Annotated in this window: 52 protein-coding genes (2 of these 52 only partly in view); 26 read left to right on the forward strand and 26 right to left on the reverse strand. The window is 71.0% G+C overall.

Annotation, left to right across the window (positions count from 1 at the left end; translation table 11 throughout):
* Positions 1–899, forward strand: partial view of an SIS domain-containing protein gene (locus HNR23_RS12155; RefSeq protein ID WP_184075682.1) — the 3' portion only. Its footprint begins 82 nt before the window's first position; the window shows 899 of its 981 coding nt (coding positions 83–981); the start codon falls outside the window, past its left edge; it ends in the stop codon at positions 897–899.
* Positions 900–936: 37 nt separating this feature from the next.
* Here HNR23_RS12155 and HNR23_RS12160 read toward each other — a convergent pair whose 3' ends face one another.
* From HNR23_RS12160 to hisD, 10 genes are all read right to left on the reverse strand, one after another.
* Positions 937–2,781, reverse strand: a complete 1,845-nt coding sequence (locus HNR23_RS12160) for an ABC transporter ATP-binding protein (RefSeq protein WP_184075683.1) — start codon at positions 2,779–2,781, stop codon at positions 937–939.
* Positions 2,778–4,697: an ABC transporter ATP-binding protein gene (locus HNR23_RS12165; RefSeq protein ID WP_184075684.1), complete on the reverse strand. Its 1,920-nt coding sequence runs from the start codon at positions 4,695–4,697 to the stop codon at positions 2,778–2,780. Before HNR23_RS12165 ends, HNR23_RS12160 begins: the two co-directional genes overlap by 4 nt.
* Before the next feature lie 258 nt (positions 4,698–4,955).
* Positions 4,956–5,405, reverse strand: a complete 450-nt coding sequence (locus tag HNR23_RS12170; protein ID WP_184075685.1) for a peptidoglycan-binding protein — start codon at positions 5,403–5,405, stop codon at positions 4,956–4,958.
* A 572-nt stretch (positions 5,406–5,977) separates the two neighbouring features.
* A complete protein-coding gene (hisF, locus tag HNR23_RS12175) occupies positions 5,978–6,748 on the reverse strand; it encodes an imidazole glycerol phosphate synthase subunit HisF (protein ID WP_184075686.1) in 771 nt (256 codons plus the stop codon).
* Positions 6,745–7,476: a bifunctional 1-(5-phosphoribosyl)-5-((5-phosphoribosylamino)methylideneamino)imidazole-4-carboxamide isomerase/phosphoribosylanthranilate isomerase PriA gene (priA, locus tag HNR23_RS12180; protein WP_184075687.1), complete on the reverse strand. Its 732-nt coding sequence runs from the start codon at positions 7,474–7,476 to the stop codon at positions 6,745–6,747. The genes hisF and priA overlap by 4 nt, the downstream gene beginning before the upstream one ends.
* Positions 7,477–7,587: 111 nt before the next feature.
* The gene (gene hisH, locus HNR23_RS12185; protein WP_184075688.1) at positions 7,588–8,223 is read right to left on the reverse strand and encodes an imidazole glycerol phosphate synthase subunit HisH; all 636 of its coding nucleotides are present in this window, start codon (positions 8,221–8,223) and stop codon (positions 7,588–7,590) included.
* Between the two features lie 87 nt (positions 8,224–8,310).
* The gene (locus tag HNR23_RS12190) at positions 8,311–8,472 is read right to left on the reverse strand and encodes a hypothetical protein (protein WP_184075689.1); all 162 of its coding nucleotides are present in this window, start codon (positions 8,470–8,472) and stop codon (positions 8,311–8,313) included.
* Positions 8,472–9,065, reverse strand: a complete 594-nt coding sequence (gene hisB, locus HNR23_RS12195) for an imidazoleglycerol-phosphate dehydratase HisB (RefSeq protein ID WP_184075690.1) — start codon at positions 9,063–9,065, stop codon at positions 8,472–8,474. The genes HNR23_RS12190 and hisB overlap by 1 nt, the downstream gene beginning before the upstream one ends.
* A gap of 50 nt (positions 9,066–9,115) precedes the next feature.
* Positions 9,116–10,294: a histidinol-phosphate transaminase gene (locus HNR23_RS12200; RefSeq protein WP_184075691.1), complete on the reverse strand. Its 1,179-nt coding sequence runs from the start codon at positions 10,292–10,294 to the stop codon at positions 9,116–9,118.
* Positions 10,291–11,607, reverse strand: a complete 1,317-nt coding sequence (hisD, locus tag HNR23_RS12205; RefSeq protein WP_184075692.1) for a histidinol dehydrogenase — start codon at positions 11,605–11,607, stop codon at positions 10,291–10,293. Before hisD ends, HNR23_RS12200 begins: the two co-directional genes overlap by 4 nt.
* A 280-nt stretch (positions 11,608–11,887) precedes the next feature.
* On the opposite strand from hisD, the gene HNR23_RS12210 reads away from it, so the two are divergent.
* The 4 genes from HNR23_RS12210 to HNR23_RS12225 all read left to right on the forward strand — a co-directional run bounded on the left by HNR23_RS12210 (position 11,888) and on the right by HNR23_RS12225 (position 15,024).
* Positions 11,888–12,451 (forward strand): ferritin, encoded by a 564-nt coding sequence (locus tag HNR23_RS12210; RefSeq protein ID WP_184075693.1) that lies wholly within the window; start codon positions 11,888–11,890, stop codon positions 12,449–12,451.
* 42 nt (positions 12,452–12,493) lie between these two features.
* Positions 12,494–13,171 (forward strand): LON peptidase substrate-binding domain-containing protein, encoded by a 678-nt coding sequence (locus HNR23_RS12215; protein WP_184075694.1) that lies wholly within the window; start codon positions 12,494–12,496, stop codon positions 13,169–13,171.
* A gap of 76 nt (positions 13,172–13,247) precedes the next feature.
* Positions 13,248–13,730, forward strand: a complete 483-nt coding sequence (gene ybaK, locus HNR23_RS12220; protein WP_184075695.1) for a Cys-tRNA(Pro) deacylase — start codon at positions 13,248–13,250, stop codon at positions 13,728–13,730.
* A 148-nt stretch (positions 13,731–13,878) separates the two neighbouring features.
* Entirely contained in the window at positions 13,879–15,024 is a 1,146-nt protein-coding gene (locus HNR23_RS12225) for a TIGR04222 domain-containing membrane protein (RefSeq protein ID WP_184075696.1), read from the forward strand.
* Positions 15,025–15,043: 19 nt separating this feature from the next.
* Here the strand turns inward: HNR23_RS12225 and HNR23_RS12230 are convergent, their stop codons facing one another.
* Positions 15,044–15,631: a hypothetical protein gene (locus HNR23_RS12230; RefSeq protein ID WP_184075697.1), complete on the reverse strand. Its 588-nt coding sequence runs from the start codon at positions 15,629–15,631 to the stop codon at positions 15,044–15,046.
* 100 nt (positions 15,632–15,731) lie between these two features.
* Here HNR23_RS12230 and HNR23_RS12235 point away from each other — a divergent pair, with 100 nt between their 5' ends.
* The gene (locus tag HNR23_RS12235) at positions 15,732–16,247 is read left to right on the forward strand and encodes a DinB family protein (protein ID WP_184075698.1); all 516 of its coding nucleotides are present in this window, start codon (positions 15,732–15,734) and stop codon (positions 16,245–16,247) included.
* Between the two features lie 108 nt (positions 16,248–16,355).
* Here HNR23_RS12235 and HNR23_RS12240 read toward each other — a convergent pair whose 3' ends face one another.
* Entirely contained in the window at positions 16,356–17,222 is an 867-nt protein-coding gene (locus HNR23_RS12240; protein ID WP_184075699.1) for a PadR family transcriptional regulator, read from the reverse strand.
* A gap of 354 nt (positions 17,223–17,576) precedes the next feature.
* On the opposite strand from HNR23_RS12240, the gene HNR23_RS12245 reads away from it, so the two are divergent.
* Positions 17,577–18,761, forward strand: coding sequence for a DUF418 domain-containing protein (locus tag HNR23_RS12245; RefSeq protein WP_184075700.1), 1,185 nt, complete (start codon positions 17,577–17,579; stop codon positions 18,759–18,761).
* Positions 18,762–18,843: 82 nt separating this feature from the next.
* On the opposite strand, the gene dnaE is transcribed toward HNR23_RS12245, so the two are convergent.
* The 4 genes from dnaE to HNR23_RS12265 all read right to left on the reverse strand — a co-directional run bounded on the left by dnaE (position 18,844) and on the right by HNR23_RS12265 (position 24,071).
* Positions 18,844–22,410: a DNA polymerase III subunit alpha gene (gene dnaE, locus HNR23_RS12250; RefSeq protein ID WP_184075701.1), complete on the reverse strand. Its 3,567-nt coding sequence runs from the start codon at positions 22,408–22,410 to the stop codon at positions 18,844–18,846.
* Positions 22,411–22,613: 203 nt separating this feature from the next.
* A complete protein-coding gene (locus HNR23_RS27210) occupies positions 22,614–22,847 on the reverse strand; it encodes a DUF397 domain-containing protein (RefSeq protein WP_184075702.1) in 234 nt (77 codons plus the stop codon).
* 155 nt (positions 22,848–23,002) lie between these two features.
* Positions 23,003–23,206, reverse strand: a complete 204-nt coding sequence (locus HNR23_RS12260) for a DUF397 domain-containing protein (RefSeq protein WP_184075703.1) — start codon at positions 23,204–23,206, stop codon at positions 23,003–23,005.
* A gap of 13 nt (positions 23,207–23,219) precedes the next feature.
* The gene (locus tag HNR23_RS12265; protein ID WP_184075704.1) at positions 23,220–24,071 is read right to left on the reverse strand and encodes a helix-turn-helix domain-containing protein; all 852 of its coding nucleotides are present in this window, start codon (positions 24,069–24,071) and stop codon (positions 23,220–23,222) included.
* Positions 24,072–24,253: 182 nt separating this feature from the next.
* Here HNR23_RS12265 and HNR23_RS12270 point away from each other — a divergent pair, with 182 nt between their 5' ends.
* From HNR23_RS12270 to HNR23_RS12290, 5 genes are all read left to right on the forward strand, one after another.
* Positions 24,254–24,844: an ATP-binding protein gene (locus HNR23_RS12270; RefSeq protein ID WP_246422109.1), complete on the forward strand. Its 591-nt coding sequence runs from the start codon at positions 24,254–24,256 to the stop codon at positions 24,842–24,844.
* Positions 24,841–26,043 (forward strand): aminotransferase class III-fold pyridoxal phosphate-dependent enzyme, encoded by a 1,203-nt coding sequence (locus tag HNR23_RS12275; RefSeq protein ID WP_184075706.1) that lies wholly within the window; start codon positions 24,841–24,843, stop codon positions 26,041–26,043. Before HNR23_RS12270 ends, HNR23_RS12275 begins: the two co-directional genes overlap by 4 nt.
* 196 nt (positions 26,044–26,239) lie before the next feature.
* The gene (gene tgmC, locus HNR23_RS12280; protein ID WP_246421721.1) at positions 26,240–27,451 is read left to right on the forward strand and encodes an ATP-grasp peptide maturase system methyltransferase; all 1,212 of its coding nucleotides are present in this window, start codon (positions 26,240–26,242) and stop codon (positions 27,449–27,451) included.
* A gap of 210 nt (positions 27,452–27,661) precedes the next feature.
* Positions 27,662–28,093 (forward strand): hypothetical protein, encoded by a 432-nt coding sequence (locus tag HNR23_RS12285; RefSeq protein ID WP_184075708.1) that lies wholly within the window; start codon positions 27,662–27,664, stop codon positions 28,091–28,093.
* Between the two features lie 27 nt (positions 28,094–28,120).
* The gene (locus HNR23_RS12290) at positions 28,121–28,426 is read left to right on the forward strand and encodes a winged helix-turn-helix domain-containing protein (protein ID WP_184075709.1); all 306 of its coding nucleotides are present in this window, start codon (positions 28,121–28,123) and stop codon (positions 28,424–28,426) included.
* 152 nt (positions 28,427–28,578) lie between these two features.
* Here HNR23_RS12290 and HNR23_RS12295 read toward each other — a convergent pair whose 3' ends face one another.
* The gene (locus HNR23_RS12295; protein WP_184075710.1) at positions 28,579–28,764 is read right to left on the reverse strand and encodes a DUF397 domain-containing protein; all 186 of its coding nucleotides are present in this window, start codon (positions 28,762–28,764) and stop codon (positions 28,579–28,581) included.
* Positions 28,765–28,773: 9 nt separating this feature from the next.
* Positions 28,774–29,625, reverse strand: a complete 852-nt coding sequence (locus tag HNR23_RS12300) for a Scr1 family TA system antitoxin-like transcriptional regulator (RefSeq protein ID WP_184075711.1) — start codon at positions 29,623–29,625, stop codon at positions 28,774–28,776.
* A gap of 248 nt (positions 29,626–29,873) precedes the next feature.
* Here HNR23_RS12300 and HNR23_RS12305 point away from each other — a divergent pair, with 248 nt between their 5' ends.
* The 3 genes from HNR23_RS12305 to HNR23_RS12315 all read left to right on the forward strand — a co-directional run bounded on the left by HNR23_RS12305 (position 29,874) and on the right by HNR23_RS12315 (position 32,133).
* Positions 29,874–30,338, forward strand: a complete 465-nt coding sequence (locus tag HNR23_RS12305; RefSeq protein ID WP_184075712.1) for a hypothetical protein — start codon at positions 29,874–29,876, stop codon at positions 30,336–30,338.
* A complete protein-coding gene (locus tag HNR23_RS12310) occupies positions 30,335–30,781 on the forward strand; it encodes a hypothetical protein (protein ID WP_184075713.1) in 447 nt (148 codons plus the stop codon). The genes HNR23_RS12305 and HNR23_RS12310 overlap by 4 nt, the downstream gene beginning before the upstream one ends.
* A 443-nt stretch (positions 30,782–31,224) precedes the next feature.
* A complete protein-coding gene (locus tag HNR23_RS12315; RefSeq protein WP_184075714.1) occupies positions 31,225–32,133 on the forward strand; it encodes an ArsR/SmtB family transcription factor in 909 nt (302 codons plus the stop codon).
* A 24-nt stretch (positions 32,134–32,157) separates the two neighbouring features.
* Here the strand turns inward: HNR23_RS12315 and HNR23_RS12320 are convergent, their stop codons facing one another.
* Entirely contained in the window at positions 32,158–33,630 is a 1,473-nt protein-coding gene (locus HNR23_RS12320; protein WP_184075715.1) for a flavin-containing monooxygenase, read from the reverse strand.
* 224 nt (positions 33,631–33,854) lie between these two features.
* Here HNR23_RS12320 and HNR23_RS12325 point away from each other — a divergent pair, with 224 nt between their 5' ends.
* A complete protein-coding gene (locus tag HNR23_RS12325; RefSeq protein WP_184075716.1) occupies positions 33,855–35,096 on the forward strand; it encodes an endonuclease/exonuclease/phosphatase family protein in 1,242 nt (413 codons plus the stop codon).
* A gap of 66 nt (positions 35,097–35,162) precedes the next feature.
* On the opposite strand, the gene HNR23_RS12330 is transcribed toward HNR23_RS12325, so the two are convergent.
* Positions 35,163–35,453: a chorismate mutase gene (locus tag HNR23_RS12330; protein ID WP_184075717.1), complete on the reverse strand. Its 291-nt coding sequence runs from the start codon at positions 35,451–35,453 to the stop codon at positions 35,163–35,165.
* Between the two features lie 378 nt (positions 35,454–35,831).
* Here HNR23_RS12330 and HNR23_RS12335 point away from each other — a divergent pair, with 378 nt between their 5' ends.
* From HNR23_RS12335 to fxsT, 4 genes are all read left to right on the forward strand, one after another.
* Positions 35,832–37,268 (forward strand): aldehyde dehydrogenase, encoded by a 1,437-nt coding sequence (locus HNR23_RS12335; protein WP_184075718.1) that lies wholly within the window; start codon positions 35,832–35,834, stop codon positions 37,266–37,268.
* A gap of 352 nt (positions 37,269–37,620) precedes the next feature.
* Positions 37,621–39,378 carry a VMAP-C domain-containing protein gene (locus HNR23_RS12340; protein ID WP_343070751.1) on the forward strand — a complete coding sequence of 586 codons (1,758 nt, stop codon included), beginning with the start codon at positions 37,621–37,623 and terminating at the stop codon, positions 39,376–39,378.
* Between the two features lie 30 nt (positions 39,379–39,408).
* The gene (locus tag HNR23_RS12345; protein WP_184075720.1) at positions 39,409–40,545 is read left to right on the forward strand and encodes an AAA family ATPase; all 1,137 of its coding nucleotides are present in this window, start codon (positions 39,409–39,411) and stop codon (positions 40,543–40,545) included.
* Entirely contained in the window at positions 40,542–45,131 is a 4,590-nt protein-coding gene (gene fxsT / locus HNR23_RS12350) for an FxSxx-COOH system tetratricopeptide repeat protein (RefSeq protein WP_184075721.1), read from the forward strand. Before HNR23_RS12345 ends, fxsT begins: the two co-directional genes overlap by 4 nt.
* A 29-nt stretch (positions 45,132–45,160) precedes the next feature.
* Here fxsT and HNR23_RS12355 read toward each other — a convergent pair whose 3' ends face one another.
* Positions 45,161–45,445 carry a DUF397 domain-containing protein gene (locus HNR23_RS12355; protein ID WP_184075722.1) on the reverse strand — a complete coding sequence of 95 codons (285 nt, stop codon included), beginning with the start codon at positions 45,443–45,445 and terminating at the stop codon, positions 45,161–45,163.
* A 266-nt stretch (positions 45,446–45,711) separates the two neighbouring features.
* Here HNR23_RS12355 and HNR23_RS12360 point away from each other — a divergent pair, with 266 nt between their 5' ends.
* Positions 45,712–46,101: a CU044_2847 family protein gene (locus HNR23_RS12360; RefSeq protein WP_184075723.1), complete on the forward strand. Its 390-nt coding sequence runs from the start codon at positions 45,712–45,714 to the stop codon at positions 46,099–46,101.
* 33 nt (positions 46,102–46,134) lie between these two features.
* On the opposite strand, the gene HNR23_RS12365 is transcribed toward HNR23_RS12360, so the two are convergent.
* The 3 genes from HNR23_RS12365 to HNR23_RS12375 all read right to left on the reverse strand — a co-directional run bounded on the left by HNR23_RS12365 (position 46,135) and on the right by HNR23_RS12375 (position 51,266).
* Entirely contained in the window at positions 46,135–47,940 is a 1,806-nt protein-coding gene (locus HNR23_RS12365; RefSeq protein WP_184075724.1) for an AMP-binding protein, read from the reverse strand.
* Positions 47,941–48,084: 144 nt separating this feature from the next.
* Entirely contained in the window at positions 48,085–49,890 is a 1,806-nt protein-coding gene (locus tag HNR23_RS12370; RefSeq protein WP_184075725.1) for an AMP-binding protein, read from the reverse strand.
* 149 nt (positions 49,891–50,039) lie between these two features.
* Positions 50,040–51,266, reverse strand: a complete 1,227-nt coding sequence (locus HNR23_RS12375; protein ID WP_184075726.1) for a M23 family metallopeptidase — start codon at positions 51,264–51,266, stop codon at positions 50,040–50,042.
* Between the two features lie 430 nt (positions 51,267–51,696).
* Here HNR23_RS12375 and HNR23_RS12380 point away from each other — a divergent pair, with 430 nt between their 5' ends.
* Positions 51,697–52,653: a hypothetical protein gene (locus HNR23_RS12380; protein WP_246421722.1), complete on the forward strand. Its 957-nt coding sequence runs from the start codon at positions 51,697–51,699 to the stop codon at positions 52,651–52,653.
* A gap of 24 nt (positions 52,654–52,677) precedes the next feature.
* On the opposite strand, the gene HNR23_RS12385 is transcribed toward HNR23_RS12380, so the two are convergent.
* The gene (locus HNR23_RS12385; RefSeq protein WP_184075728.1) at positions 52,678–53,337 is read right to left on the reverse strand and encodes a PaaI family thioesterase; all 660 of its coding nucleotides are present in this window, start codon (positions 53,335–53,337) and stop codon (positions 52,678–52,680) included.
* 363 nt (positions 53,338–53,700) lie between these two features.
* Entirely contained in the window at positions 53,701–54,126 is a 426-nt protein-coding gene (locus tag HNR23_RS12390; protein ID WP_184075729.1) for a GNAT family N-acetyltransferase, read from the reverse strand.
* A 75-nt stretch (positions 54,127–54,201) separates the two neighbouring features.
* Between HNR23_RS12390 and HNR23_RS12395 the strand changes: the two genes are divergently transcribed.
* The 4 genes from HNR23_RS12395 to HNR23_RS12410 form a co-directional block, all read left to right on the forward strand.
* On the forward strand, positions 54,202–55,059 hold the full coding sequence (locus HNR23_RS12395) for an AraC family transcriptional regulator (protein ID WP_184075730.1): 858 nt from the start codon (positions 54,202–54,204) through the stop codon (positions 55,057–55,059).
* Between the two features lie 111 nt (positions 55,060–55,170).
* Positions 55,171–55,935 carry an AzlC family ABC transporter permease gene (locus tag HNR23_RS12400; protein WP_184080240.1) on the forward strand — a complete coding sequence of 255 codons (765 nt, stop codon included), beginning with the start codon at positions 55,171–55,173 and terminating at the stop codon, positions 55,933–55,935.
* On the forward strand, positions 55,932–56,252 hold the full coding sequence (locus HNR23_RS12405; RefSeq protein ID WP_184075731.1) for an AzlD domain-containing protein: 321 nt from the start codon (positions 55,932–55,934) through the stop codon (positions 56,250–56,252). The genes HNR23_RS12400 and HNR23_RS12405 overlap by 4 nt, the downstream gene beginning before the upstream one ends.
* A gap of 151 nt (positions 56,253–56,403) precedes the next feature.
* Positions 56,404–56,650, forward strand: the 5' portion of a protein-coding gene (locus HNR23_RS12410; RefSeq protein ID WP_184075732.1) for a thiamine pyrophosphate-dependent enzyme. It continues 1,454 nt past the right edge of the window; 247 of the gene's 1,701 nt are visible here — the first part of the coding sequence; it begins with the start codon at positions 56,404–56,406; the stop codon falls past the right edge of the window.

The raw sequence follows: 56,650 nt of genomic DNA on the forward strand, positions 1-56,650 counted from the left end.
ACCCCTATGCCGCGCTGCCGTCCCTGCTGGACGACGAGCCGGCCGGGGTGCTGCTGCTGGGGACGGGCGGGGCGCGCTACGCGTGTGCGGCGGCCGCGGAGCGGATGCGCAGGGCCGGGCTCGGGGCGGTCGCGGAGTACGCGTCGACGACGGCGTCGCTGCCTCCGGGGCCGGACACGCTGGTGGTGGCGGTGTCGCTGGGCAGCGGGCTGCGGGAGCTGTGTACGGCGCTGGACTCCTATGTGGAGCGCTCGGCGATCATCGTGCTGTGCGACGACCCGGACTCCCCCGTGGTGCGCTACGCCGACGTCCTCGTCCCCCTGCTCGCCGGGCCCGAACGCAGCGGACTGGCCTGCCGCGGCTACACCAACGCGTTGGCGCTGCTGCTCCTCCTCGGCCACCGGTTGGGGGCGCCGGGCGCCTCCGCCGACCTGGGCCAAGCGCTGCGCCGCAGCGCCAATGCCGTCTCGGACCTGGTGGAGCGCGCGCCGAGGTGGGTGCCGGAGGCGGCCGCGGCGCTGGACTCCCCCGACGGTGTGCATTTCATCGCACCCGTCGACCGGCTGTGCTCGGCGCACCAGGCGGCGCTGGCCGTCCGGCAGGGGCCGGTCGTGGCGGCGCACGCGGCCGAGTCGGCCGAGTGGTCGCACACCGGCCGCCACCTGGCCGCGATCTCCGACTACCGGGCGGTGCTGTTCGCGGGGTCGCACTACGACGACCGGGTGGCCGAGCACCTGCTGCAGCTCCGGGGCGCGTTCGCGGCCGTGGGCGCGGAGGTGGAGGGCGCGGCCGTCGAGGTGCGCTACCCGGGTGACTCCGACCCCGACGTCCGGCTGCTCACCGAGCCGGTGGTCGGCGAGCTGCTGGCCGCCCACTGGTGGGCCGAGCGCGGCGTGTGAGGCCGCGGAGGCGGCTGCGGCCGCCCCCGCGGTGGTGTCAGGCCGAACTGCGCACCCATGAGGCGTGCAGGTCGGCGTAGATACCGGGCCCGGCGACCAGCTCGGTGTGGGTGCCACGCTGCACGATGCGCCCGGCGTCGAACACGAACACCTCGTCGGCGGCCTCGGCGGTGGAGAGGCGGTGGGCGATCGCCACCGACGTCCGGCCGTGGGTGAGGCGGTCCAGGGCGCGCTGGATGCGCACCTCGGTGTGCGGGTCGACGGCCGAGGTGGCCTCGTCGAGGACCAGCAGGTCGGGGTCGGCGATGTAGGCGCGCACGAGCGCCACCAGCTGCCGCTCGCCCGCCGACAGGGATTCGCCGCGCTGGCCGACGGGGGTGTCGAGCCCGTGCGCGAGCCCGCCGAGCCAGTCGGCCAGGCCGAGTTCGGTGATAGCCGCCTCCAGCTCGGCGTCGGTGGCCTCGGGGCGGGCGAAGCGGATGTTGTCGCCCAGCGAGCTGTCGAAGAGGAAGCCCTCCTGGGGGACCATCACCACGCGGCTGCGCAGTGAGGAGAAGGCGACCTCGCGCAGGTCGACGCCGTCCAGCAGGACGCGGCCGTGCAGCGGGTCCATCAGCCGGGTGAGGAGCTTGACGAAGGTCGTCTTACCGGACCCGGTCTCCCCCACCACGGCGACCCTGGTGCCGGGGCGGATCGCCACGTCGACGTCGTCGAGGACGGTGGGGCCCTCGGGGTAGGCGTAGGAGACGGCGTCGAAGCGGACGGACACCGGGCCGCGCGGCAGCTCCCGGCCGGCCTCGCCGGGGTCGGCGATGTCGGGGACGGTGTCCAGGACGCCGAGGACGCGGCGCCACCCGGCGATGGCGTTCTGCGCCTCGTTGAAGATCTCGGTGGCCAGCATCATCGGCATGACGAACAGCGTCACCAGGAACAGGAACGCCACGAGTTCGCCGGGGGTGATGCCGCCGCCGATACCGATGAGGATGCCGACCACCACCACGGCGGCCATGCACAGTGCGGCGACGAGCTCGGCGAACGGCGAGACGGCCATGGACAGCCGCTGCGCCTTCACCTGGGCGGCGCGGGTCGCCAGGACGGTGTCGTCGATGCGGCGCGCGGTGCGCTGCTCGGTGCCGTGCGCGCGGATGACGGCGGCGCCCATGACGGTCTCGCCGATGGCTCCGAGCATGTCGCCGGTGCGCTCGCGCACCCTCAGGTAGGCCTTGGACAGCAGTTTCTGCAGCCAGCGGACGCCGAACATCAGCGGCAGGAAGCAGACCCACACCAGCAGGGTGAGCTGCCAGGAGTAGACCGCCATCAGGGTGGTGGCCACGGCGAGCTGTCCGACGCTGATGATCAGCAGCAGGCCGCCCCACTGCATGAACGTGGAGATCTGGTCGACGTCGGCGGTGACTCGGGAGACCAGGGCGCCCTTGCGCTCGCTGTTCTGGGTGAGCACGGACAGGTCGTGCACGTGCCGGAACGCCTTGCGGCGCAGTGTGGCCAGCCCGGACTCGGTGGCCCGGTACAGCCGCAGGTTCATCAGGTAGGAGCAGACCATGGTGACGAGCAGCAGCACCGTGCACAGGGCGACCGTGGTGGCGACGAACCGCAGGTCGGGGCCGCTGCCGTCGGTGCCGATGCCGTTGTCGATGATCTGCTGGACGGCCAGGGGGACGACGACCTTGCCGGCGGTGGCCACGACCGCGAACAGCAGGGTCAGCCACAGCCCGCGGGTGAACTCCGGGGACAGCCGCAGTCCGCGGCGGATGGTGCCCAGCGCGGAGTCGGTGGAGCGGGTCAGTGCGGTGGTGCCCGCGGGGTCGTGGCCCGCCGGCCGGTCGGTGTCGCGCCGGGTGGGGGTGTCGGCTGGGGCGCTCAACGCACGATCTCCTCGGACGTGTCGACGTTCTGGGCGCGGCCGGTCGCCTGCGCCTCCCTCTCCTCCGCGGCCCGCTCGTAGGCGGTCACCAGGCGCTGGTAGCCGGGCGACCGGTCCAGCAGGTCGCTGTGTGTGCCGCGGTCGCGCACGGTGCCCTGCTCCAGGTAGACGACCTCGTCGGCGAGCTCGATGGTGGCCCTGCGGTAGGCCACGACGATGACGGTGGCGGTGAGGTCGGTGTCGCGCAGCCCGGCCAGGATCTGCGCCTCGACCTGGGGGTCGACGGCGGAGGTGGCGTCGTCCAGGATGAGCAGGCGGGGGCGGCGCACCACGGCCCGGGCCAGGGCGAGGCGCTGGCGCTGGCCGCCCGAAAGGCTGGTGCCGCGCTCGCCGAGGCGGGTGTCCAGTGCGTCGGGCAGGGCGGCGACGAAGGAGTCGGCGCGGGCCAGGCGGAGGGCGGCCCACACGTCCTCGTCGGGCACGTCGGCGCCGAGGGTGATGTTGTCGCGGACGGTGTCCTCGAACACGAAGGTCGACTGCGGGACCAGCGCGGCGGCCCCGGACAGCTGCCCGCGTTCGAGTTCGCGCACATCGGTGCCGTCGTAGCGGATGGTGCCGGTGTCGGGGTCGACCAGGCGCATGAGCAGGGTCGTCAGGGTGGACTTGCCGGATCCGGTGGGGCCGACGAGGGCGACGGTGCGGCCGGGTTCGATGTCGAAGGAGACGTCGTGCAGCACGGTGGTGCGGGGTGTCGTCCCCGCGGCGGTGTCGGCTTCGGCCAGGTCGCGGCCGCTGCTCTCGCCGGGCTCTGTGTAGCCGTCCTCGTAGGAGAAGGACACGCCGCTGACGCCCACGCGGATCCCGCCGGTGCCGTCCAGCCGGGCGTCGCCGTGCTCCATTCCGCCCTCGGCCTTGAGCACGTTCTGTACCCGGTCCCAGCCGACGACGCTGCGCGGGAGGTCGCCCAGGAGCCAGCCGAAGGAGCGGATCGGCAGGCTGAGCAGGGTGAACAGGTAGGCGATCTGGACGAGGTCGCCGGGCGCGATCGCCCCGGTGGACAGGCGCCACATGCCGACCATGAGCACGGCCAGGACGCCGAGGTTGGGCAGGGTCTCCATGACGGGGTCGAACATGGAGCGCATACGCCCGACCTGGATCTGGGCGTCGCGGAGCCGGTGCGCGGCGGCGGTGAACCGTTCGGTCTCGGTGTCCTCGCGGCCGAGGGTCTTGACGACCAGCGCGCCGTCGAAGGACTCGTGGGCGACCTCGCTGACCTGGGCGCGCAGCGCCTGGGCGCGGGTGGCCATGGGGGCGACGCGGCGCTGGAAGGCGACATTGGCGGCGAACAGGAGGGGGAAGACCACGAAGCCGACGAGGGCGAGGATCGGGTCGGTGACGAACATGGCGACGGCCGCGACCAGGAGCAGGAAGACACTGCCGACGACCATGGGCAGGGGGGCCAGCGGCTGCCAGGCGGCTTCGACGTCGGCGTTGGCGTTGGACAGCAGCTGCCCGGTGGGGTGGCGGTGGTGCCAGGCCAGGGGGAGGCGGAGGTACTTGCGGGCGACCTCGCGGCGGTAGCGGGCCTGCATGCGGAACTGCATGAGCCCGGCGAACAGCCGCCGGGCGCCCAGTCCGATGGCCTTGAGCACGCCGATACCGATGAGCAGGGCGGCCGCCGCCGTGAGTGCGGCGGCGGTGGTGCGGCCCTCGGCGAAGGCGGGGAGGATGGTGGCGTCGGTGATGTGGCCGAGAACGGACGCTGAGCCGACGGTGACGACCGCGTGCAGGGAGGCTCCGGCGACGGCGACGGCGCAGACCCCGGGTTCGGTGCGCATGGCGACCCACAGCACCCGCATGCCGCGCCGGAACACCCCGGAGTCGGGCCTCGGCCCCGTCGTGCTTCCGTCGGACATGCATGACCCCCACTTGATCGGCGACCCCGGAAAACAGCGCATGCCATCCGGTGACAGGACGGCATGGGCGGTGACAACCTACTCCGCGTGGCGGTGCGGTGGACACCGATTTCTTCAGCACCGGGCGGGGCCGTGCTATTCCGCCGGTAATGACCGCAGGTGAGCGGGGGTGCACCGAGGACGCACGGGACGGGCCGGGCCGCCCGTAAAGGGCGGACCGGCCCGTCGTCATCGGTTGCGGCGGGTGGCCGGATGCCGTCAGCGGTAGGCGATGACCAGGTAGGTGAAGGTCTGCAGGCCGACGATTCCGTCGACCGCGATGTCCTGCGCCCTCTGGAAGTCACGCACGGCGCCTTCGGTCAGGGGACCGAAGATGCCGTCCACGTCGAGGCTGTAGCCGTGGCCGCGGTTGAGCCCGTCCTGCACCGCGCGGACCCGGTCCGAGGCCGGTGCCCTGTCGTCCCTGCCGACGTTTCCGAAGAGGTGGCGCATCTGCACCCAGGTCGCGTCGTCGACGTCGGAGATCGGCCGCAGGTAGTAGTCCGCCTGGAACGCCTGGACGGCGCGGCGGAGGCCGATGCCGAAGTTGTCATCGATCCGGCCGACGGTGTACCCGAGGTGCCGGAGCACGTACTTGACGAATGTGACGCGCCACTGTGGGTCCATGCCCTCCCACAGCCAGATCCACCAGCTCGGCCAGAACGTCACCGGGCTCTCCGCGGCTCTGGCGGCTACGGGTGCCCTCCCCATTCCCGACATGTGAGATCCCCCTTCTCACCTGCACGCTCACTGCGTGTGTAGGGGGGATGCCCGGCTGGACACGGCGGTTGGCAGGATGTCGGGAAATACCACCACACCGCCATAGAGCACTTACTTTCGCACGCTCGCCGCGGTGGCCGGCCGTGCGTCCGGCGGCACGGGCGGGGCGGGTGGTGGAGGCGGTGACGCATCCCGGGCAGGTGGCGCGGGATTGGCCTGGTCGGCACGGAACGGGCCGGGCCGCCCGCATCGGACGAAACGGCCCGTCGGTACCGGGTGCGGTGGGCCACCGGTGCCTGCCGGGCGGCCCAGCCGACGGACGTGTTCAGGGGGTGCGCCGGGAGCGATGATCATGGGCTTGCATCTGATGATGCCCGCGTCGCCGTTTCGAGTCCCCTGCTCGCCGCGCAGCCGGAGGGGGCGTCCCCGCCTCGCGCCCTGGGGCGTGTTCGGCGGATGCTTTCCGGTGAACGAGCGTCGTTCCGGTGGCCGCGAGCCGGGGATGATCCGCCGAACACGCTCTAGCGCACCGGATGGCCGTGGGCGCGCAGCTCGGCCTTGACATCGGCGATGGTGAACTCGCCGAAGTGGAAGACCGAGGCCGCCAGCACCGCGTCGGCTCCGGCGTCCACGGCCGGGGGGAAGTGCTCGACCTTGCCCGCACCGCCGCTGGCGATCAGCGGGATGTCGACGACGTCGCGCACCTCCCGGATCAGCTCCAGGTCGAACCCGGACTTGGTGCCGTCGGCGTCCATCGAGTTGAGCAGGATCTCGCCGGCCCCCAGCTCGGCGGCGCGGGCCGTCCACTCCACCGCGTCGATACCGGTGCCCTTGCGGCCGCCGTGCGTGGTGACCTCGAACCCGCTGGGCGTTGCGGCGCCGTCGGTGACCCGGCGGACGTCGGCGGACAGCACCAGCACCTGGCGGCCGAACCGCTCGGCGATCTCCCGGATGAGGTCGGGGCGCGCGATGGCGGCGGTGTTCACACCGACCTTGTCGGCCCCGGCACGCAGCAGGCGGTCGACGTCCTCGGCGGTGCGCACGCCCCCGCCGACCGTCAGCGGGATGAACACCTGCTCCGCGGTGCGGCGCACCACGTCGTAGGTGGTCTCCCGCTCCGCGCTGGAGGCGGTGACGTCGAGGAAGGTGAGCTCGTCTGCGCCGTCGGCGTCGTAGCGCGCGGCCAGCTCGACGGGGTCTCCGGCATCGCGCAGGTTCTGGAACCTGACGCCCTTCACGACGCGCCCGGCGTCGACGTCGAGGCAGGGGATGACGCGGATGGCCAGGGTCATCGGCCGCTCACCGCCGCCAGCGCCTCCTCCAGGGTGAACGCGCCTTCGTAGAGCGCGGTGCCCATGATCGCGCCCTCGACACCCAGCGGGGTCAGGGTCGCGATGGCGCGCAGGTCGTCCAGGCTGGAGACGCCGCCGCTGGCCACCACGGGTTTGTCGGTGCGTTCGCAGACGGTGCGCAGCAGGTCGAGGTTGGGACCCTTGAGGGTGCCGTCCTTGTTGACGTCGGTCACCACGTAGCGGGCGCAGCCCTCCGACTCCAGCCGCTCCAGGGTGGCGAACAGGTCGCCGCCGTCGCGGGTCCAGCCGCGCGCGGCGAGCGTGGTGCCGCGGACGTCCAGGCCGATGGCGACCCTGTCGCCGTGCTCGGCGATGATCTCGGCGCACCAGGCCGGGTCCTCCAGCGCGGCGGTGCCGATGTTGACGCGGGTGCAGCCGGTGGCCAGCGCCGCGCGCAGCGACTCGTCGTCGCGGATGCCCCCGGACAGCTCCACCTTGACGTCGAGGCGGCCGATGATGCCGCCGAGCAGCTCGCGGTTGTGGCCGCGGCCGAAGGCGGCGTCGAGGTCGACCAGGTGGATCCATTCGGCCCCGGCGTTCTGCCAGGCCAGTGCGGCCTGCAGCGGGTCGCCGTACCGGCCTCCGGAGCCGGCCTTGCCCTGGACGAGCTGGACGGCCTGGCCATCGGCGACGTCCACGGCGGGCAGGAGTTCGAGGGTGGTGGACATGGGTTCTTCGGCGACCTTCACTTCAGACGGCGGGAGGGGGGTCGGCACCAGCATGCCAGACCGGGGCGGGGGCGGGCTGCCGCAGCCCGGCGTGGCGGGCGGTGCCTGCGGCTACAGCGCGGCGACCCAGTTCGCCAGGACCTTGGCGCCGGCGTCGCCGGATTTCTCCGGGTGGAACTGGGTGGCGCACAGCGGGCCGTTCTCGACGGCGGCGACGAACGGGGTGCCGTGGGTCGACCACGTCACCTTGGGCGCGATGATGCGGTCGTCGGTGGGTGCGAGCTTCCAGTCGAGCACACCGTAGGAGTGCACGAAGTAGAAGCGCTCGTCGGCGCCGACGCCCTCGAACAGCCGGGACCCCTCGGCGATGTCGAGGGTGTTCCAGCCCATGTGGGGCACGATGGGGGCGCGCAGGCGCTCGACGGTGCCGGGCCATTCGGCGCATCCCTGGCTGGTCACGCCGTGCTCGACGCCCTGCTCGAAGAGGACCTGCATGCCCACGCAGATGCCGAGCACGGGGCGGCCCCCGGCCAGGCGGCGGCCGATGACGCGGTCGCCCTTGGCGGCACGCAGCCCCTCCATGCAGGCGCCGAACGCGCCCACGCCGGGGACGACGAGGCCGTCGGCGTCCAGGGCGGTGTGCGGGTCACCGGTGACGGTGACCTCGGCACCGGTGCGTTCCATGGCGCGCTGCGCCGAGCGCAGGTTGCCCGATCCGTAGTCGAGGATGACGACGCGAGGCTGCACGGGGAATCGTGCCTTTCCAGTTGCCGGTGTCCGGCGGTGCCGGGGCCGGCGGGGCCGCCTCGGCCCACCGGCCTGGGCGGCCCCGCATCAGCCGAAGTAGTCGAGCCGCAGCACGCCTGATGCCACGGCCAGTACGGTGCACAGGCCGAGCACGGCGGCCAGGCCCTTGTTCAGCTTCCAGGTGGCGATGGCGCCACCAGCGAGCAGGCCGCCGAGTGCGATGAGCAGGACGGCCCACACGTCCTGCATCACAGGGCGCCCTTGGTGGAGGGCACCCCGGAGACACGGGGGTCGCGCTCGCAGGCGAAGCGCAGGGCGCGCGCGAACGCCTTGAACTGGCATTCGACGATGTGGTGGGCGTTGCGGCCGTAGGGCACGTGGATGTGCAGGGCGACGCGGGCCTGGGCGACGAACGACTCGAAGATGTGCCGGGTCATCGTGGTGTCGTAGTCGCGGCCGATGACCGGGGCCATCGACTCGGGCTCGGTGTGCACGAGGTAGGGGCGGCCGGAGACGTCCACGGTGACCTCGGCCAGCGCCTCGTCGAGCGGCACCTTGGCGTCGGCGAACCGGCGGATCCCGGCCTTGTCGCCGAGCGCCTCCCGGAACGCCGCGCCGAGCGCGAGCGCGGTGTCCTCCATCGTGTGGTGGGAGTCGATGTGCAGGTCGCCTTCGGTGCGCACGGTGAGGTCGAACAGGCCGTGCTTGGCGAGCTGGTCGAGCATGTGGTCGTAGAAGCCGACGCCGGTGGAGATGTCGGAGACTCCGGTGCCGTCGAGGTCGATCTCGACGAAGACCTTGGTCTCCTTGGTGGTGCGTTCGACGCGGCCGATGCGGCTCATGGGACTCGGACTCTCCTGACGTGGTGGTGTGGGGGACGTGGGGCGGGCGCTCACTCGGCTGCGGGGCCCCTGGGCGCCCCGGAACCGCCGGTCGTGCCGGGTGTCGCCCGGGACTCGGCGGTCACCTGGAGCAACGCGTGGCGGAACGCCGACATTTCCTCCGGTGTGCCAACGGTGACGCGCAGCCACCCGGCCGGGCCGACCTCGCGGATGAGGACGCCGTGGTCGAGCAGTCCGCGCCAGACGGCCGCGCGGTCGGCGAACTCGCCGAACATCACGAAGTTGGCGTCGGAGTCGGCCACGCTGAACCCGTGCTCGCGCAGCCATGCGACCAGCGTGTCGCGCTCCGCGCGCAGCTGCTTGACCGCACCGAGGAGTTCACCGGCGAACTCCAGCGCGGTGAGCGCGACGATCTGGCTGACCGCGGAGAGGTGGTAGGGCAGGCGGACCAGTTGCAGGGCGTCGACCACGGCGCGGTTCGCGGCGAGGTAGCCCAGCCGCGCCCCGGCCATGGCGAAGGCCTTGGACATGGTGCGGGTGACGATGAGGCGGGGGTGGTCTGCCAGCAGGGACAGCGCGCTGGGGGTGCCCTCGCGGCGGAACTCGGCGTAGGCCTCGTCCACCACGACCATGCCGGGCGCCACGGCCAGGACCTCGCGGATGACCGAGAGCGGCAGCGCCGTGCCGGTGGGGTTGTTCGGCGAGGTCAGAAAGACGATGTCGGGGCGGTGCCGGGTGATCGCCTCCTTGGCGGCGTCCAAGCCGATGCCGAAGTCGGCGCCGCGCGGCACGCCGATCCACGCGGTGCCGGTGACCTCGGTGATGATCGGGTGCATGGAGTAGGACGGCTCGAAGCCCATGGCGGTGCGCCCGGCCCCGCCGAAGACCTGCAGGATCTGCTGGAGGATCTCGTTGGAGCCGTTGGCGGCCCACACCTCGCCGACGTCGAGGTCGTGGTCGAGGTAGGCGGCCAGGGCGGCGCGCAACCGGGTGGCGTCGCGGTCGGGGTAGCGGTTGAGCCCCCGGGCGACGGCCGCCACCCCGCGCGACAGGGCCGCGGCGAGCTCCTCGGAGGGCGCGTAGGGGTTCTCGTTGGTGTTCAGCGCGTAGGGGACGTCGAGCTGCGGCGCGCCGTAGGGGGTCCTGCCCCGCAGGTCGTCGCGGATCGGCAGGTCCTGCAGGCGGAACCCCTCGGCCGCCTCGTCCCGCGCTTCCTCGCGGCGGCTCATCGGGCGGTTCCTTCGCCGCCGGTCCGGCCGACGCGGGCGCTGACGGCCTCGCCGTGCGCGGGCAGGTCCTCTGCCTCGGCCAGCGCGACGACGCTCGGGGCGACCTCGGCCAGCGCCGCGCGGTCGTACTCGACGACGTGGATGCCGCGCAGGAAGGTCTGCACGCTCAGGCCGGAGGAGTGGTGGGCGCTGCCGCCGGTGGGCAGCACGTGGTTGGATCCGGCGCAGTAGTCGCCGAGGGAGACCGGGGCGAAGTCGCCGACGAACACGGCACCGGCGTTGCGGACCCGGGCCGCCACCGCGCTCGCGTCGGCGGTCATGACCTCCAGGTGTTCGGCGGCGTAGGCGTCGACGACGGCGAGGCCGTGGTCGAGGTCGTCGACGAGGACGATGCCCGACTGGCGGCCGCCGAGTGCTGCGGCGACGCGCTCGCTGTGCTTGGTGGCGGGGACGCGGTCGGCGAGTTCGGCCTCGACCCTCTCGGCGAGCGCGACGGACGGGGTGACGAGCACGGAGGCGGCGATGACGTCGTGCTCGGCCTGGCTGATGAGGTCGGCGGCGACGTAGCCGGCATCGGCGGTGTCGTCGGCGAGGATGGCGATCTCGGTGGGGCCGGCCTCGGCGTCGATGCCGATGACGCCCTTGAGCAGGCGCTTGGCGGCGGCCACCCAGATGTTTCCGGGCCCGGTGACCATGTCGGCGCGCGCGCACTCGCCCGCGCCGTAGGCGAACATCGCGACGGCCTGGGCGCCGCCGACGGCGTAGACCTCGTCGATGCCCAGCAGGGCGCAGGCGGCCAGGACGGTGGGGTGCGGCAACCCGCCGAAGTCGGCCTGGGGCGGGGAGGCGACGGCCAGCGAGCCGGCCCCGGCCTCCTGGGCGGGCACGACGTTCATCACGACGCTGGAGGGGTAGACGGCGCGGCCGCCGGGGACGTAGAGGCCGACACGGCCGACGGGCACCCACCGCTCGGTGACGGTGCCGCCGGGGACGACGTGGGTCACGGTGTCGGAGCGGCGCTGGTCGGCGTGGACCTTGCGGGCGCGGCGGATGGACTCCTCCAGGCCGGCGCGCACGGCAGGGTCGAGTTCGGCGAGGGCCGAATCGATGGCCGCGCGGGGGACGCGGATGTCGGCGAGGCGGACGCCGTCGAAGCGCTCGGTGAGGTCGATCAGCGCCTCGACGCCCCGATGGCGGACGTCGTCGCAGATCGGGCGGACCTTCTCGGTCGCGGCCTCGATGTCGAGTTCGGCGCGTGGCAGCAGGTCGCGCGGGTCGCCAGGGGTTCCTCGGAGATCGATTCGGGAGATCACCCCTTCATTCTAGGGGCCGGGTGCCTCACCTGCTCCGACGGTCGCCGCGTGCCCCAGGGGGCGCGGCGCGGGCGCGGGCGGATCGTCCGGGGTTGGGCGGCCATCCGCGGCTTCGCCCGGCCGGACCGGGTTTAGGGAAGGCTCACCATAAACGCCACCAATAAGTGTCGCCTTACTTTGGAACACCTAACCTAAATTTCATTCAGAAAGGCTTGCCTCAGTGCCCGACATTACCCTCGCATTGTTCGCCCCGACTATTGTTGCGCGCTATTGTTGAGACATGACTTCCACGATCGGTAGCACCGAGCACGGCCTTTCCAAGTTCCACCGACTCCTGCTTGACCAGGTGCGTCACGAGTTCACCGCCTCGCACCAGTACATCGCGCTGGCGGCGTGGTTCGACGCCCGCGACCTGCCTCAGCTGGCCCGGGTCTTTTACCGGCAGTCACTGGAAGAGCGCGACCACGCCATGATGATCGTGCGTTTCCTGATCGACAGCGACGTTCCGGTGACGATCCCCCAGCCCGGCGAAATCGAGAACGATTTCGAGACCACGCGCGACTGCGTCGCGCTGGCGCTGCGCCAGGAGAAGCAGGTCACCGAGCAGTTCCACCTGCTGGCGCGCGCCGCGCGCGAGGAGAACGACTACACCGGCGAGCAGTTCCTGCAGTGGTTCCTGCAGGAGCAGACCGAAGAGGTCGCCAAGATGTCGACGCTGCTGAACGTCGTCGACCGCAGCGCCGGAAACCTCTTCGACCTTGAGACGTTCGTCGCGCGTGACATGCCCGACGAGTCCGAGGGCAGCGCGGGTGCCCCCGGCACCGCGGGGCCGTCGGTGGGTTGAGCCCGCCCACGGCCGCCGACGCCGGTCGGGCATACTTGTGCAATGCCTGACCGGCTGCCGATCTTTCCGCTCGGGAGCGTGCTGTTTCCGGGCCTGACGATGCCGCTCCACGTGTTCGAGGAGCGGTATCGCCGTCTCATGTCCGAGCTGCTGGAGGACGCCGCGGGCGCGGCGCGGCGGTTCGGCGTGGTGGGGATCGAGCTCGGGCACGAGGTCGGCGCGTCGGCCGCGCACCGGCTGTCGGAGGTGGGCTGTGTGGCGGAGGTCCGCAGTGCGCGAAGACACGAGGACGGCGGCTACGACATCGTGGTGGAGGGCGGCTCGCGGTTCCGGGTCGAGGAGGTCGACGACCCCGACCACGAGCGCCCCTACCTGCGGGCGGCGACCACGCCCATCCCCGACGAGCTGGGCACCGGCGCCGAGGAGCAGGCCGAGCGCGTCGGCCGGCTGTTCCGGACCTACTGTCACCGGCTGACCGCCATCGGCATCCCCGCCGAACCGCCCCGGGACGCACCCGCCGAACCGCTGCCGCTGTCGTATGCGGTCTCGGCCGCGCTCGTCGTCGACCAGTTCGACAAGCAGGCCCTGCTGGAGGCCGACCACGCGGCGGCCCGACTGGAGCTGGCCGCCGCACTGATGCGGCGGGAGAACCGCGTCCTCGGCGCGCTGCCCGCGCTTCCGGCCGACCGGCTGCTGCGCCACGAGATCCACCTGAACTGAGCCCGCCGGCCCCGTCTCCGGCCGCAGGGCCTACGATGCCGCCGACGATGATCGCCACGAGCCGAGCAGGAGCGTCATGAGCGCGAAGGGCACACCGGCGACGGTCGCGGCGGCGCGTGCCGGGATCGCCTTCTCCCTACACCCCTACACCGCCGCCTCGGGCGACGGTGGCTCCTCCTACGGCGAGGAGGCCGCCGACGCGCTGGGGGTCGGGCACGACCGGGTCTTCAAGACCCTGGTGGCCGAGGTCGACGGAGAACTCACCGTCGGAATGGTCCCGGTCGGCGCCACCCTGAACCTCAAGGCCCTGGCGGCGGCGGTCGGCGGGAAGAAGGCGGTGATGGCCGATCCGCGGGCCGCCGAGCGCGCCACCGGCTACGTGCGCGGCGGCATCAGCCCGCTCGGGCAGCGCAGGCGCCTGCCCGCGGTCGTCGACGCCTCGGTCGGCGACCACGCCACCGTCTTCGTCTCGGCCGGGCGCCGCGGGCTGCAGATGGAGCTCTCCCCCGCCGACCTGGTCCGGCTCACCGGAGCGGCCACCGCCGGCATCCGCACCTGACACCAGGACGGGAGCCGAACGCCGCGAACCCCCATAAAGAACCCATCCGGGGGGTCACGCGTGGCGCCCCCTTCTCAGCACGGCGCGGGCGACCTAACGTTGAGGCACCAGGCGAACACAATAGGGCGCGCGTGGAGGATGAGGCGCGATGGCGGTCGAGGCGGTCGTTCTCGGCACTGTGCTGTGCTACCTCGCCCTAGCGGGCTGCTACGCGGCCACGCGCTGCCGCCACGCCCGCATCCTGGCGACGGGGCCGCGGCGTCCCGCCGTGGGCGCCGACGACCTCTCCCCCTATGAACTGGGCCTCCTCGCCGGAGGGCAGCGGCGGTTGGGTGAGGTGGCCCTCGCCGACCTGTACCTCAGCGGACGCGCCGTGGCCCACGGGCAGGGCATGGTGACGCGCCCGTGGCAGCAGGAGCGGCGGCCCCCGCCGGAGGCCCCCGGCCCGTTCACCCGGCTGCTCGACGCGCGCCTGCCCGCGGGCCGCGCCGTACCCGCCGACCACCTCATGTCGGCGGCCTCCCGCAGCGACGCGGCGACGGCCGCGCTGTGGCGGCTGCGCCGGCTCGGCCTGCTGGTCGCCCCGGAGCGCATGCGGCGGGTGACCCTCGTTCGCAACGGGGCCTGGGGGCTGCAGGCCCTCATCGGCGCGGCGGGCGTGGCCTTCGCCGCGGCGGCCGCGGTCGTGGCGATGATGTCGCCGCGCGAACCCGTGGGGGTCGTGTTCGTGCTGCTGGTTCTGGTGCTCCTCGGCTACCCCTTCCTGCTGCACCTGACCCGGCGGCTGGTCGGCGGGGTGCGCGGGGCGGTACTGGCCGCCCTGGTCGTCACGGCTCTGGCGACCCCGGCCGCCCACGCACCGCGTGAACTCGTCGCTGCGCTGGGACTGCTGGTGGGCTGGTTCGCGCTGTACGCGGCCTACCTGCTGACCGGAGGCCGACTGGGCTGGCGGACGCGGGCGGGTGACAGGGTGCTGGCCGATGCCTGGAGCTGCCTGGAGCGGGCCGCGGTGGCCGCGGACCGCGGCGCGGCGGGCGACGCCGCGCTGCGGGCCACCGCCCTGCTCGGGTTCCGCGGACTGCGCCGCCGCCCCGGGCGGGGCAGGTGCGTCGGGGCGCAGAGGTGCCCCGGCATCGCCCTGGTGCGGTCGTTCGCCGCGGCCTGCGGCCGCGGTGTCGGCGGCCCGGAGGGGGCGCTGGCCGACGGCTTCCCCGGCATCGCCGCGGGCGCCGGCTGGCGCCGGGTCGGCGGACGCACCCCCGCCGCAGGGCGGCACCGGCCGCACGGCGAGTAGCCCGGCCGCCGCCTGGTTTCTAGTGGGCGGCGGTCTCGTTGTCGCGCGGCGCGTCCACGGGCGGGGGCGGGGTCTCCTCCGCACGCTGGTGGGGCAGGTCGCGGCGCCACACGCTGACGGCGTCGAACAGGGCGTACTGCAGGACGGCGACGAAGGGCCACAGCACCAGGGCGCTCATCGCCCGCAGCCCCAGGCCGGCGGTGACGAGCTCGCCGGGCTCGGCCTCGGCGACGGCGCGGGCGAAGGCACCGGCGTCCAGGGCGACGCCGAGGCGCCAGGCGACGAGCGCTCCGAGCACCGAACCGGCCGCGAGGCCCAGCAGGCAGGCCAGCCGCAGGTCCACGCGGTCGCGTGCGCACAGCCGGTACTGCACCAGGTAGGCGCTGTAGCCGCAGAGGATCCCGGCGCACATCATGATGATGGCGAAGTAGCCGTCGGGGACGAACAGCGCCTGGGAGACGGGGAAGGGCGCCGTGGTCCCGTCACCGTCGACGACGGTGACGGCGGGGCGGGGGGTGATCAGCCACCACAGCAGGCCCAGCGGGACACCGAGCGCCGCGACGCTCCCCAGCATCGTCGCGCCCACGGCGAGTCGCCGCCGTGCCACCCGTCGGCGCGCTTGTGTACTTCGCACTCTTCGAATCTATCCCCCGACGCGGGGCGAAAAACCGTTGGTGCTGTGTTCGTGAGCACGTGACAATGCCCGGATGACGAACACGACGGCTCGTTTCGACCCCCCGAAGTCCGCGGATGAGCGCACCATGCTCACCTCACACCTGGACTGGCACCGGGCCACGGTACGCATGAAGTGCGCCGGGCTCGACCCGGCGCTGGCGTCGGCGGCGCCACTGCCCACGTCGCCGCTGATGACGATCGGTGGGGTCGTCTCGCACCTCCGGTGGGTGGAGCACCACTGGTTCGAGGTCCGCCTGCTGGGGGCACGCGACCGGGCGCCCTGGTCCCCCGCGGACTGGGACGCGGAGTTCCGCGTGGGCGCCCGGCGCCCGCTGGCCGAACTCCTCGACGAGTACGACGCGCAGTGCGCGCGGTCCCGGGAGATCACCGCGAAGCTGGAGCTCAACAGCGGCGCCCGCACCGCCGGCGAGGGCGAACGGCCGGCCACGCTGCGCTGGGTGCTGACGCACATGACCGGGGAGACAGCGCGGCACAACGGCCAGCTCGACCTGCTGCGTGAGCTCGCCGACGGCAGCACCGGCTTCTGAGGAACGAGGCGAGGGCGGCGGCCGGCATCCGGCCGCCGCCCTCCTCGGTGACCGGCCCCGAGGCGGGGCCGGGGTCCCGGCTCCGGCACGCGCGGAGGTCGGGTGCGCCTACCGGAGGTCGTCGGTGCCGTCCGCGTCGCCGTCCTCAGCGGCGGCGTCGGCCGCTGCGGCCGCGTCGTCCTCGGCCAGGATCCGGTAGAGCCCACGCTTGGTGTCGGACAGCAGCCGCTTGGCGCGCTCCAGCTGCTCGGGGGTGCCGGCCTCGGCTACCTGGGCCGCGGCGGCGGTCAGCTGGTAGGCGAGGTGGCCCATCTCGGTGTAGCGCGCCTGGGCGTCCTCGTACTCCGCGTGGACGGCCTCCCACGGCGGGGTCAGGTCGCCCGCGTTGTCCTCGACGTAGGCGTGTCCCTCCTCGGTCAGCTCGAAGGGGCGGCGCCGACCGCCGCCGGACGCCTCGGCGGGGCGGACCAGGCCTTCGTCCTCCAGCTGCTGGAGCATCGGGTAGACCGATCCGGGGCTGGGCCGCCAGGCGCCGCTGCTGCGCTCTTTGCCCTCGCGGATGATCTCGTAGCCGCTGCGTGGCTCCTCGGCCAGCAGCAGCAGGATGCCGGTGCGCACGTCCCCGCGGCGCGCGCGGGGGCCGCCGCGCCGACCCCGGTCCCGGCCGCGGCCGAACATCCGCTCCATGGGGTGGCCGTGCGGGATCTGCCCGCCGCCCCACGGCATGTGCGGCGGGAGGGGCGGCGTCGGCGGGTGCGGCGGGAAGCCGCCGCCCGAGCCGCCCATCGCCATCATGTGGCCCCAGGCTCCGGGGCCGCGCTCGCGGCGGCCGCCGCGCCGACCGCGCCGCCGCGGTTCGCGACCGCGCTGGTCGCCGCTCTCCGGAGCCTCGCCCCGGGAAACCTTCCGGCCGCCGCCGGTCGGCTGCGTGCGCGGAAATCCACCCCAGGACCACGGCATCGCCATCTCACTCATCGTGCTTCTCCTTCGGGGTCGCCATGGTTTCATCGACCCATCGTGATCGTTTTCGATAGTCGATTTATATCGACATGTCGTAACGATATATCGGCACGGGGTGTGTGGTCAAGCAAGAGGGACCGATCCCGCTCCGACCACCGCACCGGGGCGACCCGGTGAAGAGGCACGGGAACATCCGAAGGGGCGGCGGCGGACATCCCCCGCGCCCGCCCCGAAGCGCGGAACCCCCGGTTGCCCTCAACCGGACTTGAGGTTCTAGGGTCGCACCCGTACCTCCCACCGCGCGGTGGCCCTGCCCCACGGCACCGCCGCTCGCGCGCCCCTCCCCTCGACCCGGGAAAGGTCCCCTCGATGCCCCCCGCACAGACGACGGCCGCGCCTCCCTCCCCCGCGGCCCGCGCGCTCCCCGCAGCGCGGCGCTCCCTCGCCCCCGACCTCGCCCGCGGGGTCATGCTGCTGGTCATCGCCGCCGCGCACGCGCACCTGTTCGCCCTGATGGCCACCGGAACCGACGCCACCCTCTTCGGCACCTGGGACCGGATCGCCACCGGGACCATGACGCTCTTCGCCGACCTGCGCGGATACCCCATGTTCGCCGCGCTGTTCGGCTACGGGATGGCCCAGATCCACCGGCGGAGAAGCGAACAGGGCCGGGAGTGGCCGTGGACCCGCAAGCTGCTGCGCCGCCGGGGGCTGTGGATGATCGCCTTCGGCGCGGTGCACGTCGCACTGCTCTTCTTCGGCGACATCCTCGCCGTCTACGGCCTACTCGCCCTCGTCTTCGTCGGCGCCCTGCGGCTGTCGGACCGTGCCCTGCTCGGCTCCGCGGCGGCCGCACTCCTGGCCGCCTCGGCCTTCGTGTTCACGATCACCTTCGCCGCCGGCGGGGTGCCGCAACTACCCGAGAAGCCCCAGGGGCTCCTCGGCGAGCTCGCCCTCCGGCTGTCCATGTGGCCGTTCATGATCATCCTGATGACCGCGGCCACACTGTTCCCGTTCCTCATCGGGATCTGGGCCGCGCGCCGCCGCCTGCTGGAGCGGCCCGAGCAGCACCTGCCGCTGCTGCGCCGTACCGCGCCGGCCGGAATCGCCGTGGCCGTGCTCGGCGCCATCCCCCAGGCCCTGATCAAGACGGGGGTCTGGACCGATGTCTCCGCGGCCGTCGGCGCGGGTGCGGCGACCCTGCACCAGATCACCGGGTTCGCGGGCGGGCTCGGCTACGCCGCCCTCATCGGCCTGGTCGCCGTCCGGATCGCAGGCCGTCCCGGCCCGATCGCCACCGCCCTGGCGGCGCTCGGGCAGCGGTCGCTCACCTTCTACCTGTTGCAGTCCGTCGCCTGGGCGGTCCTGTTCGCCTCCTACGGCCTGGACCTGCGGGTGTCGACCGCGGCGGGGGTGGCCATCGGTGCGGCGGTGTGGCTGGTGACCGTCGTGCTGGCCGAGCTCATGCGCCGCGCGGACATGCGCGGCCCGGCCGAGCGGGCACTGCGCCGCCTCACCTACGGCACGACCGCCGCCCACGGGCGGGCGGACTGAGCCGGACCCGCCCGAAACGCCGGGTGGGGAGGGGCGACGCCCCTCCCCACCCTGTCGTCGGCGGCTGTCGGTGGGTCGGCCGTCAGTAGGTGATCGCGTCCGGCCCCAGCAGGGACTTGACGTCACCCGAGAACTCCGGGCCGACCTGGATCGGGTAGCCCGGGATCTCGAAGACCCGGCTCTTGACCGGGTGGTCGACCCGGATCGTCAGCGGGGTCTCGCCGCGGTGGGCCCTGAGCACCTGCTTCAGCTCCTCCACCAGCTCCGGGGTGAGCCGCTTCTCCTGCACCGTCAGCAGCATCGGCGGCGGGCCCTCCGACACGTGTGAGATGTCCAGGATCGACATCTCCGAGGCGAACATCGACCACGTGCCGTCGCGCTCGTTCAGGCGGCCCTTGACCGTGACGGCCGTGTCCTCCATCAGCGCGTCCATGTACAGCGGGAAGGTCTTGGGGAAGAACAGGACCTCCATGCTGGCGTCCAGGTCCTCGACCGTGGCGATGGCCCACTGGTTGCCCGCCTTGTTGAAGCGCTTGTCGACCTTGGAGATCAGGCCGGCGATGCGCACCTCGCCGCGGTCGCCACCGCGCTCACCGGCCACGATGTCGGCGATGGCGGTGTCGCGGGACCGGGCCAGGATGCGCTCGGCACCCGACAGCGGGTGGCTGGAGACATACAACCCCAGCATCTCCCGCTCGAAGGCCAGCTTGGTCTTGCGGTCCCACTCCTCGTCGCCCCAGTTGATGTTCAACCCGATCGGCGTGGACTCGCCGGAGTCGTCGTCCCCGCCGCCGAACAGGTCGAACTGGCCGTTGGCCTCCTGCTTCTTGGAGCTGATCATCCCGTCGACCGCGGTCTCGTGGTGGCGGTAGAGCTCCTGGCGCGGCTGGCCGAGCGAGTCGAAGCCGCCCGCCTTGATCAGCGATTCGACGACGCGCTTGTTGCAGGCCGCCAGCTCGATCTTGGACAGGAAGTCGGTGAAGGAGCTGAACTTGCCCTTCTCCGCGCGGGTCGTGGTGATGGAGTGGACGACGTTGGCACCGACGTTGCGCACCGCCCCCATACCGAAGCGGATGTCCTTGCCGACCGGAGTGAACCGCAGACCCGACTCGTTGACATCCGGAGGCAGCACCTTGATGCCCTGGGCACGGCACTCGGCCAGGTAGACGGCCATCTTGTCCTTGTCGTCACCGACGGACGTGAGAAGGGCCGCCATGTAGGAGGCCGGGTGGTTGGCCTTGAGGTAGGCGGTCCAGTAGGAGACCAGACCGTACCCGGCGGTGTGCGACTTGTTGAACGCGTAGCCGGAGAAGGGCAGCATGACGTCCCACAGGGCCTGGACGGCCTCCTGTGAGAATCCGCGCGCCTTGGCTCCCTCGAAGAACTTGACCTCTTCCTTTTCGAGGGCCTCCTTCTTCTTCTTGCCCATGGCCCGGCGCATCAGGTCGGCGCCGCCCAGGCTGTATCCGGCCAGCTGCTGGGCGATGGCCATGACCTGCTCCTGGTAGACGAGCAGGTGGAAGGTTTCGCCGAGGATCGGTTCCAGGGCCTCTTCGAGCTCCGGGTGGATCGGCGTGATCTCCTGCCGCCCGTTCGACCGGTCGGCGTAGTCGTTGTGGGCGTTCGCCGCCATCGGGCCGGGGCGGTACAGCGCGAGCACAGCGGCGATGTCACCGAACTTCTTCGGCTCCATCCGCTTCAGCAGGTTGCGCATCGCGCCGCCGTCGAGCTGGAAGACGCCGAGGGTGTCACCCCGCGACAGCAGCTTGTAGGTCTTCTCGTCATCGAGGGGGAGCGTCGTCAGATCGATGTCGATCCCCTCGGCCACCTTGACGTTCTTCACCGCGTCGTCGATGACGGTGAGGTTCCGCAGGCCGAGGAAGTCCATCTTGAGCAGGCCCATCTCCTCGCACTGAGGGAACGGGAAGCCGGTGATGATGGCGCCGTCGGTGTCACGCTTGTGCAGCGGGATGACGTCGAGGAGCGGCACTTCGGACAGGATGACACCCGCCGCGTGGACACCGGTGCCGCGGGTCAGGCCCTCGATACCGCGCGCGGTCTCCATGACCTTCTGGACCTGCGAGTCCTTCTCGATCAGCTGGCGCAGCTCGGTGGTCTCCGGGTACCGCTCGTGGTCCTCGTTGTAGACGGCGTCGAGCGGAATCTCCTTGCCGTTGACGGCCGCGGGGAAGGCCTTGGTGATCTGGTCGCCCAGGGAGTAGGGGAAGCCGAGGATCCGGGTCGAGTCCTTCACCGCGGCCTTGGCCTTGATGGTGCCGAAGGTCAGGATCTGGGCCGTGTTCTCTTCCCCGTACATGCGGGTGACGTACTCGATCATCTCGCCGCGCCGACGCTCGTCGAAGTCCAGGTCGACATCGGGCATGGTGACACGTTCGGGGTTGAGGAACCGCTCGAAGATGAGGCTGTGCTCGATCGGGTCGAGGTCGGTGATGCCCAGGACGTAGGCGACCATCGACCCGGTCGCCGAGCCTCGGCCCGGGCCGAGGGCGATGCCGTTCTTCCGCGCGTACTGGCAGATGTCGGCGACGACGAGGAAGTAGGCCGGGAAGCCCATGGACTCGATGATGCCGAGTTCGTACTCGATGCGCTGGCGCACGTCCTCGCCGGCTCCGTCGGGGAAGCGCGAAGGGATGCCCCGCTCGACTTCCTTCTTCAGCCAGGAGAGCTGGCTTTCCCCTTCGGGGACCGGGAACTTCGGCGAGAGGTCCCGGGAGGCGAAGACGTTGTCGTAGGCGTCGGGGGCGACACGTTCGGCGATGAGGAGCGTGTTCTTGCAGCCCTGGGCCCACTGGTCGAAGTCGAGGATGCCGCGCATCTCGTCGGCGGTCTTGAGGTAGTAGCCGGCGCCGTTGAACCGGAACCGGGTGGGGTCGTCGAGGTTCTTGCCGACGCCGACGGCCAGCAGCGCGTCGTGCGCTGCGGCCTGGCTCTCGTACACGTAGTGCGAGTCGTTGGTGACCAGCGGCGGGATCGAGAGTTCTCTACCGACCTTGAGAAGACCGTCGCGCACTTCCTTCTCGATGTCGACGCCGTGGTCCATCAGCTCCAGGAAGACGTTCTCCCGGCCGAAGATGTCCTGCAGCTTGGCGGCGTAGGCGATCGCCTCCTGCTCCTGGCCGAGGCGGAGCCGCGTCTGCACGCCGCCTGAGGGGCAGCCGGTGCTGACGATGATGCCCTCGCTGTGCTGCGCCATCAGCTCAAGGTCCATCCGGGGCTTCATGTAGTAGCCCTCAAGCGATGCGAGCGAGGAGAGCTTGAAGAGGTTGCGCAGGCCGGTCTCGTTCTCCGCGAGCATGGTCATGTGCAGGAAACGTCCGCCACCGGAGATGTCCTTGGCGCCCTCGGCGGCGGCATCGTCCGTGCCACCGGCGCGCCCCCAGGAGACGCGCTTCTTGTGGAACCGCGACTCGGGCGCGACGTAGGCCTCGATGCCGATGATCGGCTTGACTCCGCTGCCCTGGGACTGCTGGTGGAACTCGTAGGCCCCGAACATGTTGCCGTGGTCGGTCATCGCCACCGCAGGCATGCCCTGATTCGCCGCCTCCGCGAACAGCGGCTTGAGCTTCGCCGCCCCGTCGAGCATCGAGTACTCGGTGTGAACATGCAGGTGGACGAAGGAATCGGCCATGACGCGGCAACCCCGTATGCGGCTCGTGAGTCGGATGGTGACACCTGAGCTTGGCGAGGAGGAATCTGCACTGTCAAACTGGCCGCCAAACTGACTGAGGCCAAAACCATCCGGTATAGGCGCCCTAAGCCGACCGCGAAGCCATTGCCTAATGAGCCGGCCCCCTTCCCATGAGGGGCCGGGGTCCGGGCAGCACCGGAGACCTAGATCACGATGCCGTTCTCACGGGCGTAGAAACGGACGAACGCATCCATCTCCGCCTTCGTAAAGCGAAGGGGCTCGGCCTGCGGGCTCTTGGAGTCGCGGATCGCGACCATACCGCCAGAACCGGCCAGCAGGACGCAGGACTCCTCATCCCCGTTGTCGTCGCTGTTGCCTCCGCAGGGCTTGACCCACTCAGCGCGGCTCAGATCGATGCGATAGAGGTCGTGCGGCACAATGCGCTCCTCACTCTCCGAACGCGGGGGGATCTCCACCGTGTACGTCCAGAGTCACCACGGATCCAGATCCTGGGAAGAGCACTGGCCGCTTGCGGGCAGACACTTCCGCGATGGGTGCGACCGGGCTAGCGAGTCCGAGCCCGCACACGCTCTCAGACGTCGAACTCGCCTGACTTGATCGTGTCCAGGAACTTGGACCACTCGGCTGCGGGGAAGCGCTGGATCAGCGCCGTCGGGCGCTTGGAGTCACGGACAGCCTGGCCACCGCAGGGCAGAGGGGCCACTTCGACGCACTCACCGGGGTTGGAGTGCGTGCTCTTTCGAAACACCAGGTCATCGGGTGTCTTGTAGCTCATGATTGATTGCTCTCTATTCCGGTTTCTCAAGCATGGAGCGCAGGTAGGGGATGCTTTCGCTGGGGTGAAGCGCGTCCAGCTGTATGAGGTTGAAGAGATCCCGGTAGTCGGCCACTCTGGGCTTCTCTTCGATGTACAGAGCTTGGCCGTGCAGCTCAAGGTAGATCACTGACAAGTCGAGTTCGTCCTCGTAATCGAGTATGACGAACCGGTTCCCAAGGCCACTGTGCAGACCAGCCGCTATGGGCACGACCTGGATCGTGATGGTCTTGACCTCTGTGGCGAGACGCACGAGGTGTTGCACCTGCTCACGGAACACCGCTCGATCCGGGATATGCAGCAGCGCCGATTCATCAAGGATGGCCCAGAGCTTCGGAGGTTCCGTACGCTCAAAGATCTTCTTGCGACGCTGACGACTCTCGACCAAGCGTTCGACTTCAGTCTGATCATCGCCCAGCGCCCTCGCGACGAGCGCGCGTGTGTAGTCCGCCGTCTGTAGAAGCCCCGGAACCACGTCGCACTGGTAAGTGCTGATCGCAGACGCTTCGTTCTCGAAGCCCACATAGGCAGCCGGCAGGTACGGGCTGTACTTCTCCCACCAGCCTCGTTCGCGGGCCTGACGCACCAGGGTCTCGATCGCCCCTCGACGCTTTGGGTCAGTCACCTTGTAGAGATCCAGCATGGCGCGAATGTCAGTGAGGCTGATCCGCATCCAGTTGCCGGTCTCAAGGTTCGCAATCTTGCCGTGCGAGCAGTCCAGCTCTCGTGCAACGTCCTTCAGGGTCAGACCCTGGTCCTTCCTCAACCTGCGCAACTCACGCGACAGGCGGCGTTTACCCACGGTCGGACTGTATTTGGTGGCCATCGACATCCCCTCCGAGACAGCGGCTCTTGATCCTAAAGCTCGGGGTGGTCCATCTCAGAGAAACAGACATTCTACGCATCCACAGAAGTCGCTTGAAATCTCTTGAATCCAGAGTAGCGTGTTCCATACTTAGCCGTAGAGCTGACTGGCTACCCCTAACTGACTCTGTGTGGGTGATCCGTATGTCAAACCCGCCCTTCCCCCCTCCACGTCTGCTCGCTCTTCCCTCAGCTTCGAGCAGCCCCTCGACGGCCCGGACGTTCGTCACGTCGTCGCTCTTTGCATTGGGTGCGCCCCAAGGCAGCGTTGAGGACGCCAAGCTGATGGTGAGTGAAGCCGTCGCGAACGCCATCAATCACGGCCGCGCTCCCATGCACCTGTCGCTGACCATCAAGTTCGCCTCGGTCGAAGTTGAGGTGTACGACAGTGACCCGGCCCCGCTGGACCTACCGCGGCGACGGGCCGATCTCATCGAGAGCGGGACCCGCTCCGACAACCTGGACGACCTCATCGACGCCTTCGATGAGGAAGCCCCTCGCAACCTGCTCGCCGAATCCGGGCGTGGGCTCGATCTGATCACTCACCTGTCGGACGGCCGGTGCGGCTGGCGGTCCTGTCCGCCGGGGAAGGTCGTCTGGTTCAGCGTCCCGACCCCTATCGACCAGGCGCCGAGCGCGATCGAGTGGAATGTCACCCGGTCAAGCGGCCCTGGGGAGCTCGCATCATCGATGGGCAACCACCTCACCGTGCAGATCGGGGGTTGTCCCCGATGAGCGCGGAACGCCTGCCCCTACCTTCCCGCCGCAGTCTGCGCAGCAGCCAGCAGACGAGCGCCGCTCGTAAGGGCAAAGGGCCGGCTCTGGCCGGAGCCGCAGGAGCGCGCCTGCTGGACGCAACAGCCGCCGACGACACCGCGATCTTCGGTTACGGGTGGGGGCGGCAGGTGATCGACCACCTGAGCGCGGATCTCCTCCTGCCTCAGCTACCTGAAGGCTGGGCCTCGACCGCTACCTGCAAGCTCGCCGCTACCCTGGCCGCCTTCATGGGCTGCGAGACGGGGATGCTCGCCGAAAGCGGCGCCGCCGCTCGCCAGGCGGCACTGGCCATGGCATCCCACGGCGCTCAGGCTCGCCGCCTCGTACCCGGCACGGTGCTCCATATACGCGGCTTCGACGGATTGCACGCACGATTGCGGGTCACGACGGCTCAGGGAGACATCCGCGCAACGACGACGGTCAGCGCATCCGGCACGCCTGAGGAGTGGATTGTGACCATCGAGAAGATGGTCCACCGGTCGCCCGACCACATCTCCGCTCTCTGCCTGCAACCTCCCGTAAGCCGCACTCTTCCGACAGAGTTCCTGATGGACGTTCGGAACATCTGCGATGACCTCGGCCTGGCCTGGGTCTGGGACGAATCGCAGATCGGACTCGGGCGAACCGGGCGTGTCTACTGCCTGCACCACGCGGCCAACGCCCGGATCAGGCCTGACTTCCTCGTTCTCGGGGACAGCCTGGCTGCCGGTTACACCCCGATCGGCGCCATCGTCACGCGGTACAGCCCTGACCGACGCACGTCGACCTACATCCCGCAGCTCCCGTCGCCACTGGCGGCGTCCATCGCCGTGTACACCGTATATTCGCTCATCCATCACGGGACGCTCGACGCCATTGACGCGTGGGGCGCGAGCCTGTCCGACCGGCTTCGTGAGGGGCTGGAGAACACTGGAAACGCCGTGCGTCAGCTCGGCCTTGGTGTGGTCGTCGAGCTTCAGGGTGCGGGGCGGCGCTATGCGGATTCTCCCGCTGCCGCAGTCGTCCATCGCGCGTCCAACACAGGACTGCGTCTTTCAGCGACATCCGACCTCTCATCTCTGCTCCTCACCCCGCCCTTCAACTGCCGCGCGGATGAGTACGGACTCATCGCGGCACGCACAGTGCAAGCTATCCGGGGCTCGTCACCGCAATTGTGAAGAGATCGGCGGTCGGCAGCTGGGGGCGGAGAATCACTGCTCGGCTCATCGACGGTTCCGCCGACGTCGTCATCTCCCCCGACGGAACATGGACCCTGCTAGAGGTGAACCCGAACGGCGAATGGTCCTGGCTCGCCGAGGCCTGCGAACTACCGATCGCCCAGACGATCGCGAATCTCCTGGAGAGGGGACACCGTTGACACACCGCCGACCGTGCACGTCGACGCTGGCCGACCAACTCGTCCAAGCCGGGGAAGTAGAAGCAGGCACCCCGCTGGCCGAAGCCTTCGCGAAAGTCGACCGGGGCGCGTTCGTCCCCGCGTTCGCCCTGCCCGACCACACCGGCCCCGGAGTCCGCTACCGGCTCATCGACGGCCGCAAGGCCGACCAGCACGCCGAATGGGCGTCGCACATCTACGCCGACGAGACGCTGATCATCGAAATCAAAGGCCGATCGGTCACCGACGCCCTGCCCGAGGGAACCGGTACCGGTCGGTGGACAAGCTCGTCGACGATGCCCAGCCTTATGGCGCGCCACCTTCGCGAGCTGGAGTTGGCGGCCGGCCCCCGCGTTCTGGAGATCGGCGCCGGCTCCGGGTACAACACCGCGATCCTGTGCGAACTCCTGGGCGATGAGCGCGTGACCAGCATCGACATCTCCCCTCACCTGGTCGCATCCGCCACCCGCAGCCTGGCGTCGCACGGCTATCGCCCCGTCGTGGCCGAACACGATGGGCACCAGGGATACCCGGGCGGCGCCCCCTACGACCGCATCACGTCAACGACCGCGTTCACCCACGTTCCCCCCGCGTGGGTCGACCAAGTATCGCCGGGCGGGATCATCCTGGTGAACATCGCGGGCGGAACCGGCGGCGCCGTACTCCGCCTGGACGTCGCCGAGGGCAGCGCTGAGGGCCGGTTCCTCCCCCAGTGGGCCGGATTCATGCCCGCACGCACCCACGAGCCGACCGAGCGCGTCACTGTCGACGACGAGGGCGAACAGTCCTGGACCCGCATCAACCCGAACATCATCCGCGACAGCCCATCAGCGGCGTTCGTCGCGCAGCTCGCTACCACGCATGCCGCCTCCGTGAACACGCAGGCCGACGACGGAACACCCCTGCTGTTCATGGAAGGTGCCGACGGGGCGTGGGCAGAAGTCGAGACCATCCCTGACGGAGGGCGGTACCGGGTCGACCAGGGCGGACCTCGTTGGCTGTGGGACCTGGTAGAGCAGGAACACCAGTGGTGGCACGCCCAGGGGCGCCCGCCATGGAGCGCCTTCGGCGCAACGGTCACCTGCGATGGCCAATGGGTGTGGTTCGGGTCGCCGACCGGCACCCGCCGCTGGCCACTCCCCGCCCCCGACACATCGACGAACAACGTCGAGCGAAGGAAACGATCTTGACGACGCCGAGCTCCTGCGCTCATCCCTGGTCGACTGCCGGGCCTGACCGATCGCCGACATCGACCTCAGCCTTACCTGACATCAACGGGAGCGTCCGGGACAGGTTCACACCCCTGAACCCTTGACATTCCATAAAGGAAATTACTTGCCAAATTGGCAAGTCAATGCCAGGCTGATGCCAAGCCCCGTAGTTGCCGCAGGAGGCGATCAATGGATCAGAGACAGGCGATCGAGGCCTTGACCCGCGCCGATGAGCTACGCAGGGAGATGGCACGCCGGGCCGACCAAGTGGCTCTGGTCTGCGGGGTGCTGGGCGTGGTGACGATCGCAATGGTCCTGACGATCGGACTCGCCAGCGGCGAAACGGCCCTGTGGACACCCGCCTACCTGGTCGCCATATTCGCTCTTATCAGCATGAACTGGTACGCCTACAGCCGCCCGGTAGCCCTGCGCCATCACCTGACCGTGCACTACATTCTGACCGGGGCAGGGGTCGCGTTCTTCGCTCTCACGGTCACGACGGGCCCGGCATTGTTCCCCGACTCCACCCTTTGGTGGACGGCAGGGGCGGCGTTGTGCGGCGTTCCCTTCTTCCTCGCGGCAGTGTTCAACATGGTAGGCGTTCGCAAGGCTCAGGGCTGAGGCAGCGGTAATCCGGAAAGTTCCATCATGAGTCATCCGCGCAAGTCACTCGATCCCGTCATCCACTCGCCTGTGCGCTTCTCCATCGTCGCGGCCCTGGCAGCGGTGGACCAGTCGGACTTCGCCTCGGTACGGGACACGGTCGAGGTCACAGACTCCGCCCTGTCCAAGCAGATCACTACTTTGGAGAACTCCGGGTACATCGCGGTACGCAAGACCTTCGTCGGCAGGCGGCCCAGGACCTATCTAGCTCTCACCCCGCAGGGACGCGCGGTGTTCACCCAACATTTGAACGCCTTGCGGCAGATCGCCGACGGTAAGCACACCGGCTGACCGGCCATGGGCCCGGACGGCAGGCAGGGCGGCAGCGGAAAGGGAACTGCGTGCGAAGCGCGACCATCTCGGAACACCGATGACCATGGCGAACCGCAGGGCAAAACGGACGGGACTGACGCCTTACGCCATGATCATCGGTGGGCGTGGCCCTAGAGTCGGCCGGCCTTCACGTTGGAGAGGAAGGCGTGCCACTCGCTCGCGGGAAACGCGATGTGGCCAAGTGCAGGGTGCTTTGAGTCGCGCACGGCCGCACCTCGGGGGAAGTCGGCGACCTCGACGCAGTCGTTCGCGGTCGCGCTGTAGCTTGATTTGCGGAACTTCGGGGTCTGGTACACAGCCGCTTCCTACTCGTACTTCTTCAGGATCAGCGCCAGTCGTTCAGCAGAGGCATCGGGGTGCATGGCCTTCATTCTGATGTCGTCCCACGCCTCTCGGTGGACCTCCACCTCGTCGGGTTCGTCCAGGTAGAGTCCATCGGTCCGGACCTCGATGTAAACGATGGACGGGTCCATGGGTTCGGGAAAGTCGAGGATGGTGAAGCTCCCAGCCGTGCCCTGATGGAGCCCCTGGTCGAGCGGGAGCAACTGGATCTTGATGTGGTCCTCGCGCTCGACGATCTCCAGCAGACTGCGGATCTGGTCGCTCATGACCTCCTTACTGCCCGCAGGACGAAGGAAGACCGCCTCGTCGAGCACGCACCAGAGCTTCGGCGCGTCGTCTCGATCAAGAATCTCCTGACGCTCTTTGCGTGCTTGGACGATGCGATCGATGACCTGAGGGGAACGGGACTGACCCGCTCTCGCCGATGCAGCCGCGTACTCGGGGGTCTGCAGCAAGCCATGGACCACCATCGACTGGTACGTGGAGATCACCGCAGCTTCAGCCTCGAACCCGACGTAAGCGTCCGTGAGGACATCGTCGTAGCGCGTCCACCAGCCCTTCTCCCGTGACTGACGGGCCAGTGTCACGAGCGCTTCGGTGACGTCCTCGGAGCAGCCGTAGAGGTTGGCGAGCGCTCGGACGATGACAGGGTCGGGGCGCTTCCACTTGTTGAGCTCCATGTTGGTCAGCCGCCCGCGCGACCACCCCAAACGGTCACCGACCTGCTCTGCAGTGAGCTTGGACTCCTCACGCAATCTTTTCAATTCGGCAGACAGCCGACGCCGCCTGACTGTCGGACTGTACCTGTCCGCCACGATGCGTGCTCCTCGCTTCTTCCTGCGGCTCCTTCGTCCTGCTCCGATGTTAGATCACCCCATTCGCGAAACTTTTGTAGCCCGCACTACATGGATCCTAATCTTTGTATTGAAAATTCTGCGCGACGGGGCCACTATAGAGAGCGTCGGAAGTGCGGCGATGCAAGACGAGCCGCATGGAAGACCCCGGCGACGGAGGCTCACCCGTCCCGGGGCACGGCCGATCCAGCTATCAGAAGGAGATCGACATGTTCCAGGCTAGTGCCCGCATCTGGGCACTGCTCACGCTCACTCTGGGGTCGATGCTGGTGCTGTCAGCGTCGAGCACCCCCGACCACACCGCGGCTCAGCACCGCCCCGGCGACTCTGAGCTGGACGAAATCGCCGACATCGCCGCCTCCTTTGAGGAGTGGCTGGTCTCCTGCAGCCACGACGAGCGCGGGCGCCCCGTCTACCAGGCGGAGCACCTCGCAACCGGCGTCAGCGTCACCGCGCGGAGCCTGGAGGTCCTGCGCCTTCTCCTCCGCTCGACCGCTCGGGGTCTCTCCGCGATTCCGCTGCCGTCGGCGCGGATCCGGCCCTTCCTTCTTGCCCACGAAGGCCGGCGGGCCGCCGCCGAGGCGCGCTATGCGGCGTCCCTGGCCGCCATCGCCCAGCAGACCGAGCAGGACGAGCTCGCCGAGATCCTGTCCGGGGCGGGGGTTACGCGATGAGCACCCTGAAGACCTGGTCGGTCCGCGACCGCCGGGAGTTGGAGGCCTGGGCCCGCTACCACGGCACGGCCGTGACCATCGCTGAGGAGTCCTGGGACGCCGTCACCTACCGGGCCGAGGCGGTGTGCGAGGACGGCACCCGTTACCGCTGCCTCTACCGCGAGGAGTTCCCGCCGCCCATCGCGCTCAAGAGGCGGGCCAACACCTACACGGTCGCGCTCTTCCACCGGTCCGCCGGGATGTTCTGCTACCACGTCCGCGAGGTCACCCCGCGGCTGAGCGGGAGCAATCTCGTCGACCCCGCCCGCCTGGCCGAGCTGGTGGCCGCAGCCCGGGTGCAGCGCAAGCGCCGGGAAGTCTGCGGGGCGACCGTCGAGAATCTGGCCACCTACACCGTCGGGAGGACCTACGCGGCCCACCGGCTCTCCGACTGGCGGACGTAATACCCCCGGGATCAGACCGCGTCGGCGATTCCGGCGATCCGGGGCCGCGGGCACTGAGGGGGCCTGCGGCCCCCCTTCCCTGCCTGTGTCTCGGAGGCGATCGGGAACGCCGAGCGGCCCGGCGGGGGTGGGTGGGCCCGCCCGCCCCCGTTCACCGCTGCGGTTGGGCGGTGCCGGATGGATACCCCGGCCTCAGGACGGCAGCTGAAACGGAACTGCGCGCGGAGCGCGGCCCTGCATGGAGGCTGTGGCCGATTACGGACAGGCATGGGGTGACTCGCCGCAGTAGGCTGTCGGGAGCGCCGTCGGGGGTTCGATCGGTGGAGGTCAGGGCTCGCGGCGCGGTGGGGCGATGGTGGGGGTCCACGGTGCTTTATGTCCACTTCAGCGGTGAGCGTCCGGAGCGGATCCGGTGTAGGCCCCGACCCGATCCGATGTGGGAGGTGCTGCTCAGCCTGCACATGCTGCAGCTGCACCACGCCGGGCCGCGGTTCCGGCAGTGGCGGTTGCGGGTGCGGGAGCACATGACGGGGCGGATGTGGCGGCTGGCCGAGCTGGCGCCGCCGCGCGGGTACTCGCCGGACTTCCTGACACCGCCCGGCGAACCGGGTGACCTGGAGGACGGGCTGGAGGCCCTGAAGTCCACCCCCGCCGCACAGGTCCGCCGGGACCTGGGCATCCTCGCGATGCAGCAGCGGCTCTCGGCGCCGGTGCGCGACCTGGCGCACGCTGACGCGCCGGTGATGCGCGGACTGGCACAGACCGTGCGCGAATACTTCGATCTCGCGCTCGCCCCCGAGTGGGAGTCCATCGGCGCCACGGTGGAGCGGGCCCTGCACGCCCCGGACACCAACCCCACTGGGGCAGCGCGGGCGCCGGGAGTTCCGGCTCCGCTGCGGTCGGTCGCGCGGTGGCGGGGCTCCGTTCTGGAGGTCGCCTATCCGTTGGAGCGCCACCTCCACCTCGATGGGCGCGAGCTGGTCCTGCTCCCCTCCTTCTACTGCTGGCGGTACCCCATCGCGCTGCAGGACCCCGAACTCCCGCCGGTGATCGTCTACCCGGTGACGGACTACCTCGACCTCCCCACGGGCGAGCGCCTGGACGCCGCCCGTCGGCGGGCCTTGGAGAAGCTCCTCGGCGGCACCCGGGCGGCCGTTCTGCGGACGATCGCCGCCAACACCTACTCGACCTCCGAACTGGCCGAGCGGCTCGGCATCTCCCCCGCTTCGGCCAGCGAGCACGCCACCGTGCTGCGCGCCTCGGGCCTCACCAACAGCCACCGGGACCGCAACGCCATCCGCCACGAGCTGACCGACCTGGGGTCCCGTCTGCTCCTGGGGGATCCGGAGTAGGCACGGCGGCCCGGCGGCGTCCGGCTAGACGATCTCTCCGACGTAGTCGCGCGGGTCGAGGCGGCGGGTGCGTTGGCGGTAGCGCCAGGTGAAGCCGGGCCAGTTGACGGTCTGAGCGCCCGTGTCGGTGACGTACCAGCTGTCGCAGCCGGTGGCCCAGACACTGTGTTCCAGGCTCCGCCGGACGCGGCGGACGAAGCGGGCCTGGGCGTCGGGGCGGACGTCCAGCGTGCGGTGGCCGGGGCCGCTGAGGCGGCGGACGGCGTCCATGACGTAGCGGATCTGGCTTTCCAACATATAGATGATCGAGTTGTGGCCGAGGTTGGTGTTCGGACCGTAGAGCAGGAAGAGGTTGGGGAAGCCGGCGACGGTGATGCCGAGGTGGGCCTCGGCACCGTCGCGCCAGGCCTCCCCCAGGTCGCGCCCGCCGCGGCCGGTGACGCGCATGGGGGCCAGGAAGTCGGTGACGGTGAACCCTGTGCCGTAGATGATCACGTCGGCCGGGTGGAGGGTGCCGTCGGCGGTGGCGACGCCGTCCGGTTCGATGCGGTGGACCCGCCGGTCGACGAGGTCGACGTTGGGGCGGGTGAGCGCCGCGTAGAAGTCGTTGGACAGCAGGATGCGCTTGCAGCCCATGGTGTAGTCGGGGGTCAGGCGGGCGCGCAGCTCCGGGTCGGGGACGTGGTGGCGCAGGTGGCGGAGGAACCGCGCACGCATGAGCCGCATCAGGGACGGCACGTGCTGGAACGCCAGGACCCGGCTTTCGAACCGGACGTAGGCGGCCGCCCTGCCGGCCTGGAGGAGGAGCGGGTGCCCGGCGAAGCGGGCGCGTTCGGCGTCGCTGTAGGGGCGGTCGTCCTTGGGCAGCACGTAGGCGGGGCTGCGCTGGAAGAGGCGCAGCCGCCCCACCCGTTCGGCGATGCGGGGCACGAACTGGATGGCGCTCGCGCCGGTCCCGATGACCGCGACGTCCTTGCCGTCCAGGTCGGTGTCGTGGTTCCAGCGGGCGGAGTGGAAGGCCTCACCCGCGAAGTCCGCCCGGCCGGGGATGTCGGGGTAGGCGGGGCGCCGCAGCTGCCCGCACGCCGAGACGACGACGTCGAACTCCAGGGTGGCGCCCGCCGCCGTGGTCAGCCTCCAGGTCCGCGACGCGTCGTCGAAGGCCGCCTCGGTGACCTCGGTTCCGAAGCGGATGTGCGGCGTCACCCCGAAGACGCGGGCGCATCGCTCCAGGTAGTCGAGGATCTCCTGCCGACCGGCGTAGCTGCGGGTCCAGGCGGGGTCGGGGGCGAACGAGAAGGAGTAGAGGTGCGAGGGGACGTCGCACGCGGCACCAGGGTAGGTGTTGTCGCGCCAGACCCCGCCGATACCGTCGCCGCGCTCGAAGACGGCGAACGAGGTGACCCCGGCGCGGCGGAGCCGGATGGCCATCCCGATGCCGCCGAAGCCCGCTCCGATGACGGCGATACGGGGAGACGTACGTGGTGCCGCAGGCATGCTCGACCGACCCCTTTTCCGCGTTGTTCCCGCTTTTTCATCCCGAAGTTCCGGGCAAGCTAACACTCGGCCGCTACCCCTGGGGGCACGGGTAGGAGAGAAGTGCGGTGAGGCGGCCTCCGAATCGCCGCCACGCCGACGGCAGACCGACAACCCGCCCGGGCCGGCAGGCTCGGCTCCCGCACACACGCCGCAGGCGTTTCCCGACCGACGAAAGGCGCCCTATGCTCCCCCGGCACCGGTTCCCCACCGCCCTCGCGGCGACCGCCCTGCTCACCCTGGCCACGCTCACCGCGGCACCCGCGGCGGCGGAGTCGGGCACCGCCGAGCGGGCGGACCGCGCGGGCGTCCGGTTCGCCACGTTCAACGCCTCCCTGCACCGCTCGGCGGAGGGCGAGCTGATCGAGGACCTGTCGGCCGGCGACGACGCGCAGGCGCGGGCGGTCGCCGAGGTCATCCAGCGCAACCGCCCCGACGTGCTGCTGGTCAACGAGTTCGACTACGACGACGAGGGGCGGGCGGCCGAGCTGTTCCAGCGCAACTACCTGGCCGTCGGGCAGAACGGGGCCGCGCCCGTCAGCTACCCCTACCGCTACAGCGCTCCGAGCAACACCGGCGTGCACTCCGGGTTCGACCTGGACGGCGACGGCGAGACCGTCGCCGAACCCGGCGCCCCCGGCTACGCCGAGGACGCCTTCGGGTACGGCCGCTACCCCGGCCAGTACGGGATGGTCGTCTACTCCGCCTACCCCATCGACACCGACGCCGTGCGCACCTTCCGGATGTTCCGCTGGGCGGACATGCCCGGCGCGCTGCTGCCCGTCGCCCCGGAGACCGGGGAGGGCTTCTACTCCGAGGAGGCTCTGGAGGTGTTCCGGCTGTCCTCGAAGAGCCACTGGGACCTGCCGGTGCGCATCGGGCCCGGCCGGACCGTGCACGTGCTGGCCTCTCACCCGACGCCCCCCGCCTTCGACGGGCCGGAGCAGCGCAACGTCCGGCGGAACAGTGACGAGATCAGGTTCTGGGCCGACTACGTGACGCCGCGGCGGGGCGGCTACATCTACGACGACGAGGGCGTCCGCGGTGGGTTGCGGCCGGGAGCGCGGTTCGTCGTCATGGGCGACCTGAACGCCGACCCGCATGACGGCGGCAGCCTGCCGGGCGCCATCGACCGGCTGCTCGACGCTCCCCTGGTCAACGGCAGCGTCACCCCCGCCGGTGAGGGCGGGGTCGAGGCAGCGGAGCTGCAGGGGGGAGCCAACGCCGACCACATCGGCGACCCCGCGCACGACACCGCCGACTTCGACGCCGAGCGGCCGGGTAACCTGCGCGTCGACTACGTGCTGCCGTCACGCGGACTTCCGGTGCGGGACAGCGCCGTCTACTGGCCGACCACCGACGACCCGATGTCGAAGGTGACCGACGCGGCGTCCGACCACCGGCTGGTCCGGCTCGACATCGGCTGAGCCGCGCGGACCGGATGCGGGCCGCCGTCCCGCCGCCCGGTGCGGGCGGCGGGACGGAGTGGCGGGTCAGGTGCGCGCGGTCTCGGCTTCGGCCGCGTCGAGCCCGGTCTCGATGACCGCGGCCATGATGCGGGCGAGGCGTTCCTCGCCCAGTCGGGGCGCGTGGGCGGCCATCGCGGCGACGAGTTCGCGTTCGCGCCGCGGGTCGCGCCCGGCGAAACCTCCGACGGGCTTGAGCCGCTGGACGCGGGCGGCCAGCAGCGCCCGGTGCTCCAGCAGCCGCGCGAGTTCGGCGTCGATGCGGTCGATACGGCCGCGCAGGTCGTCGATGGTCGTGCTGGTAGGGCTGTCGCTCATCGTGTCGGTCGTCCTTGTCGTCGCGTCGGGGCGGCCGGCGGTCCACCGGATCGCGCGACGCGCGGAATGGAGGGCGGAGCCGACCGCTGGGAAAAGAAAAAGAGCGGAAGGCGTGTGCCTTCTCGCTCTTCAGCCGGCTCTGTACCCGTCGACCGCCTACGTCGCAGCGGCCGGCCGGTCCGGAGCCGGCGTGCTAAACGCGAAATAGCGGTGGGTCATGCGCGCCATCCTAGCGCGTCGGCCGCGGTATCGTCCGCCCGTCCGCGACCACGCCGGGGAGAAACGCGTTCACTTTCGCTATAACCCCCTAGCGATAGGCCTTCCGCCGATTCAAGATGAAACGTGTTCTGTTCGGAAGGGCGTGGGTTGGGAGGCCTGATGCGCAAGCACGACCGGCTCTACATCGGCGGCGAGTGGGTGGAGCCCGCCGGAAGCGGGACGATCGACGTGGTGTCGCCGCACTCCGAGGAGGTCGTCGGGCGGGTCCCCGAGGGCACCACCGCCGACGTGGACCGGGCGGTCGAGGCCGCCCGCACCGCGTTCGACCACGGCCCCTGGCCGCGGATGGCGCCCGCCGAGCGGGGCGCGGTCCTGGCCAGGCTGGCCGACCTGTACGAGGCGCGCCTCGACGAGGTGGCGGGGCTGATCACCGCGGAGATGGGCGCTCCGCTGAACTTCTCCCAGGCCGCCCAGGCGCCGCTGCCCCAGCGCATGCTCGCCTACTACGGCGGGCTGGCCGACGACGTCACCTGGGAGGAGACCCGCCCGGGCCTGCTCGGTCCGTCGCACGTGGTGCGCGAGCCGGTGGGGGTGGCCGCGGCGATCACCCCGTGGAACGTGCCCCAGCTCCTCATCGTCGCGAAGGTCGCCCCGGCGCTGCTCGCGGGGTGCACGGCCGTGGTCAAGCCCGCGCCGGAGACCGCGCTCGACCCCTACCTGCTGGCCGAGCTCGCCGAGGAGGCCGGGGTTCCCGCGGGGGTGCTGAACATCGTCGCGGCCGACCGCGCGGTCGGTGAGCACCTCGTGACCCACCCCGGCGTGGACCACGTCTCCTTCACCGGGTCCACCGCGGCGGGGCGGCGCATCGCGACGCTGTGCGGTGAGCGGCTGCGCGGCTGCAGCCTAGAGCTGGGCGGGAAGTCCGCGGCGATCCTGCTGCCCGACGCCGACCTCGCCGCCTACACGGGCATGCTGACGCTGACCACACTGCTCAACAACGGCCAGGCGTGCATCGCCCAGGCGCGGGTGCTGGCCCCGCGCGAGCGGTACGGCGAGGTGGTCGACGCGCTGGCCGAGCGGCTGGCCGGCCTCGCGGTCGGCGACCCCGCCGACCCGTCCACCGACATCGGGCCGCTGGTCTCCCCCGCCCAGCGCGAGCGGGTCGAAGGCTACATCGGCATCGGCCGCGCCGAGGGCGCGCGGGTCGTCACGGGCGGCGGCCGCCCGGCCGACCGGAAGCGGGGACACTACGTCGAACCCACGCTCTTCGCCGATGTCGACAACGGCATGCGCATCGCCCGGGAGGAGATCTTCGGCCCGGTCCTCGCCGTGATCCCCTACGACGACGAGCGGCACGCGATCGAACTGGCCAACGACAGCGAGTACGGGCTCGCCGGGTCGGTGTGGACCGCCGACCCGGAGCACGGGGTGGAGGTCGCCCGCCGGATCCACACCGGCACCTGCGGGGTGAACGTGTACAACGTCGACGTCAACACGCCCTTCGGCGGCCGCAAGGCCAGCGGCATGGGGCGCGAGTACGGGCCGGAGGGCCTGGCGGAGTATCTGGAGTACAAGACGATCCCGACGCTGGGGTAGGCGGTCCGGGCGAAGGTGAGGGCGGGTGGTCCGAAAACGGCCGCCCCGCCCTGACTCTGCGTTTCCGCTGGCTGGCACGGTGCGCTGCGGCGCACCGTGCCAGATCCGTGTGGATGCACCGGAATCCCGCGTTTCTCAGGCCGACCGCTCTGGAAGGCTGGTACCCGAGCACCTACATAGAGTATTCAGCGTGACACCGGGAACATAAAGAGCCAACCGAATTAGAGAGCCCAGTACAGCCCGCCACGCACAACCGAAGAAAGAGGCCGCGCACACGTTGGCATCCCCCTCGACGCCTTCCGCCCCCCGCCTCCCGACGTGGCAGGTCAGGATCACGACCCCCGATGGCCTGGTGGCCGGCGGCGGGGTACTCGTTCCCGAGAATCGGGTCTTGACCTGTGTGCATGTCGTCAACGCCGCACTACGCCGCGGCAGCGATCCCGCTCCGCCCGAGCCGGGTGTCACGATCCCGTTGGGCGCACCGGACCCGTCCGGCTACCGACCGGTGACCGCGCGTGTCATCGAGAGCACCTGGGACGCCGACCGCGACACCACCCTGCTCCGCATCGAGGCCCAGGACGGCCACGAGTACGCCTCGGCCTGGCTCGCGGCACGCATGGCGGACGTGACCGAAACGCGACCGCGCGACGTGCGGCTGCGCGGCTACCCCACCGGTGTGCCCGAGGGGCTGCTGGCCGAGGCGAGGGTGGTCGGCTACGGCGGCGGCATCCCCGGCCGCGCGCAGCTCAACGTCGTCGATTCCGTGGTCGGCGTCGAGCAGGGGTTCAGCGGCTGCGGTGTGCAGGACACCGCCGACGGATCGGTGATCGGGATCGTCACCACGGCGCGGTTCGACCCCCGGCACCCGCACCGGAGCCGGGTCGCCTTCATGGAGCCGCTGGAGCACATCGCGGCCCTGCGCTCCCACCTCGACGACCCGGAGTCGGAGGAGGTCCGGAGGCTGCTGAGCGGCCTGCGGTTCGAGGAGGTCCGCACCGCCTACGACGCCTCCACCCGGCACCGCGGGCCCGAGCCCGCCGACTTCGACTCGGCCTGGGAGGCGTTCGTCCGGCTGAAGCGGTACACGCCGGGACCGGACCACATGCCCTGCGAGATCGCCTACCTGGCGAGAATCGACAAGCTCGGGCTGGGTGACTCGCGGACCCTGCGCCGGTATATCGAGAGCCGACCCCCCGGGTACGTGCCACGGGACGCGCTGGAACGGATCTACATAGAGCCGCCCCCCGCCCCGGCCGGAGGCACGCTCATCATCGCCGCCGAACCCATCCCCGGCGACCCCGACGCGGTCCCGAGGTACACCCTGTCCCACTGGCTGGACAGCGGCGATTCCATCACCAACAGAGGATCACGACACATCACAGAGGACACACTGCGTGAGACGGTGCTGGAGATGGTGGTGGACGCCGAGGCCCGGTTGCCGATCTGGGATTCACCGGCACCGGTGGGGCTGCGCCTGGAACTAGTCCTGCCATTTCCTCTAATTACCCAGCAAATCGCGCAATGGAGACTTCCGGGTCCGTTATCGGGCGAAGAGGGTGGGCGAATCGGAGCGTCCTATGAGATCGTCCTCCACTCCGCCGAACGAATCACCGACAGGCGCCTGGCCGGTGCCCGGCGCAAACTCCGCGAACGCCTGTACGGACTCACCCGCGCCAGCGAGGGCCGGGTCCACAGAATTCCTCCGCGCCCCCGTTCTCCGGAGGAACCACCGCTCGCCGACCAACTCGACCACCCCGGAATCACGCTGTGTGTACTGGGTGCCCCACCACGCGATCGGGATGGGCGGCTGCAGCTGTACCACGCGGTCGAAGCGGGCCTTCCGGCGATCGCCTGGCTGGATGCGGACACCGGCGAAACCCGTCGATTCCACGGCCACATGCAATCCGTCACCAGGTGCGAAGGCAGGAAGATCTCACACGGGGAACTTTCGGCCCTACCCCGGCATGTACATTCGTGGCGTAGGGTCAATATAATCAGCGGGCAGAGTGGCACCGAAGGGTACGACCCCTATGACATCAACATCATTCTCGATGATATGTCACACATACAACGACTACTCCGAATCGGAATCCTCTCCACCCCGCAATGACCCGAGGTCGGTGGCGAGGACGGCCCGCCGATGACGTCCTCCCCGACGCCCGGGTCGGGAAGGCCCCCCGGTCAGCACGGTCCGGACGGCGACGGCGCCGCGCCGTCGTGGTGGATCTACCGGGGCACGGGCCGCCCGGCCACGTACTCGACGGACCTCGCGGAACGGCTTCCCGACCCCCCGCCCTGGCGCCGCTTCACCGGTGGCCCCGACCAGCCCGATCCCCCCGCCGACGACGGCGAGACCGAGCGCATCCTCGGAGCCACCACCCTGCCGGGCCGCCACCCCCTGAGCGGCCCCGAGACCGCGGTCGTCGACGCGGTCAACACCGCCCTGCTGCTGCGCCGCCCCCTGCTGGTCACCGGGGCACCGGGCGTCGGAAAGTCGAGCCTCGCCCACCACGTCAGCCGTGAGCTCGGTCTGGGGCGCGTCCTGCGGTGGCCCATCACCAGCCGCAGCACCCTGCGCTCGGGGCTGTACGAGTACGACCCCATCGCCCGGATCCACGACATTTCCGCCGACGCCGCCGCGGCCCCCGACACCCAGCGCCCGCCGGAGCGCCCCATCGGCGACTACCTGCGCCTCGGCCCGCTGGGCACCGCCCTGCTGCCGCACCGGCTCCCCCGTGTGCTGGTGATCGACGAGTTCGACAAGGGCGACATCGACCTCGCCAACGACCTGCTGGATGTGCTGGAGAACGGCCGGTACCCGATCCCCGAGCTGGCCCGGCTCCGCGCCTCCCAGGAGTACATCGCCGTCCCCACCGACGACCCCGGCCGCACGGCCACGGTCCGCGCCGGGGAGGTCCGCTGCCACGCGTTCCCCTTCATCGTCATCACCAGCAACGGCGAACGCCCCTTCCCACCGGCGTTCCTCCGCCGCTGCCTCCCCGTCCACCTGGAGCAACCCGGCGAGGAACGGCTCGCCGACATCGTCTGCGCCCACTTCATCGACCGTGAGCGCGCCCAGGACCGCCAGCTCATCCAGGACTTCCTCCGGCGCAGCCGTGAGGTCGACGGGCTCTCCATCGATCAGCTACTGAACTCGGTCCATCTCGTTAGTTCCGATGTTCGTGCACATGCCACATCCTTGGATCCGAACGCCTGGATCCGGATATTGGACCTGGTCTGGCGCCGTCTGGCGGAAACGGAGGCGCGCCTCGAGTGACCGGGAGCAGGGGTCGCGACCGGCCGGAGGCCGAGGGGTCGGCGGCAGTGCCGTCCCCGGGTGAGCCATTCCCACGATCCGGTGCGGCCGCACCCGCCTGGTGGGAGGTCGGCGACGCGCTGTGGCTCGCCGCCCACCGCGACCGCGCCCGGGATCCCACCGGCGGTGAGTCCCGGCCGCCCGCCGCCGAACCGGGTGACCGGGCGGGCACCGAGCCGCAGGCCGATGCGGACGGCACGCCCGCCTCCTCCCCGGACCGGGCACCACCGGAGCACCGGGACGAGGACGACATCGGGCAGCCCGCGGAACCGCCGCTTCCCCCGGAGTGCCATGCCCAGGCCGAGGCGGTCCCCGAGTCCTCAGGTATCCGCGGAGGGGGGTCCGCGGCTCCCCCGCCCGGTGACCCCGTCGCGATCGCCCCGCTGGGGTCGGGCGGCCCGCCGATCGCGGACCGGATGGCGATGGTCCGCGCGCTGCAGTGGTTCCGGCGGCACCGCCCGGCCGGCGACCGCACCGTGCTGGACGAGGACGCGACCGCGGCGGGTTTCGCCGAGCGTGCGCTCGCCCACCGCGCCGCCCGACGCACGCGGCGCGCCCCGCTGCTACCGGTCCTGCGGCCCGAGCAGGAGGTGGCCGACGGCATCACCGTCCTGGTCGACGACAGCCTGTCGATGCTCGTGCAGCAACCCCTGGTCCACCGGTTCGTCGACCTACTGGCCCCGCTCAACGTGTTCCGCCGGGTCCGCGTCTGCTACTTCGACTCCGGCAAGGCGCAGGCCGACGACCTTCCGCTGCGCGCCGCGGAGGGCCCCGCCCCGGCCCCGGAACGGCTCGTGGACGGCGGCTCCGCCGACTCCCGGATCCTGCTGGTGGTCACCGACGGAATCGGCGACGGCTGGCACTCCGGAGCGGTCGGCACCTGGCTGGCCCGGTGGGGCACCCGCGGCCCGGTGGGCGTGGCCCAGGTGCTCGACCGGAGGCTGTGGCGGTCGACCGGTATGGCGCCGGAGCACGTCAGGCTGGAGGCACCCTCGGTGTCCGGCGGCGCCCCCGTGCCCAACAGCACCTATGCGGCCCGCCCGTTCTCCGCGTGGCCTCCGGCCACGGCGGACGCCACCGCCCCCGACGGCACCGTCCCGGTCCCCGTCTTCCCCCTGGAGCCCGCGGAGCTCGGACGCTGGGCCCGCTTCGTGGCGCGGCGCCGCAACCCGCCGGTGTACCCGGTGGCCGCCCTGCTCACCACCAGGGAGCCGACGGTCGCCGGGGAGATCGACGAGCCCGGGGGGATCGACGAGCCCGGCACGTCCTGGGACATCGGGGCACTGCTGGCCCCCTGGGACCTGGAGCCCGACTTCACGCGGGACCTCGACGCCCGGCGCCGGGTCCAGATGTTCCAGGCCATCGCCTCCCCTTCGGCCTTCCGGCTCGCGGTGCACCTGGCGGTGGTGCCGCTCAACCTCTCCACGATCCGGCTGATCCAGGAGCGGTTCGCCCCCCGGGCGCGGCCCTCGGACGTCACGGAGGTGCTGTGCTCGGGGCTCATCCGGCGCAGCCCGGGGTCGCCGTCGATCGACCGCGGCGACCGGGTGACCCTGGAGTTCCGCCCGGACGTACGAGAACTGCTGCTGGCGGTGGGCGGCCAGCGACACGAGATCAGGGAGCTGCTGACGGCGATCGCCGGGCATTACCGGGACACCATCCCGTGGTTCGCCGCCCTGGAACGGCTGCTGCTCGGCGATGCCCCCGGCGTGCCGTTACCGGAGGTGACCGGCGACACCGCCCCGTTCGCGCGGGCGGTCCGGGCCGCGATGCTGGCGCTGCCGGGGCCGATCCGGCTGGCCGCGGATCCCCTGGTCCCTGCCGACCGCCCCGAAGCGGTCCCCGGGATGGCCGACTCCGGTCACTCGGATTCGGGATACGACGATGCCGGCCGTGAAAGGCTGAAGGGCAGTGACGTGAACCTCGACGTGTTCCCGCCGACCGGCTCTCCCGCAGTCACCAGGCGGGCCGGGTCGGCGCCACCTGTGCCCGACGGAGACAGCATGCACATCGCCCAGCAGGCGGTACCGCGCGGCCAGCACACCCGCCCGGCCGTATGGGGGCAGATCCCGCCGAGGAACATGAGCTTCGTCGGTCGCGAACCGCTCCTGGCGGAACTGGGGCGGCGGCTGCAGGAGGGCACCGCCATGGTGCTGCCGCAGACCGTGCCCCAGGCCCTGCAGGGGATGGGAGGCGTCGGCAAGACCCAGCTGGCCACGGAGTACGCCTGGCGCCACCGCGGCGAGTACGACCTGGTGTGGTGGATCCCCTCCGACACCCCCGCCCAGGTGCAGCAGTCGCTGATCGAGCTGGCACCCAAGCTGGGTATCGGGACCGGCGGGGATCCCGCGGCCACGGTCCGAACGGTGCTGGAGGCCCTGAGGTCGGGCCGCCCGGTCGGCGACTGGCTGCTGATCTACGACAACGCCGTCTCACCCGCCGATATCCGCCCGCTGATCCCCAGCGGTGGTCCGGGACATGTGGTGGTCACCTCCCGCTCTCCGGAGTGGCGCACCGCCGGCGGCTACCTGCTGCAGGTCGACACCTTCGAGCGGGACGAGAGCACCGAGCTGCTGCTCAAGCGCGGACCGGAGTCGCTGGCGCCGGAGGAGGCGGACCGCATCGCCGAGCGGCTGGGGGACCTGCCGCTGGCGGTGGAGCAGACGGCGGTGTGGCTCTACGAGACACTGATGCCGGCCGAGGAGTGGCTGGAGCTCTTCGACGTCAAGGCCGATCAGCTGCTGTCCAATGTCGCGCCGAGCCCCGACTACCCGTGGTCGGTCGCGGCGACGATGAACATGACGCTGGAGCGGCTGCGGGAGTCCAACCCGGGCGCGCTGCAGCTGCTCCAGGTGTGTGCGTTCCTGGCGCCGCAGCCGATCCCGCGGCGGCTGTTCAACGGCGCGCGCAACGTGGAGGCCCCCGAGTACCTGGCGGAGATCCTCGCCGACCCCGCGATCAAGCTGGGTCGGGCGCTGCGGACCATCGACCGCTACGCCCTGGCCAAGATGGACCACCGCAACACCACCTTCCAGCTGCACCGGCTGGTGCAGGAGACGTTGAAGCTGCCGCTGGACGCCGGGGAGCGGGACCGCTTCCGGCACTGCGCCCACCTGCTGCTGGCCAACCTCGACCCGGGCGACCCGCTGGCCCCGGGCGACTGGCCGCGGTATGTGGAGCTGCTGCCGCACGTGTGGGAGACCCGGCAGTGGGACTGCGGGAGTGACTGGGCTCGGGAACTCGCCTTGAACGAGGTGCATTTCCTCTTCCAGTGGGGAAGGCTGGCCGAGGCTGAGGCGTTGGTCCGCCGCCTGCTCGACCAGTGGCCGGAGAAGCTCGGGCCGGAGGACCCGCACACCCTCCGTGCCGAGATGCGGTATGCGCAGGTCGCCACATCGGCCGGCAGGTTCGAGGAGGCCTACGAGCGCCGCAAGGGGCTGGTCGAGACGTTGATCCGGCTGCGCGGTCCCGACGACGAGGAGACCTTGGAGACACGGGGCCTTCTCGCTCTGGACCTGCGCAACCTGGGGCAGTACCAGCGTGCGGTCAAGGTGAGCTCGGACGTACTCGACCGCCAGCAGCGCGCCTTCGGCCGCGACGACCCCCTCACACTGCAGTCAGCCCACGTGCATGCCGTCGGACTCCGACTGATCGGCCGTTTCAACGAGTCGATGGAGATCAACCAGTACAACTACCAGCGGCGCGGAGAGATGCTGGGTCCGGAGCATGTTCAGACTCTGGCCAGCCGTTCGGCCCACGCGCAGGGGCTCATGGAGTCCGGGCGCTACTGGGAGGCCGAGCGGGAGATGGACGAGCTCTATCTCACCACTCAGCGGGTCTTCCCTGCCGACCACACCATGCGGCTGTCCACGATGATGGCGCTGTCCGCTCTGAAACGGCGAACCGGGCGCCTGCCCGATGCGCTCGCCCTGTCCGGGGAGGCCTATGAGCTACTTCAGGGCAAGCTGGGCGTCGGGGCCGCGGAGACCAACCGGGCCGCGGCCAACCACGCGGTGTCGCTGCGGGCGAAGGGGGAGCATGAGACCGCCCTCGCGCTGTCACGTGAGGCCCGCGACCGCTACCGCGCCTCCTACGGCGCCGAGCATCCCCTCTACGCCGCCACGTCGGTGAACCACGCCGTGACGCTCCGCCTCCTCGGCCGGTTGGAGGAAGCCCGGCGGGTCGATGAGGAGGCACTCGCCGTGAACACCGACCGCCTGGGCGAGGACCACCCGGCCACCCTTGCGAACTCGGTCAACCTGGCCAGCGACCTGTTCGCCGCGGGGAACGCGGCGGCGGCGTTGGAGATGGACGCGACGACTCTGGAACGCACGCACAGGATTCTGGGCGAGGATCACCCGCTGGCCTTGGCCGTCCGGCGCAACTGGGTGCTGGACCGTATGGTCGTGGAGGACACCGCTCTCACCGACGAGCGGTCCGCGGTGGTCGAGCGCTACCGGACGATGTTCGGTCCGGCGCATCCCGCCACGCGGTCGGCGGAGGAGGACGTGCGGGCCAACTGCGACCTCTTCCTGCCGCTGCTCTGATTCTTCGGGGAGGGGAGAGATCCGGAAGATCAGTCGGCGGCGCCGAAGTCGCCCATGCGGAGTCCTGAGAGGAACTCCTGCCAGGCGTCGACGCCGATGCCGATCACCGTGCCGAGGGGGTCGGTGGAATCACGGATCAGGACTATGGGGCGCGAGGTCCGGGAGACCTCCAAGCAGCCCTCCCCGTCATTGCTGTAGCTGGACTTCCACCAGGAACGGACGGGCGGCACCTTTTCCGCCCGCTCGGCGCCCGACGTGCACGCGCTCTCTCCTCTCCCGGCCCCCTCGCTTACCACCGCTGAATCGGTGCTCATCAGTACCTCACGACCATGATTCGGTGGCCAATCCCCGGTTCGGGTAGACGCGAACGGTACACAGGTCTTCTCATGACAAATATCCCGACATGCCGCAACGGGGTTTATATCCCCGTTGCGGCTGAATCCATGTAGACCAGATGCGGACATTTGTCTTACGTCACCTGGTTTCTCCCTACCAATGGTTTCCCCCTATCCGCACCGCGGGAGGGACATGGGGACGGGCGGTTCCCAGCGGCCGCACAGGGAAGAGAAAGGCGGGATCCATGGCGGAGATCGTCCGGTTCGACGGCGGGAACGGGTCCACGGTGCAGATCGAGACGGCGGAGAGCTCCCCTGTCCTGCGCGATGTCGCCGGCGGTGACCTGTTCCGGTCGGCCGAGAAGCGGTTCGACGTGGTGGTCGCCAAGGTCCGGGAGATCTCCGAGCTCATCGCGCGGGAGCTGTCCTCCCTGGACGCCAGCCCCGACGAGGTCAGCGTCGAGCTGGGCATCAGCGTCAACGGCACCGCCGACGTGTTCATCGCCAAGGCGGCGAGCGAGGGCAGCCTCAAGGTCCGGATGACCTGGCGCCGGGATGCGGTGCCGACCGCGGATGAGGATGAGGATCCCGACGGCCCCGAGGAGGAGGACGGCTCCGGTGGCGGGAGCGGGTGAGCGCGGCGCCCGTGCCCGCACCCGGCGCCGGGGTCAGCGCTTGGCGTACATCGCCTCGACGGCCGCGGAGTTGCGGTCGAGGATGCGGGCACGGCGCAGCTTCAGGGTCGGGGTGAGGGTCTCGTCCTCCACACTGAAGTTCTCACCGAGAACGGTGAAGGCGCGGACCGACTCCGCCCGGGAGACGGTCGCGTTGGCGGCGTCCACGGCGCGCTGGACGTGGGCCCGCAGCGCGGGGTCGTCGGCCAGGTCGGCGACGCTCGCGGCGGCCGGGTGCCCGTTCTCCGCCTTCCAGGCGTCGAACTCCTCGGGGTCCAGGGTGACCAGCGCGGTCACGAAGGAGCGCCCGTCCCCCACCAGCATGCACTGGTCGACGAGCGGGTCGGCGCCGATCCGCTCCTCCAGCGGCCCCGGGGCGACGTTCTTGCCCCCGGCCGTCACCAGGATCTCCTTCTTCCGCCCGCTGATCCGGACGAATCCGTCACCGTCGATCTCCGCGAGGTCGCCGGTGGCGAACCAGCCGTCCACGAAGGCCTGCTCGGTCTCCCGCGGCCGGTTCCAGTAGCGGTCGAAGACGTGCCCGCCGCGGATCAGCAGCTCGCCGTCGTCGGCCGTGCGGACCTCGACCCCGGGGACCGGGATGCCGATGGTGCCGGGCCGTACTTTGCCGGGGACGTTGACGAGCACCGCCGAGGTGGTCTCGGTGAGGCCGTAGCCCTCGAACACGTCCAGGCCGATGCCCCGGTAGAAGTGGAGCAGCCGGACGTCCAGGGCGCCGCCGCCGGAGATCACCTTGGTGCAGCGGCCGCCGAGCGCGTCCATCAGCTTGCGGTAGACCAGCGGCTCGAAGAAGCGGTGGCGCAGGCGCAGACCGGCTCCCGGCCCGTCGCGGAACAGCGCCTCGCTGTAGGCGACGGCGGTGTCGGTGGCGGCGTCGAAGATGCGGCGGGCCAGGCCCCGGGTGCGCTTGCGCGCCGTGGTGTGGATCTTCTCGAAGACGTAGGGGACGGCCAGCAGGAACGTGGGGCGGAACGTCGCCAGGTCGTCGATGAGGTCGCGGACGCTGCCGGTATGGCCGAGCCGGACCCCGGCGTGGACGACGGCGACCTCCACCATGCGCCCGAAGACGTGGGCGAGCGGCAGGAAGAGCAGGGTGGAGGGCGGGGAGCCGTCCCTGCCGGGTTCGAAGAGGACCGGCAGGGCGCGCAGGACGCTGTCGACCTCGGCGAAGAAGTTGGCGTGGGTGAGCACGCACCCCTTGGGCGATCCGGTGGTGCCCGAGGTGTAGACGATGGTAGCCGGTTCGGCCGGGTCGACCGCGGCGCGGCGCTCCTTGACGGCGGTGTCCTCGACCTCGCCGCCGACCTCGACCAGAGTGGCCACGGCGCCGCTGTCCAGCGTCCACACGTAGCGCAGCGCGGTGAGGGAGTCGCGGATCTCCTCGACCATGGCGGTGTGCGGCTCGTCGTCGACGATGCAGGCCACGGCGCCGGAGTCGGCCAGGATCATGCGGACCTGGTCGGCGGAGGAGGACGGGTAGATCGGGACGGAGACGGCTCCTGCGGCCCAGATCGCGAAGTCGACGAGGGTCCACTCGTACCGGTTGCCCGACAGCAGCCCGACCCGGTCACCCGGCGCGATCCCGGCGGCGATGAGCCCCTTGGCCAGGGCGGTCACCTCGTCGCGGACCTCGGCCGCGGTGGCGTCCTTCCAGCCGCCGACGGTCTGGCGGCTGAGCATGATCCCGTCGGGCTGGCGTTCGGCGCGGTCGAACAGGAGGTCGGCCAGACCCCCCTCCGTGGGGAGCTCGGCGATCGCGGGCGCGGAGATGTCGGTCACGCCTCTGTGTCTATCTGACCGACGTAACAAATAGTCAAACATCGGACCGTCGGCTCACATGATCTATGCCATAACCAGCGGATCGACGGCGGCGCTCCCGGGCGCGCCCGGTGCCATCGGCGTCGGTCGGCGCGCCGAACCGCCTCACCGGCGCCGGTACATGTCCTCCACCTCGCCGGCGTAGCGCTTCAGGATCCGGGCGCGGCGCAGCTTCAGGGTCGGGGTGAGGGTCTCGTCCTCCACACTGAAGTTCTCCGCCAGGATCGTGAACGCCCGGATGGACTCGGCGCGCGACACCGCCTCGTTCCCGGCCTCGATGGCCGTCTGGACGGCGGCACGCAGCACCGGGTCCTCGGCGAGGTCGGCGACGCTCTCGCCGGCCCCGTGCCCGTACTCCTCCTTGAAGGCGTCGAACTCCTCCGGGTCCAGGGTCACCAGGGCGGCGACGAACGGCCGGTCGTCGCCCACCAGCATGCACTGGGAGACCAGCGGATACGCGCGGACCCGCTCCTCCATGGGCCCCGGGGCGACGTTCTTGCCTCCGGCCGTCACCAGGATCTCCTTCTTGCGCCCGGTGACCCGCAGGAAACCGTCGGCGTCGAACTCACCGAGGTCGCCGGTGGCGAACCAGCCGTCGACGAAGGCCCGTTCGGTGTCCTGGGGGCGGTTCCAGTACCGGCCGAACACCTGCTCGCCCCTGACCATGATCTCGCCGTCGTCGGCCAGCTTGACCGCGACACCGGGCAGCGGGCCGCCGATGGTGCCGGGGCGGATCCGACCGGGCAGGTTGGCGATGACGGCGGCGGTGGTCTCGGTGAGGCCGTAGCCCTCGATGACCTCCAGACCGATGCCCCGGTAGAAGTGGAGCAGCCGCACGTCCAGGGCGCCGCCGCCGGACAGGACGCGGGTGCAGCGGCCGCCGAGCGCGTCCATCAGCTTGCGGTAGACCAGCGGCTCGAAGAGGCGGTGGCGCAGGCGCAGACCGGCTCCCGGCCCGCCCCCGTCCAGGGCCTTGCTGTAGGCGACGGCGGTGTCGGTGGCGGCGTCGAAGATCCACCGCTTGAGACCGGTGGCCTTCTTGCGGGCCGACGCGTGGATCTTCTCGAAGACGTAGGGGACGGCCAGCAGGAAGGTCGGCCGGAACGTCGCCAGGTCGTCGATGAGCGCGCTCACGCTGGCCGAATGGCCCAGGCGGACGCCGGCCCGCACTGCGCCGATCTGCACCATTCGCCCGAAGACGTGGGCGAGCGGCAGGAAGAGCAGGGTGGAGGGCGGGGAGCCCTCACCGGTGGTCTCGAAGAGCTCGGGCAGGACGGCGACGATGTTGTCGACCTCGGCGAAGAAGTTCGCGTGGGTGAGCACACACCCCTTGGGGGTGCCGGTGGTGCCCGAGGTGTAGACGATGGTGGCCGGGTCGGACGGCTCGACCGCGGCGCGGCGCTTGTCGACGATGTCGTCGGACACCTCGGCGCCGTCCGCCGCCAGGGCGGCGATGGCGCCGTCGTCGATCGTCCAGAGGTGGCGGAGGTCCGCGAGACCGTCGCGCACGCCGTCGATCACCGCGGTGTGCGCCGGGTCGTCGAGGAAACAGGCCACCGCGCCGGAGTCGGCCAGGATCATCCGGGCCTGCTCGGGGGAGGAGGACGGGTAGATCGGGACGGTGATCGCGCCCGCCGTCCAGATCGCGAAGTCGACGAGGGTCCACTCGTAGCGGTTGCCCGACAGCAGCCCCACCCGGTCCCCGGGTTCGATGCCGGCGGCGATGAGCCCCTTGGCCAGGGCGGTCACCTCGTCGCGGACCACGGCCGCGGTCGCGTCCCGCCATGCGCCGTCGATCTGCCGACTGAGCATGGCGGCGTCGGGCGACCGGTCGGCGCGGTCGAACAGGATCTCGGCCAGACCTCCCTCGGTGGGGAGTTCGGCTAGCGCAGGGGCGGAGATGTGGGTCACCGCTCCGGTTTATCTGACGCTCATAACGAAAGTGAAAATGGAACAGTCGCCGGCCGCATGATCTGTACCACAGCCCCTCCGTTGGTCTCGGGGGTACCGGCCGGTATCCGGTCGGTACCCCCGAGACCAACGGAGGGGTGGGTGAGGGGTCAGGTGCCGCAGGCGGGTGCGACCGGGTCGTTGGTGCCGGTGTAGAGGAAGCCGTCGCTGATCCAGTTGCCGGTGTCGAGCCGGTTCCACAGGTTGGTCCGGCCCCAGTTGCCGTTGACGTAGCCGCCGCGCGCGGTGCAGTCGATGCGCACCAGCGTCCCGTTGTTGAGCGTGCCCACGATGCTGTGGTCGAGACTGGGGCCGCTGCGCAGGTTCACCCGGGGGTTGGAGCCGCCGTCGACGGTGCCGGTCGGTCCTCTGTTGTCGCTCGGTCCGTAGTTGATGAGCCGGCCGCCGCGGTTCACGCGCTGGTTGCCGCGCACGGCGTAGCCCTGGTACGGCTGGGCGACCGTGCGGAAGGTCCAGCCGCCGATCACCATGTTGTCCACGCTGATGTGGGAGTTGCCGCGCAGCAGGGAGAGGTGCACGTGGGCGCCGGTGGAGCTCCCGCCGCAAGGCAGCTCGTTGCCGATGAGGCCGAGGTAGGTGCCGGTCCGGACGGCGGCGCCGTTGGACAGGTTGGTGAGGTTGCGCATGTGGTAGTAGCCCGTGCTGTAGCCGTTCGGGTGGACGACGGTGACCAGGGCGCTACCGGCGCGGACGCAGCTCTTGTAGACACGGCCGGGGCCGGCGGACAGCACCTGGCCGTTGCCGCCGTTGAAGTCGATCGAGCTGTAGGGGCGGCTGTTGCCGCTGTTTCCGTGCGGGCCGCCTCCCATCCACCAGGCGACTCCCTGCTGCCAGGGCAGGCCCAGGCCGGTGTCGGCGAGGGGCGCCTCCTGGGCGGCCTCGTGGTTCTGCGCGAACAGCTCCTTCTCCCCTTCGCTGACCACGTCGTCGGGGGCCTTGTCGGTGAGTTCGACGAACCCGTCGGTGCCGTGCAGCTCGACGCGCCACCCGGCGGGCCCGTGCTCGGCGACGAACAGCGCGGACTCGGGTGAGGCGTGCGCCGTGGACGGCGCGGGGATGGTGGTCGTGCCGAACGCCCACCGGTTCTCGTGGTTGATGGGCTCGACGAGGGGTTCGGCCAGGGAGCGGGTTTCGAAGTGCTCGCGCGCGGTGTCGCCGTGCTGTTCGAGCATGGTCGCGCGCACGGCGTCGGCGAGGCCGTCGGCCGCAGCGTCGGCGGATGCGGGGGCCGGGCCGGCGCCCATCAGCAGGCCGGCGCCGAGCACGACGCTCGCTGCCGCGGCGAGCGCGCGTCTGGGGGATGTGAGCGAAGACATTCGTCCTCCACGGACGTACACGAGGAGAGTGGGGATCATCGGATGGATCCGGGCATGCCGCCGACGCCGGCGGAGTGCCGCAGGAAGGGAGGGGGATGGGAGGCGACGCGGGGCCCGGATGCGTCCGTGGCATGACGGAACACCGAAGCGCGGGTAAAGGTCAAGGTCAGAGCGTATTTGCGGGCTTTTCTGGGGAGATCGCCCGGGTTGACTGTGAACGACGTGCGCCGCTGTGGCCGAGGGTGAGGCGCGGTCGGTTCCGTGAGCGCAACCGGGGCGTCAAGCCCGACCGGCGGGAAAATCGCCGTGGTTGAACTCCGGACAAAATGTCGCATTCATTGATATTTCACAGAGTGGCCACAATGGTGCACACTGTTGGCCGAAACGCCCCGCCCTCCCGTCCCCCGCTCATGGAGTCATGGAGGTCACGATGGCCAGTGGGACCCTGCGGCGTCGCACGGATACCAGTAGCGGCCCTACCGAGGTCTTATTACGGACCGGCCCATTCCACGAGGCTCTGCGCGCGGCGATCGACGACAGCGGGCTCACCCTCGGGAGCCTGCGCGCCCGCCTCGCCCAGCGCGGCATCCGGGTCAGTCTCACCAGCCTCAGCTACTGGCAGCAGGGGCGCAGCCGGCCGGAGCGGCCCAACTCGCTGCGCGCCGTCCAGGCCATCGAGGTCATCCTGGGGTTGCCGCGCCACTCGCTCGTCGCCCTGCTGGGACCCCCGCGACCGCGCGGGCGGTGGGCGGGGCGGGAGGCGGTCCCGCGCGGCTACGAGGGGTTTCTGGAACCCGCCGACGCCCTCGACCAGACCGTGGAGAGCGTGCTGGGACCCTCCGACCGCAAGCTGCGGGTGTTCTTCCAGGAGGACATCGCCTGGGTGGGCGCCGACCGCACGATCCGCCGGGTGCGCACCCGGATGGTGGTCCGAGCGCTGGAGGACGACGCCGACCGGCACGTGCTGGTCTACTGCGGGGAGCAGGGCGCACAGGCCGCCGACCTGACGCCCGCGGCGGTGGAGAACTGCCGCTTGGGCCGGGTGCGCCGCCACCTGAGCTGCCCGGTGATCGCGGTGGAACTGCTCTTCGACCGGCGGCTGCGCACCGGCGAGACCTACCTGCTGGAGTACGCCCTCGACATCGCGCGCTCCCCCGTCAGCCACGACTACCGGCGCGCGTTCCGCTACCCGGCCGAGACCTACGTCCTGGGTGTCCGGTTCGACTCCGCCGCGCTGCCGGTCCGCTGCCACCGGCTGGTCCGGGAGCCCGAGGAACCCCTCGCGCGGGGCGGCGACGACATCATCCTCAGCTCGGCCCACTCGGTCCACCTCGCCGAGCACGACATCCGGCCGGGTGTGCTGGGGATCGCCTGGGAGTGGGACTGAGTCGGCGCGCAGCGCGGCACCCGGCTACCCGGGCAGGGCCACCTGGACCATGATGGCCGTGCCCTCGGCGGTGACCTCGCCGTTGTGCCGGATCTCGGCGGAGACGAAGACCTTGCGGCGCTCGGTCCCGGTGACGCGGGCGCTGATCTCCAGGGGCACGTCGAGCGGCGTGGGCCTGCGGTAGTCCACGGTGAGGTTGGCGGTCAGGCCGGGCATGCCCGCGGCGGCCGAGGCGGAGCCCAGGGCCTGGTCGAGCATGGCGGCGATCCAGCCGCCGTGGACCAGCCCGGGCGGGCCCTGGTAGACGCCGCCGAGGGTGACCTCGGCGCGCACGCCCTGTTCGGCCTGCTCCAGGCGCAGCGGCGGGGCTGCGGGGTTGGTCGGGCCCTCGACGATGTTGGTGACGGTGCCGTAGCCGACCGGCCCCTCGAACTCGGTGCGCTGGACCAGGGCGCCGACGGGGCGCCGCTCGCCGTCGACCCGCCGGACCGCGTCCTCGACGAGGCGGCGCGCCGCGGCGAGGTCGGCGGCGGGCGCCTCGGTGTGCGCGACCGCGTCGATGAGCGTCCGGACCCGGTCGACGAGCGCCGTCAGCTCGGCGGGGAGCTCATCCTCTGCGACCACGGTGAAGCCCAGGCTTCGGGGGTCGGGGAGTTCGGACACCGGCTGCGCTTCGACCGTCATGGTTCCCTCGTCGCTCGTTCGTCGTCTGCGTCGGCGGCGGCGGTCGTGCGGGGGCAGGGGATCCGGACGGGCCACCGAAACCGAATGCTACTCGGTAGTAGGCAAAGCGCGGGCTCGCGGGACCGAGCCGGCGGGCGAACCTACCGCCGCACACCAGAACCCACCGGCCTGACCTGTTATTTCGTGATGCTCACCACCGCGCCCGCAGGACTCGCGGACCGTAGGCGGCCGCCTGCACCGTGTCGTCGTCGAGCGCCGGGTACCGGGTGCCGACCGCGGCGGCACGGCCGCACCGGTGGGGTGCCGGCGTAGCGCGATCCGCGCACGTGGCCCGCTGTGGGGCCCTGCGCCGCGGGGCGCGTTTCAGATGTCCTTGCTCATGCGCACGTGCGGGATCCCGGCGTCCGGAAACTCCTCGCCGTGGGCCTTGTAGCCGAGCTTCTCGTAGAAGCCGATGGCCTGGGTCTGCGCGTCCAAGTCGATACCGACCAGCCCCCGTGCCCGCGCCCGGTCCTCCAGGGCGCGCACCAGTGCCGCGCCCGTCCCCGTCCCCCGGGTGCAGGAGAGCACCGCGAGCCGCCCCACCTTGCCCCGCGTCCCCTTGGGCACCAGACGCCCCGTCCCCACCGGGACGCCGTCCAACCGGGCCAGCAGGTGATCGGCGGTGAGGTCGTAGGAGTCCCACTCCTCGCCGATCGGCACCTGCTGCTCGGCCACGAACACCACGCCGCGGAGGGTGAACACGGCGGCACGGTCCTGCGCGCTCTCGGCCAGCTCGATCGTGATCATGGCCGCAAAGAGTAGCCCATCCGCCACTCCGCCGGGGAACCCCCGATCCTCCGTCCGTTTCCTAGGCTGGCCGACATGATCGACACCCCCGGCGAACGCGCGCGGTTCTTCCGTCACCCCGGCCTGCCCGGAGTCGAACTGCTCAAGGCCCACTACGTGCGCCACTCCTTCACCCGGCACAGCCACGACACCTACGCCATCGGGGTCATCGAGGCCGGGATCGAGGAGTACTACTACCGCGGCTCGATGCGCCGCGTGGGCCGCGGCGGCCTCGTGATGGTCGAGCCGGAGGAGGTGCACACCGGTCACGCGGGAACCCCCGAAGGGTGGCGCTACCGCATGCTCTACCCCGAGGTCGATGTGCTGGCCCAGGCCGCCCGCGACCTCGGCATGCCCGACGTCCCGGGCTTCCCCGTGTCGCAGACCGACGACCCGGGCGGGGCGGACCTGATCCGCGCCGCGCACCGGGCGGCCGAGCACGGCGACCGGCTCAGCGCGTCGACCCTCACCCGCCAGGCCCTGCACTGGCTGCTCACCCGGCACGCCCGTGCCCGGTCCAAGGACCCAGGCACCCGCCGCCCCACCCGCGCCGCCGAGGTCGCCCGCGACCTGCTCCACTCCCGCCTGGCCGACCCGCCGAGCCTGGAGGAGCTGGCCTCCGCCGTGGAGACCACCCCGTTCTCCCTGCTCCGCGCCTTCCGCGCCGCCCACGGCCTGCCCCCGCACGCGTACCTGAACAACGTCCGCGTCCAACACGCCCGCCACCTGCTCGCCACGGGCATGCGCCCCGCGGAGGTGGCCGCGGAACTGGGCTTCGCCGACCAGCCCCACCTGACGCGGCACTTCAAGCGGCGCCTCGGCGTCACCCCCGGCGTGTTCCGCAGCGGGGTCCTGGCGTCGCGCGACGCACCCACAGCAGGACCGCGCGGCTGAGGGACCCGGCCCCCGCGCAAGAACGTTCAAGACCGGCGGCCGCCGCCCCGGTTAGCGTCGGGCGGCGTGAAGCTCTCCTCCCCCTCTCGCGTCCCCCGGCTCGCGCGGCCCGTGCGCGACGCGCTGGGCATCGGCCTGGCCGTCGGCGTCTCCGGGCTCGCGTTCGGCACGGCCGCCGTGGCCGCCGGACTGTCCGTCGCCCAGACGTGCGTACTGAGCCTGCTCACCTTCTCCGGCGCGTCGCAGTTCGCGCTGATCGGTGTCATCGCCGGGGGCGGCAACCTCATCGCCGGGACCGCCGGGGCGCTGCTGCTCGGCGCCCGCAACACCCTCTACGGGCTGCGCATGGCCGACCTGCTCGGTCAGCGCGGCGCACGGCGCGCGGTGGCCGCCCACGGCGTGCTCGACGAGTCCGCGGCCATCACCCTCGCCCAGCCCGACCGGGCCGCCGCCCGCACCGCCTACGACTGGACCTACGCGACGCTGTTCGTGGCCTGGAACCTCACGACGCTCGTCGGGGCGCTGGCCACCGAGCGGATCGGCGACACCGCCGCGTTCGGCCTGGACGCGGTCGGCCCCGCGATCTTCCTGGCGCTGCTGTGGCCGCGGTTGCGCGAGGGCGGCCGGGAACGGCTGGTCGCGCTGCTCGGCGCCGGGATCGCCCTGGGCACGGCACCGCTCCTGCCCTCCGGGGTGCCGGTGCTGCTGGCCGCCGTCGCCGCACTGGTCGCACTGGTGCCGCCGGCCGCCCCGGCCGCACCCGGCACCGGCTCAGCCGCGGACCCCGACGACCCCGCGACCGACGCGGAGGGCCGTTCCCACAGCGGTTCCGACGGGCCTGCCGACACCACCGAACCGCAGGGAGCGCGCCGATGACCGTGTGGATCGCGATCCTCGTGACGTCCCTGGGCTGCTACCTGCTCAAGTTCGCCGGGCTGGCGGCTCCCCGGCGCCTGCTGGACCACCCCCTGGTGCGGCGGTTCGCCGTCACGGTTCCGGTCGCCCTGCTCGCCGCGCTGATCGCCGTCCAGGCCACGGCCGCCTCCGACGGCTCGGCGCCGTCCCTGGACGCCGCCCGGCTGAGCGGACTGGCCGCGGCCGTCCTCGCGCTGCTGCTCCGGGCACCCTTCCTGGTCGTGGTCGTCGCGGCGGCGGGCACCACCGCGGCGCTGCGCGCCCTGGGCATCGCCTGACCGGCACAGGTGACGAACCGGCCCCCGGCGGGCAGGAAGGTGGTGATCACCCCGGGGGGCACCAAGGACGCGTCGACGCCCGCCCGCCGCCGCGGGGCGATCGCTCGACCCCCAGAGAAGCGGACCTTGCGATGATGGAAGGACCACGCCTGTGCACTCACCGCCTCCCCACTCCGTGGCCGATCTGCGCACCGCGGCCGAACAGGTCGTCGACGTCCTCGCGGGCGCCGGGATCCGGCGCTGCTACACCGTTCCGGGTGAGAGCTTCCTGGAGCTGATCGACGCCATCGAACAGCGCGCCAACATGCAGCTCGTCTCCACCCGGCACGAGAGCGGCGCCTCCTTCATGGCGGAGGCCGAGGCCAAGCTCACCGGGATGCCCGCCATCGCCGCGGCCA

The organism is Nocardiopsis mwathae, assembly GCF_014201195.1.
GTDB classification, from domain to species: domain Bacteria; phylum Actinomycetota; class Actinomycetes; order Streptosporangiales; family Streptosporangiaceae; genus Nocardiopsis_C; species Nocardiopsis_C mwathae.

What these genes read in the sequence shown, in the direction of transcription:
- HNR23_RS12165 (WP_184075684.1), bottom strand. Translation starts at nt 4,697, where the DNA reads ATGTCCGACGGAAGCACGACGGGGCCGAGGCCCGACTCCGGGGTGTTC.
- hisF (WP_184075686.1), bottom strand. Translation starts at nt 6,748, where the DNA reads ATGACCCTGGCCATCCGCGTCATCCCCTGCCTCGACGTCGACGCCGGG.
- priA (WP_184075687.1), bottom strand. Translation starts at nt 7,476, where the DNA reads ATGTCCACCACCCTCGAACTCCTGCCCGCCGTGGACGTCGCCGATGGC.
- HNR23_RS12190 (WP_184075689.1), bottom strand. Translation starts at nt 8,472, where the DNA reads ATGCAGGACGTGTGGGCCGTCCTGCTCATCGCACTCGGCGGCCTGCTC.
- hisB (WP_184075690.1), bottom strand. Translation starts at nt 9,065, where the DNA reads ATGAGCCGCATCGGCCGCGTCGAACGCACCACCAAGGAGACCAAGGTC.
- HNR23_RS12200 (WP_184075691.1), bottom strand. Translation starts at nt 10,294, where the DNA reads ATGAGCCGCCGCGAGGAAGCGCGGGACGAGGCGGCCGAGGGGTTCCGC.
- HNR23_RS12210 (WP_184075693.1), top strand. Translation starts at nt 11,888, where the DNA reads ATGACTTCCACGATCGGTAGCACCGAGCACGGCCTTTCCAAGTTCCAC.
- HNR23_RS12215 (WP_184075694.1), top strand. Translation starts at nt 12,494, where the DNA reads ATGCCTGACCGGCTGCCGATCTTTCCGCTCGGGAGCGTGCTGTTTCCG.
- ybaK (WP_184075695.1), top strand. Translation starts at nt 13,248, where the DNA reads ATGAGCGCGAAGGGCACACCGGCGACGGTCGCGGCGGCGCGTGCCGGG.
- HNR23_RS12225 (WP_184075696.1), top strand. Translation starts at nt 13,879, where the DNA reads ATGGCGGTCGAGGCGGTCGTTCTCGGCACTGTGCTGTGCTACCTCGCC.
- HNR23_RS12235 (WP_184075698.1), top strand. Translation starts at nt 15,732, where the DNA reads ATGACGAACACGACGGCTCGTTTCGACCCCCCGAAGTCCGCGGATGAG.
- HNR23_RS12240 (WP_184075699.1), bottom strand. Translation starts at nt 17,222, where the DNA reads ATGAGTGAGATGGCGATGCCGTGGTCCTGGGGTGGATTTCCGCGCACG.
- HNR23_RS12245 (WP_184075700.1), top strand. Translation starts at nt 17,577, where the DNA reads ATGCCCCCCGCACAGACGACGGCCGCGCCTCCCTCCCCCGCGGCCCGC.
- dnaE (WP_184075701.1), bottom strand. Translation starts at nt 22,410, where the DNA reads ATGGCCGATTCCTTCGTCCACCTGCATGTTCACACCGAGTACTCGATG.
- HNR23_RS12260 (WP_184075703.1), bottom strand. Translation starts at nt 23,206, where the DNA reads ATGAGCTACAAGACACCCGATGACCTGGTGTTTCGAAAGAGCACGCAC.
- HNR23_RS12265 (WP_184075704.1), bottom strand. Translation starts at nt 24,071, where the DNA reads ATGGCCACCAAATACAGTCCGACCGTGGGTAAACGCCGCCTGTCGCGT.
- HNR23_RS12270 (WP_246422109.1), top strand. Translation starts at nt 24,254, where the DNA reads ATGTCAAACCCGCCCTTCCCCCCTCCACGTCTGCTCGCTCTTCCCTCA.
- HNR23_RS12275 (WP_184075706.1), top strand. Translation starts at nt 24,841, where the DNA reads ATGAGCGCGGAACGCCTGCCCCTACCTTCCCGCCGCAGTCTGCGCAGC.
- HNR23_RS12285 (WP_184075708.1), top strand. Translation starts at nt 27,662, where the DNA reads ATGGATCAGAGACAGGCGATCGAGGCCTTGACCCGCGCCGATGAGCTA.
- HNR23_RS12290 (WP_184075709.1), top strand. Translation starts at nt 28,121, where the DNA reads ATGAGTCATCCGCGCAAGTCACTCGATCCCGTCATCCACTCGCCTGTG.
- HNR23_RS12305 (WP_184075712.1), top strand. Translation starts at nt 29,874, where the DNA reads ATGTTCCAGGCTAGTGCCCGCATCTGGGCACTGCTCACGCTCACTCTG.
- HNR23_RS12310 (WP_184075713.1), top strand. Translation starts at nt 30,335, where the DNA reads ATGAGCACCCTGAAGACCTGGTCGGTCCGCGACCGCCGGGAGTTGGAG.
- HNR23_RS12320 (WP_184075715.1), bottom strand. Translation starts at nt 33,630, where the DNA reads ATGCCTGCGGCACCACGTACGTCTCCCCGTATCGCCGTCATCGGAGCG.
- HNR23_RS12325 (WP_184075716.1), top strand. Translation starts at nt 33,855, where the DNA reads ATGCTCCCCCGGCACCGGTTCCCCACCGCCCTCGCGGCGACCGCCCTG.
- HNR23_RS12330 (WP_184075717.1), bottom strand. Translation starts at nt 35,453, where the DNA reads ATGAGCGACAGCCCTACCAGCACGACCATCGACGACCTGCGCGGCCGT.
- HNR23_RS12335 (WP_184075718.1), top strand. Translation starts at nt 35,832, where the DNA reads ATGCGCAAGCACGACCGGCTCTACATCGGCGGCGAGTGGGTGGAGCCC.
- HNR23_RS12345 (WP_184075720.1), top strand. Translation starts at nt 39,409, where the DNA reads ATGACGTCCTCCCCGACGCCCGGGTCGGGAAGGCCCCCCGGTCAGCAC.
- HNR23_RS12355 (WP_184075722.1), bottom strand. Translation starts at nt 45,445, where the DNA reads ATGAGCACCGATTCAGCGGTGGTAAGCGAGGGGGCCGGGAGAGGAGAG.
- HNR23_RS12360 (WP_184075723.1), top strand. Translation starts at nt 45,712, where the DNA reads ATGGCGGAGATCGTCCGGTTCGACGGCGGGAACGGGTCCACGGTGCAG.
- HNR23_RS12375 (WP_184075726.1), bottom strand. Translation starts at nt 51,266, where the DNA reads ATGTCTTCGCTCACATCCCCCAGACGCGCGCTCGCCGCGGCAGCGAGC.
- HNR23_RS12380 (WP_246421722.1), top strand. Translation starts at nt 51,697, where the DNA reads ATGGCCAGTGGGACCCTGCGGCGTCGCACGGATACCAGTAGCGGCCCT.
- HNR23_RS12385 (WP_184075728.1), bottom strand. Translation starts at nt 53,337, where the DNA reads ATGACGGTCGAAGCGCAGCCGGTGTCCGAACTCCCCGACCCCCGAAGC.
- HNR23_RS12390 (WP_184075729.1), bottom strand. Translation starts at nt 54,126, where the DNA reads ATGATCACGATCGAGCTGGCCGAGAGCGCGCAGGACCGTGCCGCCGTG.
- HNR23_RS12395 (WP_184075730.1), top strand. Translation starts at nt 54,202, where the DNA reads ATGATCGACACCCCCGGCGAACGCGCGCGGTTCTTCCGTCACCCCGGC.
- HNR23_RS12405 (WP_184075731.1), top strand. Translation starts at nt 55,932, where the DNA reads ATGACCGTGTGGATCGCGATCCTCGTGACGTCCCTGGGCTGCTACCTG.